The following is a 56,531-nucleotide window of genomic DNA, read 5'->3' as shown; positions in this document are numbered from 1 at the left end:
CAAGGCGCCGGGCCGTACCGACTGGACGGCGGCCGCCAGCACCGAAGGCAAGCGCGCCAGCATCGCCTCGCTGCCCGGGTACTGGCTGTCGAGCAGCCCCAGCCCCAGCCCCGATGCGCCCAGCTGGGTCAGGGCGTCGCGGTCCTCGGCCTGGCGCGCCTGCATGGCCTGGTCGGCGCGCTCGAAGCCGCAGCGCCTGTCCCAATCGGGCAAGGCGGCGGCGACGCTGGGCACGCCAGAGAACACGGTCAGCACCATGGCGCCCGGCGTGGCCGCCAGCAGTCCGCCGCAGCTGAGCACGGCATCGTCGAAATGCGGGGACACCACCAGCAGGCGCTGGTCCATCACGCAACCCGCGCGCATCAGTGGCGCTGCGCCGGCGCCGCCCCTGGACACGGCGCACGCGCTGCAACGAGGCAAGGCGCGCAGGCGGGCTTCGGAATGCAAGGCAACGCGCGGTCGAAAGTGTATGGGCAATGGTCGAACATGATCGCTGCTCCTGAACGCAGGGGCGGGCCGCAAGCGGCGTGCCCATGCCTGCGGTTCCCGGGCACGCCGCTTGCGGGGCACAGGGCGCCACCATTTCCGGAGAGTCATCGTGTCCAAGCGTTCGCTCTGGCCTGTTTCCCCTCCCGAGGCCGGCCCCCGCCCCGGCCTGGGTCCCAGCGACTCGTCGGACTCCGCCAGCGACCTGCCCGAGGCCGCCGCCGATACGGATAGCGACGCCAGCGGCACCGGCGAGCGTCCCGACGTCGAGTACGACCGCCAGCCTCCCGACGGCGCCGATATCGCGCCCGACGAGCAGACCGACGCCGACCGCGCCGGCGTTTCGCACCGTCGCCCCGACCCCGTGCGCAATGGCGGGGAGCCGGACAAAGCGTGACCCCGCGTGTAAAAAATTCACTTTTCCCCCTGGCCTGGGCAGGAGCGCATCATGGACGTGGACTGGAACGGCATGTTCGAGCTGACCGTGCCACCCCTGGAGTTGTTCTTGCGCGGTTCCCTGATCTACTGGTTCCTGCTGGCGCTGCTGCGGCTGGCGGGCCGGCGCGACATCGGCTCGCTGGGCGTGGCCGACATGCTGGTGCTGGTACTGATCGCCGACGCGGCGCAGAACGCCATGGCGGGCGAGTACAAATCCGTCACCGACGGCGCCATCCTGCTGCTGACCATCGTGGGCTGGACGGTGGCGATCGACCGCGCCAGCTATTTCCTGCCGTCGGAGGGCCGCCTGCTGGCGCCCTCCACCGTCTGCCTGGTGCGCGACGGCGAGCTGCAGCGGCGCAACATGCGCCGCGAGTACATCACCGAGGACGAGCTGATGAGCGAACTGCGCCTGAAAGGCTACGACAGCCTGGACGACGTGCACCGCGCCTACATGGAGCCCGACGGCAACATCAGTGCACTGCGTCGGCACGGCTGAGCGGGCGCGCCGCGGCGCGGCCCTGGAAAAAAGCGATGGTGCGCGCCAGCCCTTCCTCGAACGGCGTGTGCGGCTGCCAACCCAGCTGGGCGCGCGCCAGCGAGATGTCCGGGCAGCGCCGCACCGGATCGTCCACCGGCAGGGGGCCGAACTGCACCGCCGAGCGCGAACCCGTCAACGCGCGCACGGCCTCGGCCACCTGCAGCACGGTGCGTTCCTCGGGATTGCCCAGGTTCACCGGCCCCGGGTCGGCGTCGCTTTCCATCAGGCAACTCAGCCCCGCGATCAGGTCGCTGACATAGCAGAACGAGCGGGTCTGCTCGCCTCGCCCGTAGACGGTGAGCGGCTGGCCGGCCAGCGCCTGCACGATGAAGTTGCACACCACCCGCCCATCGCCTGGCGCCATCATCGGTCCGTAGGTGTTGAAGATGCGCGCCACCCGCACGCTGCCGGGGTGGCGGCGCCCGTACTCGGCGCACAGGGTCTCGGCGCACCGCTTGCCTTCGTCGTAGCAGGCGCGCGGCCCCACCGGATTGACGTGGCCCCAATAGCTTTCGCGCTGCGGGTGTTCGCGCGCGTCGCCGTAGACCTCGCTGGTGGACGCCTGCAGCAGTCGCGCGCCGCAGTGTTCGGCCAGCTCCAGCAGGCGGTGCGTGCCCTGCACGCAGGTGCGCACCGTGCCGACGGGATCGGCCTGGTAGTGCCGCGGCGAGGCCGGGCAGGCCAGGTTGTAGATGCGATCGACCTGCGCGACCAGGGGGTCGGCGATATCGTGGCGCAGCACGCTGAAGCGCGCGTGCGCCGCCATGTCGGCGATATTCTCGCGCCGGCCGGTGGCGAAGTTGTCCACGCACACCACCTCGTGGCCGGCGCCGAGCAGGGCGCGACACAGGTGCGAACCGAGAAAGCCGGCCCCGCCGGCCACCATGATGCGCATTGCGGGATAGCTGTAGTCTTTCATCATTCCTCCGTCAGCGTCGCCCAGAGCGACAGCCAGTCGCGCACGAAGCGCTCGATGCCGAATCGGCGGCGCGCCATCGCGCGCCCTGCCTCGCCCCATTGCCGGGCCAGCGCCGGATCGGCGCACAGTTGGCGCACGACCTCGGCCAGCCGGCCGCGATGGGTATCCACATAGCCGGTGCGCCCCGATTCAATGACGCATGGCAGCTCGGTCGCGGCATATCCCACCACCGGCACGCCGGCCAGCAGGGCCTCCACCAGGGACAGGCCCAGGCTGGCGTAGCGCACGGGGCTGAAGAACAGGCGATAGCGCGCCATGCAAGCCGCCACTTCCATATTGGGTACCTCGCCCTGGCCTCCCAGCTCCTGCGAGCCCATGCCTATCAAGTCCAGCGGCGCCTCGCGGCGTACCGCCTCGAACAGGTCCGCGCCGACGCGGCGGCCGCGCCGCGCGAGATGGTTCACCACCACGATTCCGCGCGCCAGTTCACCGCGGTACAGCGGCCCGGGATCGGGTACGCCATGCTCGATCACGCAGGTGCGCTGCCCCAGCGGGCTGCGCCACATTTCCGCGTTGTAGCGCGTGACATGCACCAGCATGCCGCCCTCGTCCTGGAACGGGTGCCACGTATCGGTGGGATGCGGCTCGGGCGGGTTGTGTTCGACGTAGGCGCGCGGCAGGCGTCGCTGCGCGGCCGACAGCAGCGTCCGCGCGTCCTCCAGGTTCTGCCGCGACTGGTACAGCACGCCGTCCAGCGGTTCGTCGGCCAGTTGCGCGGCGGGAACGCGGCGGATATTGGCGCCCCAGGGAATGGCCGGCCCCAGCGGCTGGTAGCCGGGCCGTGCGTCGTCGCGGTATGGCACCACGAAAACATGCGGCACCTGCGTCAGTGCGTACAGATAGTTGCCATGCACGTGCCAGGTAAGAATGCGTAACGGTCGCCGCTCAGCCATGGTCCGGCCCTCCCGGCAGGCGCCGCAAGGCCTGTTCGAGCACGGCCTGTGTCGCCACGCCAAGCGCGCAGGGATGGCCGATTGGACAGTCCTCATACGCGCAGGGTCGGCACGGCACCGGCGTGGCCAGCACCGTGTGCAGCGCGCGGTTGGCCGGCGCCCAGCGCAAGGGGTCGCTGCCAGAGGCGATCACCACGCTCGGACAGCGCACCGCCGCGGCGATATGCGACATGCCGGTATCGTTGCAGACGACCAGGCGGCAGCGCGCGGCCAGCGCCGCCATGCCGCCCAGCGTGGTGCGGCCGCACAGGTCCAGCGTGTCCGGCGCCATTCGCCGCACCACGGCACACAGCGGCGCCTCGTCCGGCGTGCCGGTCACCGCCACCTGCCAGCCGCGCTCGCGTAGCGCGCGCGCCACCGCCCCGAAACGCTCGGCCGGCCAGCGCCGCGAGCGCAGGCGCGCTCCCGGGTGCACCAGTATCGCTCGCTCCGGATGCAATCCCAGGCTGCGCGCCAACGCCTCGGCTTCACGATGGTCGCGGGTTTGCAGCGGCAGCTCCAGCGTCGCATCGTGGGCCGCGATACCCAGATGGCGCAGCAGGCTCAGGTAGCGTTGCGGTTCGGGTTCGTGGCGCGGCCAGGCCAGCCAGCGCCCCGTCTGCTGCTGCACCGGACCCGGCACGAATCCTCCCCAATGGCGGGCCCCGCATTGCGCCACGATGGCGTTCGATTGCGCACCGCTGCCGTGCATCTGCAGCGCCACGTCATAGCGGCCGCGCCGCGCCTGGCGGAAAAAATCCGGCAGCGCCTGCTCGCGCGCGGCCTGCTCGGGAAACGCGGCCAGCCCGGGAAATTCCAGGAAGGCGTCCACATAGGCGCGCAGGCGACGCGCCAGCGCCTGGCTGCCCGGCAGGCCCGCCCATGCGATATGCGCGCGCGGAAACGCCTGCCGCAGCGCGCGCAGCGCCGGGGTGGCGCACAGCATGTCGCCCAACTGCAGGGCGCGGAACACCAGGATGCGCTCGATGCCCGGTTGGCGCAGCAGCAGCGTGCTCATGGCAGCCTCGGCCCGTAGTGCCAGGCGCCCACCAGCCGCCAGGCGATCGACAGCGGCGGGATCAGGCAGGAGGTGAGCAGCAATTCGGCCACGTGCGCCGGCGCGCGCGAAACCGCGCGCAGGCGCCGCCCGAAGAACCACAGCGTCAGCGCCAGCCACGCCAGCACGGCGGTGCCGGCCGGCCGCCACAGGCCCGCCAGCGCCAGCACGATGGCCGCCGCCAGCGCCAGGGTCGCCGCCAGATAGAACCACGGCGGTCCGCGCCGCACGCGCTCGCGGTACAGGCGCGGGTACTTGCCGTAGAGCAAGGTGTCGAACATGACCTTCTTCTGCATGCGCAGGCCGGCGGCGAACGGCGCCGGGCGTACCGGATGCAGCACCCGCGCGCGCGGCGCGCGCCGGACCGCGCAGCCAGCCTCCAGCAGCGCGAAATGCAGGTCCGAGTCCTCTCGCCACGCCATGCGGTAACGCGGATCGAAGCCACCGGTGCGCTGCAAGGCGTCGCGCCGCACGAAGCAGTTTGCGGTGGCGAATTCGGCGCGCGCCAGGCCGGCCTGGTCGCGCTCGTAATCGGTCGGGAGCGGGCCCAACGGAACGTCGATAGTGCCGGCCACCGCATCCGTGCCCGGGTCCAGGGCGGCCAGGCCCTCGGCCAGCCAGTCCGGATCGGCGATGGTATCGTCGTCGGTGAAGGCGATCACCGGGGCGCGCGCGCTTTGCCAGCCTGCATTGCGCGCGCCCGCCGGCCCGCGCGTACCGCGCACCGCGACGTAGCGCAATGCAGGCCCGCCGGGATGCCTGTCGGCCAGCGCCTCGACCTGGCGCCTCGTCGCTTCGCTGGCCGCGTCGTCGCACACGATGATCTCGTATGCCGAGGGCGGCAGGCGCTGGCGCAGCACCGCAAGCAGGCAGCGCTGCAGCAAGGCTGCGCGCCTGAAGGTGGGAATCACGACCGAGGCGCGCAGGTTCATCGGGGCTTCTCCACTAGGAAGGGGCCAATCACCAGCGCATCGAGCGGCGTGGTCCAGAAGCTCTCCAGCGCATCGCGCGGCGTGCACACCACGGGCTCGCCGCGGGTATTGAACGAGGTATTGACCAGCACCGGGATGCCAGTGCGCCGCTCGAAGGCAGCCAGCAGATCGTAGTACAGCGGATGCTGGTCGCGCCGCACCGTCTGCACCCGCGCCGTGCCGTCGATGTGGCGCACCGCCGGGATGCGGGTCGCCTGGTGTGGCAACACGTCATAGACAAACAGCATGAAGGGCGCGCACAAAGGCTGCGCGCCGCGCGCGTCGAACCACTCGTGGGCGCGCTCTTCCATCACCACGGGCGCGACCGGGCGGAAATCCTCGCGGTCCTTCAGCCCGTTCAGGCGCGCCTGCATGGCGCTGTCGCGCGGCGACGCCAGGATGGAGCGCGCGCCCAGCGCGCGCGGGCCGAACTCCATGCGGCCCTGGAACCATCCTATGATTTTCTCCTGCGCCAGCAGGTCGGCGGTTTCGCCGGCCACGTCGTCCAGCCGGCGGTAGCTCAGCCGCGCGCCGTCGAGCAGGCGCTCGATCTCGTCTTCGCCGTACTCCGGCCCCAGATAGGCGTGTTCCATCACCCAGCGGCGCTGGCCGCCGCGACGGTGGAAGTCGGTGTACAGCGCCGCGCCCAGCGCGGTACCGGCATCGCCGGCGGCCGGCTGGACCCAGATGCTCTCGAAACCGCTGTCGCGCGCCAGGCGCGCGTTCATCACGCAGTTCAACGCCACGCCGCCCGCCAGGGCCAGATTGCGCGCCCCGGTGCGCGCACGCAGCCAGCGCGCCATATGCAGCGCGGTTTCCTCGACCACATCCTGCAGCGAGCGCGCGATATGCTTGTGGCGCGCCTCGAACGGCGCGCCCCGTTGCCGCGGCGGGCCGAACAGCTCGGCCAGGTCCGCCATCTCCACGCGATACCCGCCCTCCTCGTCCAGCGGCACCATGGCGCGGAACGGGTCGCGGTACTCGGGCTGGCCGTACGAGGCCAGTGCCATCACCTTGTACTCGTCGGACGAATGCAGGAAACCCAGATAGGTGGTGACCGCCTCGTAGAGCAAGCCGAGCGAATGCGGCATGCCGATCTGTTTCAGGTGGGCGTACTCGCCATCGCGAAACAGGCCGAAGCTGGTCGTGGTATCTTCGCCGCGCCCGTCGATGGTCAGCACCGCGGCGTCGCGGTACGGCGCGGCCAGGAAGGCGCTGGCCTCATGCGACAGGTGATGGTCCAGGTACACCCAGCGCTGCATCAGCGCGTCCAGCGCCAGGCCTTCGAAGCGCGCCTTCAGGTGATGCGGCGCCCCGTCGAGCAACTGGCGCGGCGCATTGATCACATAGGACAGGAACAACGGTCCCCAAGGCGAATCCTCGCCCTCGGCAGCACCGGCGCGACTCGGTTCCAGAGGCAGCCGGATGCCGTCCTCGGCCACCGAGCCGTGCGGCAACAGCGCGGGCGTAAAGGCGTAGACGACGTGGTCGACGTCGCGCAGCGCGATGCCGGCCTGCGCCAGGCAGTAGTCGATCGCATGGAAAGGCAGTTGCCAGGCCGTGAACGGCACGGGACGCTTGCCGTGCTTGATACGGGTAAAGCGTTCTTCTTCGGCCGCGGCGACGACGACGCCATCGCGGACCAGTGCCGCCGAGCAGTCGTGAAATGCCGCGTTGATTCCCAGGGTGTGCATGGCAGAACCTCCTAGTTTGCGCCGGCCAGCAAGTCTTGCGCGGCCCGCGCCACGCGCGCTGGCGGCACGCCCGCCAGGCAGGCATGGTGGCCTTGCGGGCAGACGCTGCGCAGGCAATACCTGCACGGCACGTCCTGATAAAGCAGCTTGTGCGGCGTAAGCCATGGCGCATGCTGCGGGTTGGTCAGCGCGTACAGGTCGGCCACCGGCACGCCAAGCGCGGCCGCCACGTGGGCCGGCCCGCTGTTGTTGCAGATCAGCACGCCGGCGCGCTCGATGGCGGCCGCCAGCTCGCCCAGGCTCAGGTCGTCCAGCCAGGCCATGCCGGGCACCGCCGCCGGGGTGGCCGCCAGGGCCTGGCGCACGCCGGGCGAGGCCTCGCCGCCCAGCATCAGCAGGCGGCGTCCGGATCCGCGCAGCGCGACCAGCGCCTGGGCCAGCAACTCGGCGGGATAGCGGCGCGACGCCGCGCTGGCGCCGGCATGCACGGCGATCCAGCCGCCCTCCTCGCTCACGCCCAGCACATGCAGACGGCGGAACAGGCTGGCGCGATCGGCTTCGCGCACGCGAAACGACAGGCGCTCGTCGCGGGTATGCGCGCCCACCGCCGCCACCAGGTCCAGCTGGCGCCGCACTTCGTGGCGCACCGCATCGGGCGAGACGGCCCGCGCGTCGGCATCTGGCACCCAGTCCGACAGCAGCGCATAGGGGTTCTCGCGGCAATGCGCCAGGACCAGAGGAATGCCGGCCAGGCGGCACAGCATGGCGGCAGGCAGCGGGCTTTGCGTGTAGACCGTGAATATGACCGCCGCGTCATGGCGCGCCGCGCGCAGTCGCGCCGCCAGCTCGGCCGTGTCGTCCGCGCGCGCGTTGCGCACCCAGGCCGCCCGATGTTCGACCACCTCATCGATCTCGTCGATATGCGGCGCCAGCGCCGCGCCCGCCGGCGAGCCCAGCAGCGTCAGCGTGCGGGCGGGCGGACCGCTGTCGCGCAACGCCCGCAGGGCCGGCGTCGTCATCAGTAGGTCGCCCAGGTTATCCAGCCGGACGCAAAGAATGCGGCGCGCCTGGCGCCAGGGCTGGGCGCGGTTCATGCGGCCGCCATCCCTTCGGCGCGCAACGTGGCGACGATCGCCGCCGCCGCCGCGGCCAGGTCCGGCACGCACTGGGTCGGGGTGCGCTGCGCCCCGGCCTGCCACAGGGTTTCGCCGCCATTGTCCAGCAGCACGCTGCGGCAGCCGGCGCGATGGCCGGCCTCGATGTCGTCCAGGATATCGCCCACCATCCACGAGCGCCGCAGATCCAGGCCGTGCTCGCGCGCCGCGCGCAGCAGCATGCCGGGCGCGGGCTTGCGGCACGCGCAGCGCCGCGCGTAGGCGGCGATCCTGCCCTGCGGATGGTGCGGACACCAATAGAAGCCGCTCAGCGGCGCGCCGGCCTGCTCGCACAGCGTCGACAGCCGCGCCGCCATCGGGGCGATGCACGCCGTGTCGAAATGGCCGAGCGCCACCCCGGGCTGGTTGCTGACCACGATCAGAGGCAGGCCCAGCCGGCCCAGCATGCGCAGCCCTTCACGGGCGCCGCGCGCCAGCCGCATGTGCTCCGGGGCGACGTTGTACGGCACGTCCTCCAGCAGCGTGCCGTCCTTGTCGAGAAACACCGCCGGCGTCAGGGCCATGAGGTTTCCTTGATGGGCAGGACCATGACCTCCGGCACGACGGTCTCCGGCGGCTGGGTCAGCACGAAACGCAGCGCCCGCGCCACGTTGGCGGGATCCTGCAGCGTGCCGGTGTCGATATCGGGAAAGCGGTCCAGCAGGAAAGGCGTGCGCATGCCGCCCGCGATAATGGCGCTGACCTTCAGCCCGGCGGCGCGCAATTCGGCATGCAGCGCGTGCGACAGGCCCAGCAGGCCCCATTTGCTGGCGTGGTAGGCGCAGGCATTGGGCCAGGCGCGGCGCGCCGCGGTCGAGGCGACGTTGACGATGTGGCCGCCGGGCGAGAGCCGTTCGCGCGCCAGCTTGGCAAGCACGAACGGTCCGGTCAGGTTGGTGCGCATGACGCGCTCCCAATCGGCGATATCGAGATCGGCCAGCGAGGCCGTGACGTCGATGCCGGCGTTATTGACCACGGCGTCCAGCTTGCCGTAGCGCGCGATGGCCTGGTCCAGCGCCGCGCCCACCGCCGCCGGATAGCCCACGTCCATGGCCAGGGCGCAGGCGCGCCCGCCATCGGCTTCGATCTCGCGCGCCATGTCCTGCGCGCCCTGGGCGCGCAGGTCGGCCACGGCCACGCAGGCGCCCTCCTGCCCCAGCATGCGGCACATCGCCGCGCCCAGGCCGCTGGCGCCGCCGGTTACCAGCACCACGCGTCCCTCGAGGGTTTCGAATTCATGCATGAGCGGATTCCTCACAATGCGGTGGCGCGCGCCGCGTGCGCGGGCTGCGCCTGGACGCTGGCGGTACCCAGCCGGTCGTAGACGCGCAGCAACTGCGCCGCCACCTTTTCCCAGGTGAACAGCCGCCGGGCGCGCCGCTGGCCGGCCAGTCCCATGTCGCGGCACAGCTGCCGGTCGCGCGCCAACTGCGCCAGCCGGCTGGCCAGCGCGTCGGCATCGCGCGCGGGGACCAGATAACCCGTCTTGCCGTCCAGCACCGTGGTGCGGATGCCCCCAGTGTTCGACCCGACCACCGGGCGGCCGCAGGCCATCGCCTCCACCGGCGTAATGCCGAACGGTTCATACCAGGGCGTGGTCACGAACACATCGCAGGCGCAGTAGTACCTGCACAGCTGTTCGCGGTCGCGCCGGCCGGTGAACTGCACATAGGGTTCGAGCCGCTCCTGCGCCACGATGCGGCGCAGCCTGGCCAGTTCGGGCGTGCCTTCGTCGCGCGGCACCGGATCGTTGCCGCCGACCACGCACAGCCGCGCATCCACGCCATGGCGGCTGCGCAGGCGCGCCAGCGCGCGGATCACGTTATCGATGCCCTTGCGCGGCACGATGCGGCCCAGCTGCAGGATGCGAAACGCCGATCCGCCGCCCCAATCCAGCTCGGCCCGCGCCACGTCCTGGTCGACGCACTGCATTTCGGCGGCGTCGAAACCGCAAGGCACCACCTCGATGCGGCGCGGATCGGCGCCATACAACTCCATCAGGTCGTCGCGGTCCTGCGGGCACTCGGCGATGATGCGGTCGGCCTGGCGCACCACGTCGTCCTCGATCTCGAAGCGCTCATCGGGAAACAGGTCGGCCTCTTGCTGATGGCGCCGCCGCACCCGTCCCAGCGCATGGAAGGTGACCGCCACCGGTACGCCGTAGCGGTGCGCCGCCGGCAGGCTGGCCATGGCCGACATGAAGAAATTGGCGTGCACCACGTCGTACGACGGGCGGTGTTCGCCAAAGGCGCGCATCAGGAATGCCTCGAATGCCGGCATGTGCGGCAGCAGGTCTTCCTTGGGCAGGTAGTGGGCCGGGCCGGCGGGTACGTGGATCACCCGCACGCCGGGCGCCCATTGCACCATCGAGGGCAGCGTCGCGCTGTCGCGCCGCGTATAGATATCCACCTGGTGACCCATGGCGGCAAACTGGCGCGCCGTCTGCGCAACGTAGATGTTCTGTCCGCCGCTGTCGATACTGCCGGGGCGGGCCAGCGGCGACGCGTGCTCGCTGACGATGGCGATATGCCTCATTTTTGTGCTCCGATGATTGAAGGTGGCCGGCGTGTCCATGCCACGCCGGCTTGGCCATGGCCTACCAGTACGGCGGCTGGTCGTAGTAGTCGTACAGCTCCTCGGCCCAGCGCTTGTCCGCCATCCCCGGCCAGTCGTTCTTGTCGAAGCCGCCCGCCTGCTTGAGCCGGTCCTTGGCGATGTCCAGCACGAAGCATTTCTGGTCGGTGTCCAGCACCAGCGCGCTCCACGGCAGCGCGAACAGCTTGTCGCCCATGCCCAGCATGCCGCCGAACGACAGCACGGCATAGGCGATGCGGCCTTGCGGCACGTCGATCATGATGTGCTGCACCGTGCCGAGGTGCTCGCCTTGCGGGTTGAGCACACGGTTGCCTTCCAGCGTGTCGGCCGCCATGATCTGCGGGCCGGGGCCGACGGCGCTGTCCTTTTCACGGCCCACGATGCGCGTCGGGCCACCCGCCGCGGCGGCGGTGGCTTGCGGGGCCTGCTCGGGAGGGATGCCCATGTCTTGCTCCTTGTTCATGGTGAGGTCGTCGGCGCGACGACGCGAATGCGGTTGTCGATGTCGGCAACGCCCAGGCAATCGTCCGCGCAGTTCTCGATGGCGTACTTGTCGCGCCGGCGGGCCACCGTCCCGCTCAGTTCCACCTGCCCGTCGGTCACCGAGACCGACACGTCGCTGACATCCAGGCCGCTGTGGGCCAGACGCTCGCAGACGTCCTCGCGCAGGCGCTCGTCCGAGCGGGTGTAGCCCTTGGGCAGGATGCGGCGGCTGCCTTCCCGGTGGCCGGCGCCGGCCAGGCCGGCCCATTCGCCGCCTTCGCCGTGATAGCCGCCGTAATCGCCGGCCAGCGGACCGTCATGGAATTGCTGCCGTTGCCAGCGCGGGTCCTCGCCATGGAACCCGCCATAGCTGCTCTGGCCCGGGTCGGCGCTGCGGCTGGTGATCGGTTCGTTCCATTGCGCGCGGCGCGTGCCGGGATAAGGTCCGCCCTGCTCGTATTGCGGGCCGCGGCGGTTCGGCCGGCCGCCCACCCCGGGATTGGGGCGTTCGCCGTACGGGCGGCCGTAGTCCGCTTCTTCGGCGCCCCAGCGGCCGCTGCCGCGGCTGTAGTCCTGGGCTTCGGGACGGTCGTTGCCATGCCACGAAGGCCTGCCTTGCCTGACATCGCGGCCGCCGCGCCGGAAATCGCGCTCGAATTCGTCCGGGGGCCCGAAGTCGTCGTCGCCGTAGGGCGGCTGGCGTCGGTTGTCGTTACGCATTTGCCTTCTCCTGCGTTGCGGGTTGCGGGTCGGGCCGGCGGCGCGCGACCGCCCGCCCGTGACAGAAGAGGTTCGCAAGCGCTGTGCCAGCCCGGCCCGTGCGCACGGCGCCGCGCTATGACGCCGCCTCGAACCGCCATGGCAAGGCCCCACGCGGCGGCGGTGCGTGGACTTCTTACACGTGCGGGTAATTAGGTGGAAGAACCGGTGGAAGATCGCCGGCCGGGCCCGCGCGCCAGCGAACCCGCGGCCGCCACCAGTTCGCGCGGGTCCACCGGTTTGGCCAGGTGCACCTGGTAGCCCGCCAGCAGGGCCCGCAGGCGCGCCTGCGCGTCGGCGTGGCCGGACAGCGCGATGGCGGGCACCCGTGTCTCCAGCGACGTCTGCCGCTCGGCCTCCATGGCCCGCACGCGGCCCAGCAGCTCATAGCCGTCGATATCGCCCAGCGAAATGTCGCAGATGATCAGGTCCGGCCATGCCGAGGCGGGCCGTTCGCCCAGGGCCTGCAGCGCCTGGCTGCCGCCGCCGAAGGCCTCGATGCGCGCGCCGTGGTCGCGCAAGGCCTCGCCCACCAGCTCGCGCGCCTCGCGCTGGTCGTCGACCAGCAGGATGGCCATGCCGGCCAGGTCGACGCTGACCTCGCGGGCCTGTCCCGCGGCGTCATCGAGCGCGCGCACCGCGAATTCGAGCGTGCAGCTGATTCCTCCGCCGGCGGCCGGCGCACTGCGCAACACCCCGCCCAGCCGTTGCGCCGTGGCGGCCGCGCGCGCCGGATCCAGCGCAGCGGCCGCGCGCAGCGCCGGCGGGGCGTCGTCGTCGGGCAGCTGGGCCTGGCTGTCGGCCGGCGCGGCGCGCCCGTCGGTGACCACCAGGCGCGCCACCGGCCCGTCGCGCTCGAGGCGCAGCTCCAGCCGTCCGCCCGGCGGCGTCACCGCCACGGCGTGCAGGGTCAGGTCCCAGATCAGCTGTTGCACCTCGCCCGGATCGCCGGTGATGCGGCCCGCGTCCGCGCCGATCAGGGTGTAGAGATTCACCCCCTTGGCGTCGATCAGTTCGCGTGCGCCGTCGAGCACCGCCGCCACCAGCGTGACCAGGTTGACCGGCTGGCGGCTGGCGCGCTCGCCCGCCTGCTCCAGTTCGTGCTGCTGGCGTTGCAGGCGCCACATCTGCGCATACAGGCCGTCGGCCGCCAGCAGCGCCTGGTGCTCGCCGCTCTCCACGATGCGCCCGTGGTCCAGCACCAGGATGCGGTCGGCGTTGACGATGGTCGAAAGGCGGTGCGCGATCACCAGCGTCGTGCGTCCGCGGGAAATGCGCTCCAGTTCCGCCTGGATGGCCCGTTCGGTGCGCGTATCCAGGGCCGAGGTGGCCTCATCGAAGACCAGCACGGGCGGATTCTTCAGCAACGCGCGCGCAATCGCGATGCGTTGGCGTTCGCCGCCGGACAGCTTCACGCCCCGCTCGCCGACCATGGTGTCGTAGCCGGCCGGCAGGCTTTCGATGAACTCATGCACGCGCGCGCCGCGCGCGGCCTGCACGATCTGCTCGCGCGAGGCCTGCGGCATGCTGTACCCAATGTTGTAGGCAATCGTGTCGTTGAACAGCAGCGTATCCTGCGGCACGATGCCCAGTGAGCGCCGCAGGCTGCCCTGCTCGACCGTGCGCAAGTCCTGGCCGTCGAACAGCACGCGGCCGCTGTCCGGGTCGTAGAACCGAAACAGCAGGCGCGCCAGCGTGGACTTGCCCGAACCGCTGCCGCCGACCACCGCCACGGTGGCCCCGGCCGGTATGGTGAAATCCACGTCCCAGAGAATCCGCCGGCCCGGCTCGTAGCCGAAATCGATCCGCTCGAAGCGCACCTCGCCGCCGGCCACGCGCAAGGGCGGCATGTCGCGCGAATCGGCCACTTCGGGACGCAGCAACAGCAGCCCGCAGATCCGTTCGGCGTTGATGAACGCTTCCTTGGCCTGGCGAAAGATCAGGCCCAGGGTGCTCAACGGCAGGCAGATCTGGATGATGTAGGCATTGACCAGCACCAGGTCGCCCACCGTCATGGCGCGGCTGGTCACCTGCTGGCCCGCCAGCAGCATGACGGCCGCCACGCCGCAGGCGATGATGCCCGCCTGGCCGATATGCAGGCGCGACAGCGAGCGCTGGTTGTCCACCCCTACGCCGACCCAGCGGTGCATCACCTGCCCCAGCCGTTCGTTTTCCAACGCTTCGTTGGCGTATTGCTTGACCGCCTCGTAGTTGAGCAGGCTGTCCACCAGACGGGCGCTGGCGCGCGAATCCAGTTCGTTGAGCGCGCGTTGCAGGACGGTGCGGCGCTCGGTCAGCAACACCGTATACACCGCATAGGCGGAAAACGTCACCGCCACGATGAACGCGAACCACAGGCTGTACCCGGCGGTCAGGATCACCACCACCGAGATGATCTCCACCAGCGTGGGCAACAGGGTGAACAGCGCCGTGCCCAGCAGGAAGCCCACCCCGGTGGTGCCGCGCTCCACGTCGCGCGCCAGCGCGCCGGTCTGGCGCGCCGCATGGAAGCGCGCGCCGAGGCTTTGCAGATGCGCGAACATGCGCAAGGTGAAATCGGCCACGGTCGCCTGCGTCACCCTGACGAAGATCAGGTCGCGCAGCTCGGTGAACAGGCTGCCCGCGAAGCGCAACAGTGCGTAGCCCAGCAACAGGAACACCGGCAGCGCCAGCATGCCCGGGGCGCTGAGCAGGTCGACGATGCGCTTGAGCACCGCCGGCACGGCCACCATCAGCAGCTTGGCCGTCACCAGCAGCGCCACCGCGGCCGCCGTGCGGCCCCGGTAGCGCCACAGGGCGCTCAGGATGGTGCGGTTGACTTCACGGCGCGCGCTGGCGGCCTGCTGGTTTGCATCCATGGCGAAGGGATCCTGGCGTGGAACGGATCGCGCAGGGCCGCAAGGCGCATGCCGTGGCGCGGGCACGCGGCTTGCCGCTCAGGATGGCCGCGGCGGCCATCCCGGCCGCCCGCCCAGACCCAGAGGAGCCCGCATGACGACCGCTTCCCTCCCCTGCGCGCTGCGCAGCGCCCTGCTCACCCTGTTGCTGGCGGCCTGCTCCGGCCCGGCCAGCGGCAACGACACCGCTCTTGCCGCCCAGGTCCGCCAGGCGCTGGTCGAGACGCCTGGCCTGCGTTCCGAGACGGTGCAGGTCCAAAGCCGCGACGGCGCGGTGCGACTTTCCGGCACGGCCGACACCGACGAAGCCGCCGCGCAGGCGCTGGCGGCTGCCCGCTCGGTGCCCGGCGTACGCGACGTGCGCAACGAGATCCGGGTGCGCGACCCGCTGTAGCCCGGCACCTGTCCGGACGCTAGCGCCTGCGCCCGTGATCGGACATGGCGCAGGCGCCCAGCAGCGCGCCCAGCACGATGGCCACGCCGATCAGCTTCCAGCTGTTCTCGTGCACGTACCCGTCGGCGACGCGCGAGGCGCGCTGGTAGCGTTCGACGGCGCTGCGTTCCCAGCCGCCCGCCTGGTCGCGCGCCGCCTCCAGCTGATGCTTGAGCCGGTCGCGCACCGACTCCAGCTCCGAGCCGCCGTACGATGCGGTCGAGCGCAGCAGCGCCTCGGCGCCGGCGATCAATTCATGCAGGCCGGATTTGACTTGCTGTTTCGATTCGCGGATGCGGGCGCGGTCTTCGGTATGTGCATGCATGACGTCTCCTTGCAGAAAATGCCGGCGCCGCCGACGTGGCGGGCGCTCGCCGGCCCCGGTACGCAAGTATCGTGCCGCCCCGGGGCACGGGCATTGCGGCACGGGCGCCGTCCCGCCGCCCGCGGCGGCCCGACCGGAGCTCCCATGGCCGACGCCACCATCCTGGTTCTGCTGTACTTCATCATGCCGCTGTGGATCCTCGCCGGCGTGGCCGACTGGCTTTGCCATCGGGCCAGCGATATCGCGCATACGGCAGGCCCGCGCGAATCGCTGCTGCACCTGTTGATGTTCGCCGAGATCGGACTGCCCTTGCTGATGTGCCTGCTGCTGGAAATCAATGCGCTGGTGTTCCTGGTGATGCTGGCGGCGTTCGTCCTGCACGAGGCCACCGCGCTGTGGGACGTCAGTTACGCCCAATCGCGCCGGCGCATCACGCCGCTCGAGCAGCATGTGCACAGTTTCCTGGAGTTGCTGCCCTTGATGGCCGGCACGCTGGTGGCCCTGCTCAACTGGCCCGCGTTTCTGTCGCTGTTCGGGCTGGGGGACCAGCCCGCCGACTGGTCGCTGCGCTGGAAGGCCGAGCCGCTGCCATTCGGCTATGTCGCGGCGATACTGGGGGCGGCGCTCCTGCTCGAAGCGCTGCCCTACGCCGAGGAATTGTGGCGGGGCCTGCGCGCCCGCCGCCCGACGCGATAAGCGGGTTCAGGCGGCTTGCGCGCCGGCCTTGGCTTCGGCCTTGAACATGTAGGCGATGGCGCCGGCCACGGCTTCGTCGTACCAGGGATCCAGCCCGCTGACCGCCACCACGATGCCTTCCACGCATACGCTGCCCCATACGGTCTCGTCCTGGGCGACCAGGTGCGGCCGCGCCGCCAGCGCCGTATGGCTGTCCAGTCCGGTGCGCCAGCTCAGGGCCGCCTTGCGGCGTGCGTACGCCCCGTAGTCGGCATCCCAGCGGCGGGTGTCGCCAAAGCTCTCCTCGTACAGCACTGCCTGCTCGAACGGCAAGCCGGTCGCCAGCGGATCCATCACCACCACGTGCAGGAAACCGCTCTCGCCCATGGCGCGGCAGGCCAGCGCCGCGTCGATCAGCGGGCGCACCCTGTCGACCGCCCGCGCCGCCGCTTCGGCGTCGGCCCAGCGCGCGGCCGTCATTACAGCTCCCGGGTGGCGCGCCGCCAGACCGCCTCGAAGTCGTTCTCCGACCAGCGGTCTATGCCCGGCGTGCGTTGCGGACTCAGCCCGGGCATGGGGTTGGAGACGGCGCCCGATTCGCCCGGGCTGCCGTCGGCCTGCTCTTCGCGCGGCCGCGGCTTTCTGGGCGCGGGCGCCTCGTCGCGGCGCGGCGCGGACGGTTTGGACGATGGGGTATCGTTCGATGCCTTCATGATGCTGCTCCTGGTGATTGCGGGAAAAACACGATGTCGGCCGGCCTCAGCCGGCCCACCATTGCTTGAGCGTGGCGCGCAGCGCCGCGCCGCCGGCCGGATCGGCCCGCAACGCCTGCACGTAGGCGCGCACCTGGCGCGCGGGGATGTGCGGCGGCAGCGGCGGCACCTCGGGGTCGGTCATGACTTCCAGCACCGCCGGGCGGCCGGCGGTCAGCGCCTCGCCCCAGGCCGCGCCGAGATCCTGCGCGCGCTCCACGCGCAAGCCATGCAGGCCCAGCATGCGGGCGTAATCGGCATAGGCGAACGGCGGCAGGCGTTGCGAATCCTCGAAGCGCGGGTCGCCGCCCATCACGCGCTGTTCCCAGGTCACCAGGTTGAGATCGCCGTTGTTCAGCACCAGGACCACCAGCGTGGGGTCGGCCCAGGCGCGCCAGCGGTCGGCGATGGTGATCAGCTCGTTGATGCCGTTCATCTGCATCGCGCCGTCGCCCGCCAGCGCCACCACCGGCCGCTCGGGATAGGCCAGCTTGGCCGCCAGCGCGTAAGGCACGGCGCAGCCCATCGTGGCCAGCCCGCCCGACAGCGACGCCATCATGCCCTCGCGCAGCTTCACGTCGCGCGCATACCAATTGGCCGCCGAGCCCGAGTCGGCCGTCACGATGCTGCGGTCCGGCAGGCGCTGCGAGAGTTCCCAGAACACGCGTTGCGGGTTGACCGGCGTGGCGTCCACCATGGCGCGCGCCTCGACGGTACGCCACCAGCGCGCCACCGACGCTTCGATGCGTTCGCGCCAGCGCGTCTGCGGCCTGGTTTCGAGCAGCGGCAACAATGCCTGCAGGGTCTGGCGGCTGTCGCCGGCCAGGCCCACTTCCACCGGATAGCGCAGGTTCAGGTTGCGGCCGTCGCGGTCGATCTGCACCGCGCGCGCCTGTCCTTCGCGCGGCAGGAACTCGCTGTACGGAAAAGCCGTGCCGACCATCAGCAAGGTGTCGCACTCGTTCATCATCTCCCAGCTGGGCTGCGTGCCCAGCAGGCCGATGGCGCCCGTTACGTAAGGCAAGGCGTCGGGCAAGGCGGCCTTGCCCAGCAAGGCCTTGGCGACCCCGGCGCCCAGCCGCTCGGCGACCGCCTGCAGGGGCGCGGCCGCTTCCAGCGCGCCCGCGCCGGCGAGGATGGCGATCCGCTCGCCGCGGTTGAGAATGTCGGCGGCATTGCGCAGCGCCGTATCCGGCGGCACCGCCGCATGCGATGTGACGCCTATGCCGGTCGGCACGCTGCCATGTTCGCGCGGCAGTTCGCGCACGGCCGGCAGATCCTGCACGTCATTGGGCAGGATGACGCAGGTCACGCAGCGCCGCTCCAGCGCAATGCGCAGCGCGCGGTCGATCAGGTGCCGCGCCTGCTCGGCGCTGGCGGCCTGCTGCACGAAGTCGTGCGCGACATCCTTGAACAGCGACACCAGGTCGACTTCCTGCTGGAAGTCGCCGCCCAGCGCGCGGCGCGCCTGCTGGCCCACCAGCGCCAGCACGGGCTGGTGGTCCAGCTTGGCGTCGTACAGGCCATTGAGCAGATGGATCGCACCCGGCCCCGAGGTGGCCATGCAGACGCCGACCTGGCCGGTGAACTTCGCGTGCGCGCAGGCCATGAAGGCGGCCATCTCCTCGTGGCGGGCCTGCACGAACTCCAGCGGCTGGCGCGTGCGTCCGAACGCGCCCATCAGGCCGTTTATGCCGTCGCCAGGATAGCCAAAGATGCGCCGGATGCCCCATTGCGCGAGACGTTCCAGTACGAAGTCCGATACGGTTTCCATGCCTGCTCCCGAAAAGTGCCGGCGCCCCGAGGGCGCCTGGCTGGCGGGTCAGCAAGCACCATGCCCGCCCGGGTCTCAGCGCTGCGCGCGCGGGGCCGCTCCCTCTTCGTTGGCTGCCGCGTCCGGCGGGCCTGCCTCGCCATACTCTTCCAGCCGGTTGTAGAGCGTCTTGGCGCTGATGCCCAGCATCGCCGCGGTCTGTTTCTTGACGCCGCCGCAACGCTGCAAGGTGGCCAGGATCAGCCGGCGATCGGCCTCGGCCAGCGTCGAGCCCACCGGCACGATCACCTGCCCGCCGCCTGCCGCGTCGCTGGGCGAGATCTGCGGCGTGAGCGCGCTGGCGTCCAGCGTGTCGGATTCGGCCAGGATGAACGCACGCCGCACGAAGTTCTTCAATTCCCGCACGTTGCCGGGCCAGGCGTACTCCGCCATGGTCTGCAGCGCTTGCGGCGCAAGGCGCTTGCTCTTGCCGTACTCGCGGTTCAGCCCGTCGAGAAAACGCTCGGCCAGCATGGCGAGGTCGTCGCCGCGCTCGCGCAGCGGCGGCAACTCGATGGGAAACACGCTCAGGCGGTAATAGAGGTCTTCGCGCAGCCTGCCGTCGCGCACCGCCTGCTCGGGGCTGCGGTTGGTGGCGGCCACCACGCGCACGCTGCAGGAAATCTCGCGGTTGGTGCCCACCCGCATGAAAGCGCCGGTCTCCAGCACGCGCAGCAGCTTGACCTGCAAGTCCAGCGGCATTTCCGTCACTTCGTCCAGGAACAGCGTGCCGTTGTCAGCGCGTTCGAAATAGCCCTTGTGCTGGCGCTCGGCGCCGGTAAAGCTGCCGCGTTCGTGCCCGAAAAGTTCGCTCTCGATCAGGTTGGGCGAGATCGCGCCGCAGTTGACCGCCACGAACGGGCCGGCGCGCCGCGCGCTGAGCTCGTGCACCGCGTGGGCCGCCAGCTCCTTGCCGGTGCCGCTCTCGCCGATCAGCAGCGTCGTGACCTCGGTGGGCGCCACGCGCGAGATCTGGCGGTACAGCGCCTGCATCGGCGCCGAAGCTCCCACCAGGCGCCCGAAACGGCCTTCCTGCTGGAACGGCTGGGAAGGATCCCAGTCGCCGTCCTGACCCGCCGAGGCCACGCGCGCCAGGATCTGCTCGAGCCGCTCCATGCAGATGGGCTTGACGAGGTAATCGGTGGCGCCGGCGCGCAGCGCTTCGATGGCGTTCTCCATGGTGCCATAGCCGGTGATGACCACCACTTCGACCCCGGCATGCGAAATGCGGGAGAACAGTTCCATGCCGGTGGCGCCGGGCAGGCGCACATCGGTCAGCACCAGGTCCGGCAGTTGCCGTTCTACCTGGATCAGCGCGTCGCGCACCGTCGCGGCCTGCGCCACGGTATAGCCGTGCTCGCGGCCGATTTCCACCAGGTTGTCGCGTACCGCATCGTCGTCGTCGACGATCAGCAAGTGAGGCATCGTTCCCCCCGCAATGCAAGAATTGCGCATGGCGGCGCCAGTCGCCATGCCGCCCGGTCAATGTGTATGAGTGAAGTACCCGCCCTGCGTCCATAGCGTAGCGTGGCGGGCTCGAGATGGCAGTAACAACACCCTACGGTGCAACATTTTTTTCCAACCTTTGCATCTGGTCTCACCCCTGGCGGGGCCCACCCATCACAATGGACCCGTCGCCTGGTTTCTTGCCGCGAGGCTGTATCGTGCCCAACCAAACCGCAACTACGCCTGCAACGACTTCCGACCCGCTCGAACGCCTTGCGGCGCTGGGCCCCAGCGCGTGCATGCGCAAGCTGGCCGCCAGCATCGAGCGCGCCGCGGACAGCGACGCCACCGTACTGCTGGTGGGTGAAAGCGGCACCGGCAAGGATGTGCTGGCCCGCGCCATCCACGACCTGGGCGCGCGCCGCGATGCGCCGTTCATGGCCATCAATTGCGGGGCGATCAGCCCGACGCTGGCGCATGCCCAGCTGTTCGGCCACGAGAAGGGCAGCTTCACCGGCGCCTTGTCGCACAACGCCGGTTATTTCGAGAACGCCAGCGGCGGCACGCTGTTCCTGGACGAGATCACCGAGATGCCGCCCGACATGCAGGTGCATTTCCTGAGGGTGCTGGAAACCGGTGCATACCGCCGGGTAGGCGGGGTGGAATTGCTGCATGCCAACGTGCGCATCATCGGCGCCACCAACCGCGACCCGCACGCCGCGGTGGCCGAGGGCCGGCTGCGCGAAGACCTGCTGCATCGCCTGCTGGTGCTGCCCCTGCGGGTGCCGCCGCTGCGCGAACGGCCCGACGATGTGCGCTTCCTGGCCCAGCGGTTTCTCGACGAACTCAATGCGCGCCACGGCACGGCCAAGCGCTATACCGGCGCCATGCTCGACGCGCTGGCCGCCCACGACTGGCCCGGCAACGCGCGCGAACTGCGCAACGCGGTGCAACGCGCCTATATCCTGCACGACGGTCCGATCGGTCCACAGGCGCTGGCCGACGTGGTGCTGCGCCGCCCTGCCCGGCAGGATGCCGATACGCTGGCCTTTCCCGTGGGAACCCCCCTCGAATCCGCGCAACGCGAGCTGATCCTCGCCACGCTGGCGCGCGAAGGCGGCGACAAGCGGCGCGCCGCCCGCACGCTCGCGATCAGTCTCAAGACGCTCTACAACCGCCTCAACGCCTATGGCGTGGGCGCCGGCGCGGATCCGGAAAAAAATACGGCGACGTTGTAACTCCTGACCCGCCGTAGCCGCGCCGTGGCGCCGCCTCCCGAGTGGCGCACAGGCTGGCATCGATCTTGCGTATTCCCCTGGTATGTCCCCGCGCCCAGGCGCGTCCATGCCGGAGGAAGACTTGAGCCACGTCCTGCAGGATCTGCGGCTGCGCCAGCAAACCACGCTGGCGCCACGCCTGCAACAGTCCATTCATCTGCTGCAAATGTCGGCGCTGGAGTTCACCACGACCGTGCAACAGGCCCTGGCGACCAATCCGTTCCTGGAAGACGCCGACGAAACCGAAGCGCAAGACGACGCGCCGGCCTCGCCCACGGCGGCGGAGCCGCCTGGCCCCTCCGAGCCGCCGCCCGAACCGCCCTCCTATGCCGGCGACTATCCCACGCGCAGCGCCGCCGCCCAACCGGGCGCGGCCAGCGACGCGGCGGCCTGGGTGCCGGCCACCTTGAGTCTGCATGAACGCCTGTCGCAGGCGCTGGGCGCCTATGCGCTGAGCGAGCGCGACCGCGCGCTGGCCGAATTCATCGTGGACGCGCTGGACGACGATGGCTACCTGCGGCAGGAACTGGCCCAACTGGCCGGCGCCGCCGACTTCGATCCGCAGCCCGACGCCAGCGAGTGGCAGGCGGCGCTGCACCTGGTCCAGCAGCTCGACGCGCCGGGCCTGGCCGCGCGCGACCTGCCCGAATGCCTGGCCCTGCAGATCCGCGCCTGTAGCCAGCTCGATCCGGCCGTGCGCGATGCGGCCCTGGCCATCGTCGCCGAACACCTGCAGCGCCTGGCGCGCAGCGATTACCCCGGCATGCGGCGCGCGCTGCGCTGCAGCGAACCGGTGCTGCGTCAGGCCTGCGGCGTGATCCGCGGCCTCGACCCCAAGCCCGGCCGCCGCTATGCGCACGAACCGCCCAGCTACGTCGTGCCCGATGTGGTGGTGAGCAAGCAGCGCCAGCAATGGCTGGTGGTGCCCAATCGGGGCGCAATGCCGCATGCCCGGCTGCACCAGGCCTATGCCGACCTGTTCCGGCGCGCCCGCATGGACGAGCGCAGCCCGATGGCCCAGGAACTGCAGGAAGCCCGTTGGCTGGTGCGCAATGTCGAGCAACGCTACGCCACCATCCGGCGCGTGGCCGAGGCCATCGTGCAGCGCCAGCAGATGTTCTTCGAATTCGGCCAGATCGCCCTGCGGCCGCTGATGCTGCGCGAGGTCGCCGACGAGCTGGAAATGCACGAATCCACCGTCTCGCGCGCCACCGCCAACAAGTACATGTCGACGCCGCGCGGGGTGTTCGAATTCCGCCATTTCTTCTCGCGCGAACTGAGCACGGAATCGGGCGGGACCTGTTCGGCCGCGGCCGTGCGCGCGCTGATCCGCGAATACATCGACGCGGAAGATCCACGCATGCCCTTGTCGGATGTGACGCTGGCCGAACGGCTTGCCGGCGACGGCATCGTGGTGGCGCGCCGCACCGTCTCGAAGTACCGGCTGCAATTGCGCCTGCCCGCCGCCGACGCGCGCCGCCAGTACTACTGACGGGCGCGTGCCGGCGCGGACCGGCCGCGATACTACTTGGATCCACCCGTGTTGGGATATCCCGGCGGCGGCGAAGCGCCTTGCGCCGGCGTGGCGGGCGGGTTGTCGTTGATGTCGGGCTGGCGCCGCGGCATGTCGCCGCGCGTGTCGTTGCCGCGATGCTCGTTCATGTGCTGCTGCGGCGTCCTGGGCGTCCCGTCGTTGGTCGTGGTATTGGGCGCGGGCGGCACCTGGCCCGGCGGTACCGGACGGTTGGGCGGCACGGCCGTCGAATCGTTGGGCGTGGTCGAGGGCGTGGTCGGCGCGGTACCGCTCTGCGCCAGGGCGCCGCCATGCGCCAGCACCGCGGCCATGGCGCCGGCAACCAGGTAAGTCAGGCTTCGTTGCTTCATATCGATTCCTCCAGGTAAGGAATCCACGATTTCGCAAGCGGCGTGCCTGTCCGCGGTGCGGCATGCCGCTTGCGCCGCGGCGCGTCATACGAGGAGGTAGCAAATGCCGCACTGGATCGCGCAATGGCAGATTGACCATCCCTGGCTGGCCTGGGCCATCGCGCTCGCCGTGGCGCTCGTCGTCTACGGCGCGGCGACGCTGCTGCTGCGCGGCGCCGAGCGCCGCCTGCGCCGCGCGCCCACCCGTGCGTCGCGCTGGCCGCTGGCGCTGGCGGACGTGCTGGCGCGCACCAGCCGGCCGCTGCTGGCGCTGGCGGCCCTGCTGGTCGGCCTGGACGCGGCCGGCGTCCAGATGCCCTGGAGCGGCGCCGCCGCGCGGCTGTGGTTCGTGGTGATCGCGCTGCAGGTGGCGCTCTGGCTGGATCGCCTGGTGGCGGTGCTGCTGGGCAATATCGCCTTGCGCACGCGCGCCAGCGCCGTCACCGCGACCTTGCTGGGCTTCCTGTTGCGCCTGGCGGTCTGGACCCTGGCGATACTGGCGATGCTGGACAACCTGGGCGTCAATGTCACGGCATTGGTCGCCAGCCTGGGCATCGGCGGCGTTGCCGTGGCCCTGGCCGTGCAGGCCATCCTGGGCGACCTGTTCGCGTCGATCTCCATCGGCCTGGACAAGCCTTTCGAGGTGGGCGACTTCGTGGTGTTCGGCAGCGTGGCCGGCAGCATCGAGCATATCGGCCTGAAGACCACCCGCATACGCAGCCTCGGCGGCGAGCAGATCGTGTGCGGCAACGCCGAACTGCTCAAGCAGACGATTCAGAATTACAAGCGCATGCAACAACGACGCATCGTGTTCGGCCTGCGCCTGGCCTACGCCACCAGCGCCGAGCAGGCTGGCGCAGTGCCCGCCCTGGTGCGGGCCGAGATAGAACGCCAGCCACACGTGCGCGTCGACCGTGTGCACCTGGCCCGCTTTGGCGACAACGGCCTGGAATATGAAGCGGTGTATTACGTCGATAGCCCAGACTACAACCGTTACATGGACATCCAGCAGGACATCAACCTGGGCATCATGCGCGCCCTGGCCGCGCGCGGCCTGCGCTTCGCCGTCCCGGAGCGCAGGCTGGGCGGGACTGTGTCCTGGACCGATACGGCTGGCGAACAACCCGGGCACGGCGCTTGCTGAACCAGCGCATCGGCCCGGTCACGTCCCTGTTTGCGACGCGGGCATCCTTCTCAGGGAGCTTGCATGACGACCATTCGTACCTTGGTGGTGGCCGCGGAAGCGTTTCCGCTGGCCAAGACCGGCGGCCTGGGCGACGCCGTGGCGGGCATGCTGCAGGCGCTGGACCGCCGGCCGGATGGCATGGACGTGCGGTGCGAGTTGCTGATGCCCGCCTATCGCGGCACGCTGGATATGGTGTATCGGCCGCGCACGGTCGCGCGGCTGGGCGGTCTGCCCGGCGGCCCGGCCAGCCTGGTGCGCGGCCATTGCCCGGCCTCGGGGTTGTCGGTGCTGCTGCTGCGCAACGACGCGCTGTACGACCGGCCCGGCATCTACGTGGACGACAGCGGCCAGGGCTATCCCGACAATGCCCGCCGCTATGCGGCCCTGGCGCACGCGGCCGCCCGGTTGGCGCAAGGGGTGCCCGGACTGCGGCCGCCGCATGTGGTGCACGCGCACGACTGGCATGCCGCGCTCGCGCCGCTGCTCATCCACGCGGCCGGACTGCACTACGTCAAGACGCTGCTCACCATTCACAACCTGGCGTTCCAGGGAACGTTTCCCGCCGGGCTGGCCAGCGCTCTGGGCATTCCGACGGCGTGCCGCCATGAGGACGGCGCGCTGTCCGACGGCCACGTCAATTTCCTCAAGGCCGGCATCCGCTATGCGACCCGCGTCACCACCGTCAGCCGCGCCTATGCGCGCGAGATCCTCACGCCGGCCTTCGGCTGCGGCCTGCACGGCTTGCTGCGCGCTCGCGGCGCCGACCTCAGCCCGGTGCCCAACGGCATCGACACCGCGCTGTGGAATCCCGCGGCCGACCCGCACCTGGGCGGCCTGCGCTTCAACGCGCGGGACCTGCGCGACAAGGCCCGCTGCAAGGCCGCGCTGCAGGCTGAACTGGGCTTGCGGCCGTGCGCGGACGCGGTCGTGCTGGCCATGGGCAGCCGCCTGACCGGCCAGAAGATGGCCGATGTGGCCATCGCCGCCCTGCCCGCGCTGCTGGAGACGCACCCACACTTGCAGTTCGCGCTGATAGGCCGCGGCGAGCCGGCCCTGGAGACGGCGCTGCGCGCCCTGGCGGCGCGCTACCCGGGCCGTTGCGCGATCCACATCGGCTACGACGAACCGCTCGCCCACCGTTTGCACGCGGGCGCCGACCTGCTGCTGCACGGCAGCCGCTTCGAGCCTTTCGGCCTGACCCCGTTGTACGCCATGCGCTACGGCACCCTGCCGGTGGCCTCGCGGGTGGGCGGCATGGTCGATACCATCCGCGACCCCGGCCCGGCGGTGGAGGAGTCCTGCGCCGGCCAGGGAACGGGCTTCCTGTTCGATGGCTGCGAGCCCGCCGACATGCAGCAGGCCGTGGCGCGCGCGCTGCGCGCGCTGGCCAAGCCGGCGGTGCGCGACGCCATGCGCCGCAACGCCATGCAGGCCGATTTCAGCTGGCGCGCTTCGGCGCAGGCCTATGCCGGCCTGTACGCCAGCCTGGCCAGCGCGCCGCAGCGCGGCCGGGTGCCCGCGCCCACGCTGCCGCTGCTGGCCAACGCGGCCTGAGGTCCGGCGCCATGGTTCGCCGCGCCGCCGCCCGTCTCGACCGCCACGCCCAACTGCTGGCCTTTCACGCCGCCGCGATCGCCCTGGCGCGCGATACGCGCGCCGGCCCGTTCGCGGCGTGGCGGACACTGTGCGTACGGCTGCGCCGCTGCGGTTTCAACGCGGTGTGCCTGACGCCGCCATGGCAGTGCCCGGATGACATCCAGGCTGCGCCGGCCGACGTGGACCGCGCCGACGCCCGCTGGGGCGGCGGCGCCATGGACGCCACGCTGGCACGCCTGGCGCGCGAGGCCGCCGCGCAGGGGCTGGCGCTGTTGCTGGACCTGGAGCCGGACCGGGTGGCGCGCGACGCCGCGCCGCGCACCGCCCAGCCGCAATGGCTGGAGAACCCCGCCGACGAGCCGGCCGGTGACCCGCGCCAGCCCTTGTCGCGGCACGGGGTGCGCTATGTGCGCGCGCGCCCGGCCCCGGCCGGTTTCCTGGCGGCCTGGCAGTCCCGCCTGGCTGAATGGCTGGACGCCGGCGTGGCCGGTTTTCGCTGCACCGCGCCGCAGCGTCTCGATCCTGCCGATTGGCGCGCCCTGTTCGAACCCTTGCGGGCCAGCCAGCCGGCGCTGCGGCTGCTGGCCTGGACGGCGGGACTGACGCCGGCGCAGTCGGCCGCCCTGGCCGGCGTGGGGTTCGACGGCGTGTTCGGCTCGATCCCCTGGTGGCCACCCGACGCCGCCTGGCTGGACGCCGAATCGCAGCGCCTGCGCGACGTGGCCCCCCTGCTGGCCGCCCCGGTTGCCCCGGCCGGCGGCGTGCCGCTGGCGCCGGCAAGCGCCGCCGCTCACGCCGCGCTGCGCGCCCTCTGGGTGGCCGCGCTGTGGGGCGATGGGCTGCTGGTAGGCAGCGAACTGCAAGGCATGATGCCCGCCGTGGCGCGCGCGCTGCGCTGGCGCCGCCAGGCCGCGCCGAGCGGCCGGCCGGCCTTGCTATGCGGGCGCGATGGCTGGGCCACGCTCATCATCCGTCCAGGGCCGCCCGGCACGGCCCATGTGCTGGCGCTGGATCCGCAGGCCGCGCATGAGCCGCGGGTGGATTGGAGCGCCGGCGCCGCATTGCTGCCGGCCGGCGTGCCACGACACCTGGCCGATCCGGTCGAACACGGCGCGCTGTACCGCGTGGCCGCCGAGCGCCCGGTGCGCGCGGCGGCGAGCGCGCTGCTGCCCGGCCCGCCCGCGGCCTGCGACCGCGAAGCCCGCGTCGTCTTCGAGCACATCACCCCTTCGGCGGCGCACGGCAGCCTGCCCGCCAAGGCCCTGGCCCACGTACCCGTGGAAGTCGGCGTCGACCTGATCTCCGACGGACACGAACAGCTGGCCGGCGAGCTGCAATGGCGGGCCGCCGACCAGGCCGGCTGGCACGGCGTGCCGCTGGCGGCGGGCGACAACGATCGCTGGCACGCCTGCTTCGCGCCGCGCCGGGTCGGGCTGCACGAGTTCCGCCTGTGCGCCTGGCGCGACGCCTGGCTGACTTTCCGCCGCGAGCTGCGGCTCAAGCACGAGGCGGGCCAGGACATCGCGCTGGAGCTGGCCGAAGGCGCCGCGTACCTGCGCGCGGCCCTGGCGCGGCGCACGGCGCGCGGCGACGCGCGCCGCGCACCCATCGAAGCCGCGCTGTCCATGCTGGGCGGCGAACCGGCGCCGGCCGACGCCGTGGCCACCCTGCTGCGCGACGAGCTCGCCCAGGCCATGCGCGCGCTGGCCGCGCGCTCCTTCATGCACACCAGCGCGAGCCATCCGCTATGGGTCGACCGCGCGGCGGCCGGCCACGGCAGCTGGTACGAACTGTTCCCGCGGTCCCAGGCCGCGCCCGCCGGCGTGCACGGCACCTTCGACGACGTGATCGCGCGTCTGCCCGCCCTGCGCGCCATGGGCTTCGACGTCCTGTACCTGCCGCCCATACACCCCATCGGCCAGTCGCAGCGCAAGGGCCGCAACAACGCGCTGCAGGCCGCCGCGGGCGACCCGGGCAGCCCCTACGCCATCGGCTCGCCGGACGGCGGCCACGACGCCATCCACCCGGAGCTGGGCACCCACGCCGACTTCGTGCGGCTGGTGCGAGCGGCCGAGGCGCACGGCATGGAAGTCGCGCTGGACTTCGCGATCCAGTGTTCGCCGGATCATCCGTGGCTGCAACGCCACCCGGACTGGTTCGAACACCGCGCCGACGGCTCCATCCGGCACGCCGAGAATCCGCCCAAGCGCTATGAAGACATCGTCAACGTCAGCTTCTACGACCAGGCCAATGGCCGCCCGCGCCGCGCGCTGTGGCGCGCGCTGCGCGATGTGCTGCTGTTCTGGATCGCCGCCGGCGTGCGCATTTTCCGCGTCGACAATCCGCATACCAAGCCGCTGCCGTTCTGGCAGTGGCTGATCGCCGACATCCACGCGCGCGACCCCGGCATCGTGTTCCTGTCCGAGGCCTTCACGCGGCCGCGCATGATGTACCGCCTGGCCAAGCTGGGGTTCACGCAGTCCTATACCTACTTCACCTGGCGCAATACCCGCCATGAACTCGACAGCTACCTGCGCGAACTTTCCCGCCCGCCGGTCTGCGAGTGGTTCCGCCCCAACTTCTTCGTCAACACGCCCGACATCAATCCGTACTTCCTGCAGACCTCGGGCCGGGCCGGCTTTCTCATCCGCGCAGCCCTGGCCGCCACCGGCAGCGGGCTGTGGGGCATGTACAGCGGCTTCGAACTGTGCGAGGCGCGGCCGGTGCCGGGCAAGGAGGAGTACCTGGACTCCGAGAAATACCAGCTGCGCCAGCGCGACTGGCATGCCCCCGGCAACGTGGCGGCCGAGATCGCGGCGCTCAATCGCATTCGCCGCGCCAACCCGGCGCTGCACAGCCACATGGGCTACGTGCCGCTGCACTGCGGCAACGAACAGGTGCTGGCGTACTGCAAGGCCACGCCGAACCGGGCCAGCGTGGTGCTGGTGGCGGTCAGCCTGGACCCCTGGACGCCGCAGCCGGCCCGGGTGGCGCTGCCGCGCTGGCTGTTCGGGCTGGATGACAGCGCCGTCCTGCATGGCGAGGACCTGCTCGACGGCGCGCGCGCAAGTTGGCGCGAGGCCGCGCTGGATCTGGAACTGACCCCGCAACGTCCCTACCGGCTATGGCGCCTGTGGTCCCGGCCCCTGCTTTCCTGAGCGTACCGATCATGCCAGCCACCCATCCCGCTCCCGATCCCCTCTGGTACAAGGACGCCGTCATTTACCAGTTGCACGTCAAGTCCTTCTTCGACGCCAACGACGACGGCGTGGGCGACTTTGCCGGCCTGCTGGCCAAGCTGGACTACATCGTCGAACTGGGCGTCAATACCATCTGGCTGCTGCCGTTCTATCCCTCGCCGCGCCGCGACGACGGCTACGACATCGCCGACTATCGCGGGGTGCATCCCGACTACGGCTCGCTGGCCGACGCCAGGCGGCTGGTGCGGGCGGCGCACGCGCGCGGCCTGCGCGTCATCACCGAGCTGGTCATCAACCACACCTCCGACCAGCACCCGTGGTTCCAGCGCGCCCGCGCCGCGCGTCCGGGCTCGGCGCACCGCGCCTATTATGTCTGGTCGGACGACGACAAGGCCTATGCCGGCACCCGCATCATCTTCTGCGACACGGAAAAGTCCAACTGGACCTGGGACCCCGTGGCCGGCGCCTATTTCTGGCATCGCTTCTACTCGCACCAGCCCGACCTGAACTACGACAATCCGCAAGTGCTGCGCGAAGTGCTGGGCGCGATGCGCTACTGGCTGGACATGGGCGTGGATGGGCTGCGCCTGGACGCGGTCCCCTACCTGGTCGAGCGCGAAGGCACCAACAACGAGAACCTGCCCGAAACCCACGCCATCCTGCGGCGCATCCGCCACGTCATCGACAACGAGTACCCGGGCAGGATGCTGCTGGCCGAGGCCAACCAGTGGCCCGAGGACGCGCAGGAATACTTCGGCGCGGGCGACGAATGCCACATGGCGTTCCACTTTCCCCTGATGCCGCGCATGTACATGGCCATCGCCCAGGAAGACCGCCTGCCCGTCACCGACATCATCCGCCAGACGCCGTCCATCGCGCCGCAATGCCAATGGGCCATTTTCCTGCGCAACCACGACGAGCTGACGCTGGAAATGGTGACCAGCCGCGAACGCGACTATCTATGGAACGTCTACGCGGCCGAGCCGCGCGCGCGCATCAACCTGGGCATCCGGCGCCGCCTGGCGCCGCTGCTGGAGCGCGACCGGCGCCGCATCGAACTGATGAACAGCCTGCTGCTGTCCATGCCCGGCACGCCGGTGCTGTACTACGGCGACGAGCTGGGCATGGGCGACAACATCCACCTGGGCGACCGCGACGGCGTGCGCACGCCCATGCAATGGTCGCCCGACCGCAACGGCGGCTTCTCGCGCGCCGACCCCGAGCGCCTGCCGCTGCCGCTGCTGATGGGGCCGCTGTACGGCTACGAGGCGGTCAACGTCGAGGCCCAGCAGCGCGACCCGCACTCATTGCTGAACTGGACCCGCCGCATGCTGGCCAAGCGGCGCCAGAGCCATGTGTTCGGCCGCGGCGAACTGTCGTTCCTGTATCCGGGCAACCGCAAGATCCTGGCCTATCTGCGCACCTGGGAAGACACGGTGGTGCTGTGCGTGGCCAATCTTTCGCAGGCGGCCCAGCCGGTCGAACTGCATCTGTCCGAGTACGCCGGCCGCGTGCCGGTGGAAATGCTGGGCGGCACCGCCTTCCCGCAGATCGGCGAGCTGCCCTACCTGCTGACGCTGCCGCCTTTCGGCTTCTACTGGCTGGACCTGAGCGCCGACGCCGCGCCGCCCGCGTGGCACAGCGAACCGCCGCCGCAAATGCCGGAGTCGGTCACCCTGGTGTCGCGCGGCGCGGGCGCGGCGCTGCGCCTGACCGAGGCATCGCGCCGCCAGCTGGAAGCGGACGTGCTGCCGGCCTACCTGCAGCGCCAGCGCTGGTATGCCGCGCGCCGCAAGTCCGGCGCCATGCGGCTGGCCTACAGCGTGCCGCTGAACGACGGCGTGGAAAGCTATTACGAAGCCGAGGTCGAAGTCAGCGACGACGACCCGCCGCGCCGCTTCCATACGCCCGTGGCGCTGGCCTGGCAGGACGAGACCGCTGCCCAGTATCCGCTGGCGCGCCTGCGCCGCGGCGCACAACTGGGCACGCTCACCGATGCTTCGCTGCAGCCCGGCTATGCGCGCGTACTGCTGGCGGCCCTGGCGGCGGGCCGCGACATCCAGGCCGACGGCGAGCCCGCCGTGCGGCTGCGCTTCCTGCCAGAGCCGGCGCTGGCGGACATCGCCCCGCGCGACGACAGCGAAGTGCGCGCGCTCAGCGTCGACCAGTCCAACAGTTCGTTGCTGGTCGGCGAACGCGTCGTGCTCAAGCTGCTGCGCGAGCTGCATGCCGGCCCGCATCCCGAAGCCGAGATGACGCGCTACCTCACCCAGGCCGGCTACGCGCATACCCCGGCGCTGCTGGGCGAGGTCGTGCGCGAGCACGGCGACCAGGCGCCCCATACGCTGGCGCTCGCCCACGCCTACGTCGTCAACGAGGGCGATGCATGGAATTGGACCTTGGCCTACCTGAAGCGCACGGTCGACGCCGCCATGCTGACCGGCGCCAGCGCCGATGACTACCAGCAGGAACTGGCCGGCTACGAAGTGCTGGCCGGCACCATCGGACAACGCCTGGCGCAGATGCACTCGGTGCTGGCGCGCGCCGGCGAACTGCCCGGCTTCGCGCCGCGGCCGGCCAGCGAACGCGATGCCGCCGAGGCGGGCGAACAGGCGGTGGCGCAGGTGGACCGCGCGCTGCAGGCCTTGCGTTCATGCGAGGGCGGGCTGGCCGCGCCTTCGCACGCCTGCGCGCAATGGCTGTTCGCGCATCGCGACCGGCTGGCCGCCCACATGATGGCGCTGGCGCAGGCCGAGACGGGCGCGCTGCGCATCCGCGTGCACGGCGACTTCCATCTCGGCCAGGTGCTGGTCGCGCAGACCGACGCCTACCTGATCGATTTCGAGGGGGAGCCGGCCCGGCCCATGGCCGAGCGGCGCCAGTTGCGCAATCCGTACAAGGACGTTGCCGGGATCCTGCGCTCGTTCGACTATGCGGTGGCCGAACTGAGCCGCGACGATCCGCTGGGCGGCGCGCCGCGCGACTTCAACGCCGGCGCCGCCGAGCCGGCCGACCCGGCCAGCGCGCCCAGGGAAACCCGCGAGGCGCTGCTGGCGCGTTTCCGCCAGCGCGCCGGCGCGGCCCTGCTGGCCAGCTACGGCAACGCCCTCGACCCCGCGCTGGCCTTGCCGCCCGAACGGGCCCAGGCGCTCACCTGCCTGTACCTGCTGGAGAAGGCCGCCTACGAAATCTGCTACGAGTCGGCCTACCGGCCGGACCGCCTGCCGGTGCCCATCAACGGCCTGGCCGAAATCGCCCGCGCCGCGCTGCTGGCGGCCGCCGTCGACCACGATGAAGGACCGGCGCCATGATGCGGGAACCGTCTTCCATGCAGGGCACGCTGGACGCGGCCACCCAGCACGCGCTGCTGGCCGGCCGCCATGCCGATCCGTTTTCCGTGCTGGGGCCCCACCAGGCCGGCACGCATACCGTGGTGCGCGTGCTGGCGCCGGACGCCCGCACCGTGATGGTCGAGCTGACCGGCGGGCAGCGCACGCCCCTGCTGCCCATGCAGCCCGGCCTGTTCGAACATACCGTGCCGGGCCTGCGGCCGGGCGCGCCGGCGGCGTACCGCCTGTGCATCGAATGGGAAGGCGGCGTCCAGCACACCGCCGACCCCTACGCATTCGGTCCCGTTCTCGACGCCACCCAGCTCGAGCATTGCGCGGCGGGCGGCTGGCGCTACCTGAGCGATTTGTTGGGCGCCCACGCCGCTTCCGTGGACGGCTGCACGGGCACCCGCTTCGCGCTGTGGGCGCCCAATGCCCGGCGCGTGGCGGTGGTAGGCGATTTCAACGGCTGGGATGGCCGGCGCCATGCCATGCGCCTGCGCTATCCGGCAGGCGTCTGGGAGCTGTTCCTGCCCGATGTGGGGCCGGGCGCGCGCTACAAGTTCCAGGTGCTGGGCGCCGACGGCCATACCGTGCTCAAGGCCGACCCGCTGGCGCGCCAGGCCGAAGCGCCGCCGGCCACCGCCTCCATCGTGCCCGACGAACGCCCCTTCGCGTGGACCGACGGGGCCTGGATGGAGCAACGCGCGGCGCGCCAGCGCTGCGACGCGCCGATATCCATTTACGAAGTGCATGCCGGCTCCTGGTTCGACGAAGCCGGCGCGCCGCGCTGGCAAAGCCTGGCCGCCCGCCTGCCGGAGTACGCGCGCTCGCTGGGCTTTACCCATATCGAGCTGCTGCCGGTGATGGCGCACCCCTTCGGCGGTTCATGGGGCTACCAGCCGCTCGGGCTGTTCGCGCCGGCGGCCGGACACGGCGCGCCGGCCGACTTCGCGCACTTCGTCGACCGTTGCCACGAGGCCGGGCTGGGCGTCATCCTGGACTGGGTTCCGGCCCACTTCCCCGACGACGCGCACGGCCTGGCGCGCCTGGACGGCACGCCGCTCTACGAGCATGCCGACCCGCGCGAAGGCCGCCATCCCGACTGGAACACGCTGATCTACAACTACGGCCGCCGCGAGGTGCGGGCCTTTCTCATCGCCAGCGCCATCCACTGGCTGCGCCACTATCACGTCGACGGGCTGCGCGTGGACGCGGTCGCCTCCATGCTGTATCGCGACTACAGCCGCCCGGCCGGCCAGTGGATTCCCAACCGCCACGGCGGACGCGAGAACCTCGAAGCCATCGAGTTCCTGCGCGAACTGAACGCGGCCGTGGGCGCGCAATGCCCGGGCGCCATCACCGTGGCCGAGGAATCGACCGCCTGGCCCGGCGTGACCGCGCCGGTGGCCAACGGCGGGCTGGGCTTCGACTACAAGTGGAACATGGGCTGGATGCACGACACGCTGCGCTACATGCGGCGCGATCCGATCCATCGCCGCCATCACCATCACGACCTCAGCTTCGGCATGGTCTACGCCTATGCCGAGCGCTTCGTGCTGCCGCTCTCGCACGACGAAGTGGTGCACGGCAAGGGTTCGCTGCTGGGCAAGATGCCGGGCGAGCGGGCCGCCCAGCTGGCCCAGCTGCGGCTGTACTACGCCTTCATGTGGGCGCATCCCGGCAAGAAGCTGCTATTCATGGGCGGCGAATTCGGCCAGCTGGACGAGTGGAACCACGACGCCATGCTGCAATGGCGGCTGCTGGACGATCCGGCCCATCGCGGCCTGCAGCGCCTGGTCGCGGACCTCAACCACGTGTACGCCACGCTGCCCGAACTGCATTGCCGCGACGCCGACCCAAGCGGCTTCGCCTGGATCGTCGGCGACGACGCGGACAACAGCGTGCTCGCCTTCGCGCGCGTGGACGCCAGCCATTGCCTGGTGGCCGTCTGCAACTTCACGCCGGTGGCGCGGCCGGGCTACCGCTTCGGCGTACCCCACGCGGGGGACTGGCACGTACGCGTGGACACCGGGGCAAGGCGCTACGGCGGCGCCGGCGGCGGCCCACCCATCTGCCTGCGCAGCGAACCCATCCCGGCCCATGGGCACCCGCAATCGCTGGTCCTGGACCTGCCCGGCTTCGCCGCGCTGTACCTGCGCCACTCGGAGTAAAGCCATGTATCCGTCGCTGCCCGACCGACTGCTGCCCGGCCAGCCCGCCCCGCTGGGCGCCACCAGCGACGGCCTGGGCGTGAATTTCGCCGTCTTCTCGGCCAACGCCGCGCGCATAGAACTTTGCCTGTTCGACGCGCGCGGCCGCAAGGAGCTGGCGCGCCTGCCCATGCCCGAATGCACCGACGAAGTGTGGCACGGCTACCTGCCCGACGCGCAGCCCGGCCTGGTCTACGGCTATCGCGCCCACGGGCCGTACAACCCGCGCGCCGGCCATCGCTTCAATCCGCACAAGCTGCTGCTCGACCCGTACGCCACTGCCCTGACCGGCGCGCTGCGCTGGTCGGACGCGCTGTTCGGCTACCGCATGCAGCACCCGCGCGCCGACCTGAGCATGGACCGGCGCGACAGCGCGGCCGGCGTGCCGAAAGCCGTGGTGACCGAGCCGGCGTTCCACTGGGGAGCTACGCGGCGCCCGGCCACCGCATGGGAGCGCACGGTCATCTACGAAGCGCATGTGCGCGGCGTGTCCATGCTGCGCAGCGACCTGCGCGAACCCATCCGCGGCACATGCGCCGCCCTGGCCGACCCGCGCTTCATCGACCATCTCCACCAGCTGGGCGTGACCGCGCTGGAACTGATGCCGGTGCATGCCTTCCTGCAGGACCGTACCCTGGTCGAACGCGGGCTGCGCAACTACTGGGGCTACAACACCCTGGCGTACTTCGCGCCCGAACCGGCCTATCTGGCCGACGGCCAGCCCAACGACCTGCGGCGCGCCATCCGCCGCCTGCACGCGGCCGGCATCGAAGTCATCCTGGACGTGGTCTACAACCACACCTGCGAGGGCAACGAGCTCGGCCCCACGCTGTCGTGGCGAGGCCTGGACAACGCCAGCTATTACCGGCTGGTGCCCGGCGACGAGCGCCGCTACATCGACGACACGGGCACGGGCAACACCCTCAACCTGTCGCATCCGCGCGTGCTGCAGATGGTGATGGACTCGCTGCGCCATTGGACCACCCACTACCGCGTCGATGGCTTTCGCTTCGACCTGGGCGTGACGCTGGGCCGCGAAGGCACCGGCTTCGATGCCGGCAGCGGCTTTTTCGACGCCTTGCTGCAGGATCCGGTGCTGGCGCGCGTCAAACTGATTTCCGAACCCTGGGACGTCGGTCCCGATGGCTACCAGCTGGGCCGCCACCCGCCCGGCATGGCCGAGTGGAACGACCAGTTCCGCGACACCGCGCGGCGCTTCTGGCGCGGCGACCCGGGCATGACCGGCGCGCTGGCGGCGCGCCTGACCGCCTCGCGCGACGTGTTCGACCACCGCCACCGCCGGCCCTGGAGCAGCATCAACTTCGCGGCCGCCCATGACGGGTTCACCCTGCAGGACGTGGTCAGCTTCGCCGAACGCCACAATGAAGCCAACGGCGAGGACGGCGCCGACGGCCACGGCGAGAACTACAGCAGCAACTGGGGGGTCGAGGGGGCCGCCAGCAGCGCGGCCGTGCGCGAAACCCGCGCCCGGGTGCAGCGTGCCCTGCTGGCGACCGTCATGCTGGCCGACGGCACGCCCATGCTGCTGGCCGGCGACGAGTTCGGCAACAGCCAGGGCGGCAACAACAACGCCTATTGCCAGGACGGCCCGGTGGGCTGGCTGGACTGGGCCGTCGCCCAGAGCACGCCCGGCCGCGCCCTGACGGCCTACGCCGTGCGGCTGGCGGCGCTGCGCCGCGCCCACCCCAGCCTGCGCGCGACGCGCTACGGCGACCCCGCGCACCAATGGCAGGAAGGCCTGGGGGCAATCGACTGGTTCAATGCGCGCGGCGCGCCCATGACGCCCGAAGACTGGGACGCGCCGGAGGGCCGCCTGCTGGCCCTGCGCCGCGCCGCGCCGGACCCGGCGCGCCCGGGCCGCGTCGACGTCACCCTGCTGCTGTGCAATGCCGCGGCCGAGCCGCGGCCATGCGCCCTGCCCCCGCCGACGCTGGCCTGGACGCTGGCGCTCGACAGCGCCGCGCCGCAAGCGCCGGCCGCGCCGTGCGGCGGACGCGAAGCCATCGTGGGCGCGCGCGCCGTGCTGCTGTTGACGGCGTCGGTCGACGGGGCGCACGCGCCATGAACGGGCCGGCGCCCATCGGCGCGACCGTCTGCGCGCCCGGCAAGGTCCGCTTTCGGCTCTGGGCCCCCAGCGCGCCGCCCACGCTCGCCCTGGAGATCGAAGGCCGCGCGCCCATCGCCCTGCGGCCCGGCCCCGACGGCTACGCGCAGGCCATCGTGGACGGCGCGCCCGGCCTGCGGTATCGCTATAGGCTCGATACGGATTGCGCCGTACCCGACCCTGCCTCGCGGCTGCAGGACGGCGACGTGCACGGCCACAGCGTCGTGGTCGGACCCGACCGCCATCCATGGCGCCATACCGGGTGGCGCGGCCGCCCCTGGCAGGACAGCGTCATCTACGAGGCGCATGCCGGCCTATGCGGCGGCTACGCCGGCCTGCGCCGCCGCCTGCCCGAACTGGCGCGCCTGGGCGTCACGCTGCTCGAACTCATGCCCATCGCGGATTTTCCCGGCCCGCGCAACTGGGGCTACGACGGCGTCCTGCCGTACGCGCCGGACACTGCCTACGGCACGCCCGATGAGCTGAAGGCGCTCATCGACGCGGCGCACGGCCTGGAGATGGGCGTCATGCTGGACGTGGTCTACAACCACTTCGGGCCCGACGGCAACTACCTCCATCGCTACGCCGCCGGCTTCTTCGACGCGCGCGCCGACACGCCATGGGGCGCGGCCATCGACTATCGGCAGCAGGCCGTACAGCACTACTTCATCGACAACGCGCTGTACTGGCTGCAGGAATATCGCTTCGACGGCCTGCGGCTCGATGCCGTGCACGCCATGGGCCGCACCGACTGGCTGGCCACGCTGGCGCGCCAGGCGCGCGCGGCCAGCCCGCACCGCCACATCCACCTGGTGGTGGAAAACGACGCCAACCAGGCCAGCCTGCTGGAACAGGGCTTCGACGCCCAGTGGAATGACGACGCGCATCACGTCCTGCACCATCTGCTGACCGGCGAGCGGCAAGGCTATTACGCCGACTATGTTCAGGCGCCCGCCTCGCTGCTGGCGCGCGCCCTCGGCGAAGGCTTCGTCTACCAGGGCCAGGCCGCGCCTGCCCGCGGCAATCGCGCGCGCGGCGAGCCCAGCGCGCACCTGCCGCCGTGGGCCTTCGTCCTGTTCCTGCACAATCACGACCAGATCGGCAACCGCGCCGACGGCCAGCGGCTGACCGCGCTGCTGGCCGCCGGCTCGCCGGCCTTGCGCGCCGCCGTCGCGCTGCAACTGCTGGCGCCGCACATTCCCTTGCTGTTCATGGGCGAAGAGTACGGCTCGACAGCGCCCTTCTTCTACTTCACCAGCCACGGTCCCGAGCTGGCCGCGGCGGTGCGCGCGGGCCGGGCGCGCGAATTCGCGGCGTCGATGCACGATTGCGATCCCCCGCCCGATCCAAACGATCCGGACACTTACCGCCGCTCGTGCCCCTGGCCGCCGCCCGGCGCCGAACGCCAGGCCTGGTTCGATTACTACCGCGACCTGCTGCGCCTGCGCGCGCGCCTGCTCGGCGGGCGCCTGGCTGGCGCGCGCGCCGACGGCGCCACGGCGCTGGGCCCGGCGGCAGTGCGCGCCGCCTGGCGGCTGGGCGATGGCGCACGGCTCACGCTGTACGCAAACCTGCTGCCCGACAGCGTCAGCGTGCCCGCGCCGCCGGCAGGCGAGCTGGCCTGCGCCACGCTGGCCGGCGCTGGCCAGGACCTCGCCGCCGGCGTACTGCGCGGCGACTGCACGCTTGCGCTGTGGGAGCCCGCGCCATGAACGACGACCGGATCCTCGCCCGGCTGTGCGCGCTGGCGGGCGTCTCGCCACGCTGGACCGATGTGTGGGGCCAGACGCGCGACGTCGCCCCGCCGGTCTTGCGCGCGGTTCTGGCCGCGCTCGATCTGCCCGCGGCCACGCCGGCCCAGGCCGCCGACACCCTGGCGCGATGGCGCGAGCGGCCTCCCGCCATGCTGACCGCGCGCGCCGGCGGGGCGTTGCGCGTGCCCGGCGACACGGCCACGCGCTACGCCATCGAACTGGACAACGGCCAGGTGGTGCGCGGCCTGGCCGAGCCCGACGCCGCCGGCGGCCTGGCGCTGCGCGCGCCCAGCCAACCTGGCTATCACTCGCTGCGGCTGGGCGACGCGTCCATCGCCTTGGCGGTCGCGCCGCCACGCGCGCCCACGCTGGCGCGCCTGCTGGCCAGCCCGCGGCCGCGCCGCTGGGGCGTGGCCGCGCAGATCTACAGCCTGCGCGGCACGGCCGACCCCGATGACGGTCATGGCGATTTCGGCGCGGTGGCCGAGCTGGCCGTCGCCGCCGCCCGCCACGGCGCCGACGCAGTGGCGCTCAGCCCCGCGCATGCGCTGTTTGCCGCCGCGCCGCGGCGCTGCAGCCCCTACTCGCCCTCCACGCGGCTGTTTCTCAATATCCTGTACGCGGACCCGCTCGACACCTTCAGCGCCGCCGAATGCGCCGCCGCGCGCCGTCCATCGCCCCGCGCGGACGGGCCCTTGATCGACTGGCCGCAAAGCGCGGACGCGCGGCTGGCCATGCTGCGGCGCCTGCACCGCGGCCTGGCCAGCGACGATCCGCGCGCCGCCGAGCTGGCGCGCTTTCGCGCCGAAGGCGGCCCGGCGCTGCGCGACCACGCCTTGTTCGAGGCCTTGCACGCGGCCAACGGCGCCACCGACTGGCGCGGCTGGCCGGCGGCGTGGCGCAACCCCGCCGCCGCGCTGGCCGCCGGCTGCGCGCGCGACCATGCGCGCGAGGTGGATTTCCACATCTTTGCCCAATGGCTGGCTCGGCGCAGCCTCGCCCATGCCCAGGCCGCCGCGCGCGAGGCGGGCATGGGCGTGGGGCTGATCGCCGACCTCGCCGTCGGGGTGGACCCGGCCGGCAGCCAGACCTGGGCCCAGCCCGACGCCATGCTCGGCGGATTGAACGTGGGCGCGGCGCCCGACCTGCACCACCCAGGCGGGCAGGACTGGCGCCTGACTGCCTGTTCGCCGGCCACGCTGGCCACCCAGGGCTATGCGGCCTACATCGACATGCTGCGCCGCGCGCTGGCCAGCACCGGCGGCGTGCGCATCGACCACGTGCTCGGCCTGGCGCGCCTTTGGGTCATCCCCGAAGGCGCGCCGCCCGACCAGGGCGCGTACCTCGCCTTTCCGGTCGACGACCTGCTGCGCCTGGCGGCGCTGGAGGCCTGGCGCCACCGCGCCGTGCTCATCGGCGAGAACCTTGGCACCGTGCCGCCGGATTTCAACGCGCGCCTGCGCGCGCATGGCGTGCTGGGCATGAACGTGCTGTGGCTGCAGCGCGAAACCGGCCCAGGCGGCGCGGGCCGCTTTCGCCCGCCGGGCCGCTGGCCCGCCAGCGCCGTCGCCATGACCAGCACCCACGACCTGCCTACCCTGCGCGGCTGGTGGCAGGGGCGCGACATAGACTGGTGCGCGTCCGCGCACGAGGCCGGCGCGCAGCGCCGGCTGCGCGACCAGGACCGGCGCGCGCTGTGGCGCCAGGCGGCCCCGCCCGGCCTGGCCACCACGGCGCCACCCGCCGAGCCGCCCCGCGCCGCGCTGCTGTCCCACGTAGCCCGCTGCCGTACGCCGCTGATGCTGGTGCCGCTCGAGGACCTGGCGGGGCTGGCCGAACAGCCCAACGTGCCAGGCTGCCCGAGCCATCCCAACTGGCGCCGGCGCATGCCCGCGACCGCCGCGGCGATGCTGGCGCAGCCGGCCGCGCGCCAGGCGCTGGCGGCGATCGCCGCGTACCGGGGCCGGCCATGATCCGCGCCACCGCCCGCCTGCAATTGCATGCCGGCTTCACGCTCGAGGACGCCGCCGCCCAGCTGGATTACTACGACGCGCTGGGCATCAGCCATCTGTACCTGTCGCCGGTCACCCGCGCGCGGCGCGGCTCCACCCATGGCTACGACGTGATCGACCACGCCGAGGTCAACCCCGAACTGGGCGGGCTGGCCGCGCTGCGGCGCCTGGCCGGCGCGGCGCGCGAGCGCGGCATGGGCCTGATCCTCGACATCGTCCCCAACCACATGGCCGCCCACCCGGACAATCGCTGGTGGCGCGACGTGCTGCGCGGCGGCCCTGCAAGCGCCTATGCCGACTGGTTCGACATCGACTGGCGGCCGCCCGGCCGGGCGTTGCGCGGCCGGGTGCTGCTGCCCGTGCTCACTCAAGGCGCGCGCGCCGCGCTGGCCAGCGGCGAGATCGGGCTGCGCGCCGGCCTCGACGGCACGCCCGTTCTGCACGCCAACGGGCTGGACCTGCCGCTGGCGCCATCGAGCCTGCCCATGGCCGCGCTGCTGCTGCACCATGGCGGAGCGCCCGCCCAGTGGCACGCCTTGCTGCGGGCGCAAGCCTATCGCCTGGCGTGGTGGCGCAGCGCGGCGCAGGCCATCAACTGGCGGCGGTTCTTCGAAATCGGCGACCTGGTGGGCGTACGGGTCGAACGGCCGGAGGTGTTCGACGCCGTGCATGCGCTGCCCCTCGCGCTGTACCGCGCGGGCCTGATCGACGGCCTGCGCATCGATCATGTCGATGGCCTGGCCGAACCCGGCGCCTATTGCCGCCGCCTGCGCGCCGAGCTGGAGCAGGCCGGCCCGGCGCGCGCCGCGCGCGGCCTGAGCGCCGACCCCTATGTGGTGGTGGAGAAGATCCTGGGCGACCAGGAGACCTTGCGCGCCGATTGGCCGGTCCAGGGCACCACGGGGTACGACTTCATGAACGAGGTCTCGGCCTGGCTGCACGATGCGCGCGGCGCCGCGCCGCTGGCCGCCTTCTGGCGCAGCCATGCCGGCCCCTGGCCGCACTGGCGCGAGCAGCTGCGGCAGGTGCGTCTGCGCCTGTTGCGGCGCCACTTCGGCGCCGAACGGCGCACGCTGGCGCGCAGCCTGGCCGAACTGCCCGAACTGCGCGCCGCGCCGGCCGCCATCGACCATGCGCTCACGCAATGGCTGGCCTGCTTCCCGGTCTATCGCACCTATGCCGAAGGCGGCGCCGGCGACGCCGCCGACCAGGCCTGGCGCCAGACGGCGCAAACCCGCGCCAACGCCCATCTCGACCCTGCCCGGCAAGCGCTGCTGGCCGAGCTCTGCCAGGCTCTCGACGGGCGCGTGACGGATGCGCCGCACCGCCTGGCCTTGCGGCGCCTGCAGCAGCTCACGCCGCCGCTGGCCGCCAAGGCGCTCGAAGACACCTGGTTCTACCGTGACGGCACCCTGCTGTCACGCAACGAGGTCGGCGCCGCGCCGGCCCAGTTCGCGCTCGGCGGCGGCGCGCTGCGCCGCAGTGTGGCGGCGCGCGCGCGCCGCCATCCGCAAGCCTTGCTGGCCACTGCCAGCCACGACCACAAGCGTGGCGAGGACGTGCGCGCGCGCCTGGCGGTGCTGAGCGAAATGCCGCAACAATGGTGCGACTGGGCCCGCCAGTGGCTGGCCGACGCCGGCGGCGGCGCCACGCCGCCCGCCTGGGCCGACCGCTACATGCTGCTGCAGACCTTGCTGGGCGCCTGGCCCGCCGACCTCGCGCCCGACGACCAGGCCGGCATGGCCGCGCTGTTGCAGCGCGTGGCCGCATGGCAGACCAAGGCCTTGCGCGAAGCCAGGCAACGCAGCAGCTGGACCTGTCCCGACCTGGCCTATGAAGCGCTGTGCACACGCTATCTGCGCGCCCTGGCCGACGACGGCGCGGCCTTGCCCGCCGTGGCCGCCCTGGCGCGCAGGCTGGCGCCGGCGGGCCTGGTCAACAGCCTGGCCCAGACCACGCTGCGGCTGAGCCTGCCGGGCGTACCCGATCTGTACCAGGGTTGTGAAATGTGGGACCTCAGCCTGGTGGACCCGGACAACCGCCGCGCGGTGGACTATGCCGCGCGGCGCGGCGCGCTGGCCAGCCTCGGCCATGGCGCGCTGGCGCTGCCCGGGCTGTGGCGCGACGGTCGGGCCAAGCAGGCATTGATCGCTCGCGCACTGCAATGGCGCCGCGAACAGCCCGCCTTGTTCGAACACGGCGGCTGCCGCTGGCTGCGCGTCAGCGGCACGCGCGCCGGACACGTGCTGGCCTGCCTGCGCACCCGCGGACCGCGCCAGGCCCTGGTCGTCGTGCCGCGCGCCAGCGCCCTGGCGCTGGCCGGGCAGACCGGGCCGCGCTGGGACGCCGCCGCGCACTGGGGCGACACCTGCGTGCACCTGCCGGCCGGCGCGCCGCCCTGGCGCGACATTCTTACGCACGCCGGCCACCAGGGCCGCGCCCTGCCGCTTGCCGAACTGCTCGCGCGCTGGCCGGTGGCGCTGTGCCGGGCTCAGCCCTGATTGGCCGCCAGCGAGCGGCACACGCGGGCGGCCAGCTCGTCCGGCGAGAAGGGTTTGCGTATCAGGCTGATGTCGCGCTCCTGCTGCGCCCAGCCGTTCTCGCGCTCGTCGGCATAGCCTGTCATGAGAATGATGCGCAGCCCCGGCCGCAGCCTGCGCGCGGCTTGCGCCAGCGCGTGGCCGTTCATGCCCGGCAGGCCCACATCGCTCAGCAGCAGGTCTATCCTGGCGTCGCTTTGCAGCAGGCGGTGGCCCGCGTCGCCGTCGGCCGCCGTGAGCACGGTCAGGTTCAGTTCCTCCAGCGCCGCGCGCACCATGTCGCGCACGTGCGCATCGTCCTCCACCAGCGCCACCACCGCGCCATGCGCGGGCGCGGCGGGCGGCTCGGACGACGCGGGCGCCGGCAACGCAACCGCCTCGCCCACATGGCGCGGCAGGAACAGGCGCACCGCGGTGCCTTCGGCCTGCACGCTGGCGATCGTCACCATGCCGCCAGCCTGCTGGGCGAAGCCATAAATCATCGACAGGCCCAGGCCGGTGCCCTGCCCCATGAGCTTGGTGGTGAAAAACGGCTCGAACACACGCGCCAGCACGTCCGGCGCCATGCCGCAACCCATGTCCGAGACGCAGACCTCGACGAACTCGCCCGCCTCGGCGCCGGGATTGGTCTGCACCGCCGCCGCGTCCAGTTCGCGGTGGGCCACTTCGATTTCCAGGTCGCCGCCGGCCGGCATGGCGTCGCAGGCGTTGATCACCAGATTCAGCACCGCGTTCTCGAACTGGTTCATGTCGCAGCGCACCCGCCACGACTGCGCCGGCAGCTTCAGCGTCAGGCGCACCTGCTCGCCCGTATAGCGGCGAAACAGCTCGTCCATGGAGCGCAGGATCTCGCCCGGATCGAACACCTGCGGATCGATGGCCTGCTGGCGCGAGAAAGTCAGCAGGCGCTGGGTCAGGCGCGCGGCGCGATCGGTCGATTCCTGGGCGGTCTGCACATACTTGCCCGCCTCTTCCGGCTTGCCCCGGCGCAGCTTGCGGTCTATCAGGTACAGCGCGCCGGAAATGCCTTGCAGCATGTTGTTGAAGTCGTGCGCTATCCCGCCTGTCAACCGGCCTACCGCCTCCAGCTTCTGCGACTGGCGCAGCGCATCCTCGGTCTGGCGCAGCACCTCGGCCTGCGCCTTCAGGTCGGTGTCATCGCGTCCCGCCAGGTACACATTGCCCTCGGCCCGCGACAGGCTCCAGGTGATCCAGTGATAAGTGCCATCCTTGTGCAGCAGGCGGCTCTCCAGGTGCCGCACCGGCTGCATGCCCTCGGCGGGCTGCGCCTCCAGCGTCGCCTGCATCGACGGCAGGTCCTCGGGGTGCACGGCCTCGTCCAGTCCCATCGCCACGAACTGTTCGGGCGACCAGCCCAGTATGGCGCGCACCGCGGGGTTCACCGACACCAGCCGCCCGCCATGGTCGGCCACCGCCAGCAGCTCGGGCGACAGGCGCCAGATGCGGTCGCGCTCGGCGATGGCGTGTTCGACGCGTTGCTCCAGCACCCGCGCGTACTGCGAACGTTCGATGGCTTCGCACATACGCTCGGCCGCTTCTTCGATAAAAGCGATATCCGTACCCTTGAGCGGGTGTGTCGGGTCGGGCCGCACCAGCAAGGTGCCGTCGGCGCGGCCCCAGCGGCGCAGCGGCACCACGATGGCCGAGGGCTGCTGGTTGCCCGCCGGGCCGGCCAGGTACGGCGACAGATAGGCCGTGCGGCCCTTGCGCACCGCCTCGTAGTAATCGGGGCTGAGCGGCGCGGACGCCAGCACCGACCGTCCGTCGTAGGGCGGCTGCGGCCCCCAGCTTGCCGCAATGCGGTCGCCGCGCTGCGGCACCGATTCCATCACCGCCACCGCGCCCAGCTCCAGGTGCCTGCCCAGCTCCTCGCACACCATCTGCTCGATCTGGTCCTGCTGGTGGATTTCGCGCATGCGATCGCCCAGGGTCAGCAGGAAATTCTTGCGATACTGCCGCTCCCACAGCTCGCTCTCGGCCAGCTTGCGCGCCGTGACATTGAGAAACAGCGCCGCCACCCGGTCGTGCCCCTCCTTGCCGGCGCGGCATTCATAACAGGCCTGTGGCGGCCCGGGCGCGTCCACTTCGAACTGCGCCGGTTCGCCGCTCTCGATCACGCCCACGAAGATCCGCATGATGCTGTCGGCCGCGGCCGGGCTCATGACGCGCAGCATGGGCCCCAGCGGCTGGCCGACGGCCAGCCCGCTCTGCGCCTCGAACGCCGGGTTGATCTCCAGCAGCGTGAAATCTTCCACGTTGCCCGCGCTGTCGCGCTGCGCTTCGGCCAGGAAAAAGCCCTCCTGCATGCGCTCGAACATGCCGCGCCAGCGCACGCTGCTGTTGCGCAGCGCCTGCTCGGTCAGGTGGCGTTCGATGGCCAGCGCCGCGGTGCGGGTCACCAGCGCGATCGCCTCGATGTCCTCGCGCGTGGGCAGGCGCGGCTCGCGATAGTAGTTGGAGAATACGCCCAGGGTGCGGCCGTCGGTCGCCTTGATCGGGGTGGACCAACAGGCGCGCAAGCCATGCTGGGCGGCCACCTCGCGCCATGGCAGCCAATTCGGATGCGCCGTCAGGTCTTCGACGTAGACCGGCGCCCCCAGGAAAGCCGCCGCGCCCCACGAGGCCACTCCCGGGCCGATCGCCGCCCCGTCGGTGGCCTGCACATAGGCGGGGGGCAGGCTGGGCGTGGCCACATGGCGCAGGCGCGTGCCCGATTCATCCACGAACGCGACCGAGGTCAGCAGTTCCGTGCTGGATTGCGCCTCGACCGCCTGCAGCACATGCAGCAGCACATCGGTCAAGGGCACGCCCGCGGCGATGCGCTGCAGCATCACCCGCTCGTCCTCCAGACGCGCCAGCGTATTCGTCCACGGGCTGGAAACCCGGTCTCCCTTGCGCAGCATCTCGGTCCTCGCATGGCGGCCATCGCCGGCTGGCGCCGGCCCGTGGCCCAATGAGCCACTGTATTGCAGGGCGCGCCGGCCATACCACTACGCGAGGTAACACGACGCTACCTGGATTGCCCCGCCAGCAGCAGCTCGCCACAGCCCGCCTCGCGCGTGCGTTCCAGCGCCTCGATGACCTGCAGGGCGGCGCGGCGTGCGGCCTCGGCCACCGGCCGGCCGGCCAGCAGGTGGCCGGTAAGCGCCGCGCCGAACATGTCGCCGGTTCCCTTGGGCGCCGTGTCGACATGGGCGTGCTCCAGCACCTGCGCGTCGTCATGCGTGACGACCGCCACGCGCACCCGGCCCGGCGGCCAGGTGGCCGGGGCCGCGCTGGTCACGATCACCCAGCGGGTCCGTCCGCCCAGCAAGGCGCGGGCCGCGGCGATGGTCTGCTCCATGGTGCCGGTGGGCAGCCCGGTGAGGCACTCCAGTTCGAAGCCGTTGGGCGTCAGCCCCTGCGCCAGCGGCAGCAGATGATCGCGGTACGCCTCGACCATGCCGGGCGCCACGTACACGCCGCTGTCGTGGTCGCCGATCACCGGGTCGATGTGCACGCGCAACTCGGGACGCTGCGCCACCAGGCCCGCGATCCAGCGGCCCAGCGCCTCGGCCTGCGCCGGCCCGCCCAGGTAGCCCAGCTGCACCACTCGTACCTGCGCCAGCGCGCCGCGCGCGCCCAGGTCGGCCAGATAACCCTCGAACCAGTCCAGCGGCACGGCGCCGCCATGCATGCTCGGGTAGTGCGGCGTATTGCTCAGCACCACCGTGGGCACCGCCACCACCCGCAGGCCGAAGCCGTTGAAGACCGGCACGGCGACGCTGTTGCCGACCTGGCCATACACCACTTGCGACTGGATCGACACCACGTCGATGGGCAGCGGCGCAAGCGCCTGCGGATTGGGGGCCGCCGGTTTCATCATTCGTCCTCCGGCCGGCGCGCCGCGCCGCTGTCGGGCCAGTAATATTCGTCGGGCAAGGCGCGCGCGCCATAGATAGCCTGGCCGACCCGCACCACGGTGGCCCCTTCCTCGATGGCGATCTCGTAATCGCCCGACATGCCCATGGACAGCTCGTCCAGGTTCACGCCGGCCGGCGCGTCCTGCCGCAGGCGGTCGCGCAAGTCGCGCAGCAGCACGAAGCACTGGCGCACGCGCGCGGCGTCGGCCGACAGCACCGCCAGCGTCATCAGGCCGCGCACGCGCAGCGCGCCATAAGTCGGCAACTGGCCGATGAAGGCCGCCGCCTCGTCCGGATGCAGGCCGTACTTGCTGGCCTCGCCGGAGGTGTTGACCTGCACGTACACGTCCAGCGAGCGCCCCTCGGCCTGCAGGCGCCGGTCCAGCGCCTCGGCCAGGCGCACGCTGTCGAGCGCCTGGAACTCGGCCGCGAAGCGCGCTACCAGCTTGGCCTTGTTGGTCTGCAAATGGCCGATCACCGACCAGCGCAGGTCGGCCAGGTCGGCCATGGCCTCCCATTTGCGGTAGGCCTCCTGGACCTTGTTCTCGCCCAGTTCGCGGCAGCCGGCGGCATACGACATGCGGATGCGCGCCTCGTCGACCGTCTTGCTGACCGGCAGCAGCCGCACGCCGGCCGGGTCGCGCCCGGCCCGCTGGCAGGCCGCCGCGATGCGGGCCCGCACCGCCGCCAGGTTGTGCTCGAAATCGGCCACGCTGTCGGCGCGGGGGTAACGCGCCGCCGCGTCGGGCGCATCCTGGGCAGTATCGGCGTGCATGGCTGTTTCGAATCCTATAGAATTTGTCCTATGACAAAGTATATAACGACCCAGGCCAGATGAGCATCAGCGGCGCCAGCGCGGCCGAAATCTTCGACAGCGTGCGCCAGCTGGCACAGGCCCGCCGCCTGCTGCCCGGCCAGGCGTTGCCCCCCGTGCGCGAGCTGGCGCAAACGCTGGGGGTCAATCGCAACACCGTGGCCGCCGCCTACAAACGGCTGGTCGGCGCCGGCCTGGCGCTCAGCCAGGGCCGGCGCGGCACCATCATCCGCGGCCCGTCCGAGCCGGGCGAGCAGGACGGCGCGCACCCCGGCTCGCCCCTGATCGACCTGGCCAGCGGCAACCCCGACCCCGCCCGGCTGCCCGATCCGCTGGCCGTCATGGCCGGACGCGCCAGCCCGCCGCGCCTGTACGGCGAAGCCACGGTCGATGCGCGCCTGCGGGCCTATGCAAGCCAGTGGTACGCCGGCGACTGCCCGGCCGGCTTCGAGATCGATCTCACCCACGGCGCCATCGACGCCATCGAGCGCCTGCTGGGCGCCAACCTTGCCGCGGGCGACACGGTGGCGGTCGAAGCCCCGGGCTTTCTCGGCAGCATCAATGCGCTGCGCGCGCTCGGCCTGCGCGCCGAAGGCGTGGCGCTGGACGCCGCCGGCATGCTGCCCGACGCCCTCGAGCGCGCGCTGGCCGACGGCGCGCAGGCCGTGCTACTGACGCCCCGCGCGCAGAACCCGACCGGCGCCAGCCTGACCCGCGCCCGCGCGCGGGCGCTGCGCCAGGTGCTGCAACGCTACCCGCACGTCATGGTCATCGCCGACGACCACTTCGCCCACCTTTCGGCCTCGCCCTACCACAGCCCCATTCCCCCCGCCGCGTTGCGCTGGGCCCTGGTGCGCTCGGTGTCCAAGGCGCTCGGGCCCGACCTGCGGCTGGCCTTCGTCGCCAGCGATCCCGACACCTCGCGGCGCCTGCGCCTGCGGCTGGCCAGCGGCACCACCTGGGTCAGCCACCTGCTGCAGGATGTCGTGGCGGCCTGCCTGGCGTCGGCGCCGGTGCAGGCGCGGATGGCCCAGGCGCGCACGGCCTACGCGCAACGGCGCGCCTGGCTGGCCGACGCGCTGCGCGCCGAAGGAATCGCCGCGCAGTGGCCGGCCGACGGCCTGAACCTGTGGGTGCCGCTGGCCCAGGACAGCCCTGCGCTGCTGCTGGAACTCGCCCATCGCGGCTGGCGCTTGCGCAACGGCAGGTCCTTCGGCGTACGCCAGGACGTCCATGGCCTGCGCATCACCATCGCCACCCTGGAGCACGCCACGGCCCGCCGCCTGGCGCGCGACCTGCGGCTCTGCCTGGATGCGCAGGACAGACTTGGGAAATTTCCTTCACTTAAGTAAATAAAGCCCTAGCCACACCAGCCAGGCAGATTCCCATAATAGGGCGGTCATTTTCCGAACGCCCCAAGATGTCACGCGCCTGCCTCGCCTCGCCCGCCTCCCGCCCTCGCCGGCTCCTGCCCCTGGCCTGGGCGGCCGCGGCCTTGTTGCTGCGCGTGGGCATCGGCATGAGCGGACTGTTCTGCGCCTGGCGCTACCTGGTCGATTTGCGCCCGGCGCACGCGCTGCTCGATGGCGCGGCCGCCGGCGCCACGCCGCTGGCGCTCTACGCCGCGTTCGAAGCGGGTTGCGCCCTGCTGCTGATGGCCGGCGCCTCCACCCGCATCGCCATCGCCGGCCTGGCCGCCGGCCATATCGCCGGCCTGGCGCTGGCCGTGCCGGCCCGCGCCGCCGCGCCCCTGCCCTCGACCCTGTGGCTGGTCGGCCTGGCCCTGCTGTGGCGTCACGGCGCGGGCGCGTGCTCGGTGGACGCCTGCCTGCGCCCGCCGGCCATCGCCCCCTTGCCGCCGATGGCCGATGGCGCGGCGCAACGGGCGATTTAGCCTGCTGTTCCAGCGATTCGCGCGCAGGCCCTCATATATAGTGCGCGCCATGTCGAAGTTCTACCGCATCGGCCTGGCCGGCGTGGTGGGCGCCGCGCTCCATGCCATCCTGGCCAACCAGCTTGCGCCGGCCGTGCAGCAGCGGCTGCCCACCGGCCGGGTGAGCCTGACCTTCTTTCTCTCCCTGCTCAGCGCCCTGGCCGCCGGCGCCGTGCTGGCGCGGCTGGCGCCGCGCGCGCGGATGACGGCCCTGGCCGTGGCCGCGCTGGCCTTCCTTCTGCTGGCCGGCGCCGCCACCTGGCTGCAGCAATGCACGCCCACGCAGCTTGCCGCCATCGATGCCGCCATCCCGCTGGGCTGCAATCTCGGCCTGTACAACGGCGCTCGCGCCCACTTGCCGCCCGACGGCCAGCCGGCCGAGCTCGCGCCCGGCGTCTGGCTCGACGCCGACGGGCTGTCCTATGCCTGTCTGCCCCCCGAAGCGCAAGGCACGCACCTGCGCGTCATGCTGGGCGATTACGCGTTGGCGCTGGTGGGCATGAGCCTGGGCGCCTTGCTCGGCGTCAGGCAACGCAGGCGCCGCGACAAGGATTGATTCCTGTCAATACGCTGAAAAAGGCGATAACCTATGCTGAACCATGGACAACTCTCAACACAGAGGCTGATATGCTGAAAATCCTGGTTCCCGTGGACGGTTCCGAATGCGCCGTACGCGCCGTGCGTGAAGCCATCAAGATCGCCAACGACAGCAAGGGCGCGCAGCTGCACCTGCTCAACGTGCAACTGCCGCTGATCTCCGGCCACGCCAAGATGTTCCTGCGCCACAACGAGCTGCAAAGCTACTACCAGGCCGAAGGCGAAGCCGCCCTGGCCACCGTGCTGCCCGTCGTCGCCGAGTCCGGCATTCCGTTCGAATCCGAGATGCGTACCGGCCAGTACGGCGAGACCATCGCCAACTACGCCAAGGAGAAACAGTGCGACCGTATCGTCATGGGCACCCGGGGCCTGGGCGCGGTCAGCGGCCTGCTGCTGGGATCGGTGGCGCGCAAGGTGATCCACCTGGCCGACGTGCCGATCACGCTCGTGAAGTAAATCCCGCGCCGCACCCCGCCGCCAGCCTGCCCATGAGCCGGGCGCGCTTCCTGCGCCTGGCCGGCGCGGCCGCCCTCGGCCTGGCCGCCCCGCGCGTGCCGGCCGCGCCCGGCCTGCTGACGCGGCCGATCCCGGCCGACGGCGCGCCGCTGCCCGTCATCGGCTGCGGAACCTACATCGGTTTCGACGTCGCCCGGCCCTCGGCCGAGTACGACGCCCTCGGCGAGGTGGTGCGGACGCTGTTCGCCGCGGGCGGCGCGGTATTGGACAGCTCCCCGATGTACGGGCGCGCCGAGGCCGTGACCGGCCGGTTGCTGGCCGAGACCGGCCTGCGCCAGCGCGCCTTTGTCGCCACCAAGGTCTGGACCAGCGGCCGCGCGGCCGGCCTGGCGCAAATGCAGGCGTCCCTGCGCCATCTCGGCGGCGAGCGCATCGACCTGATGCAGATCCACAACCTGCTCGACTGGCGCACCCACCTCCCGGTGCTGCGCGAATGGCAGGCCGCCGGCCGCATCCGCTACGTCGGCATCAGCCATTACACGGCAAGCGCGTATGACGAAGTCGAGGCCGTGCTGCGCGCCGAACGGCTGGACTTCCTGCAGATCAACTATGCGCTGGACGACCGCCAGGCCGCGCGACGCCTGTTGCCGCTGGCCGCCGACCGCGGCGTGGCGGTGCTGGTCAACCGGCCGTTTGGCGGCGGCGGCCTGCTGCGGCGCCTGGCCGGCCAGCCCCTGCCCGCCTGGGCGGCCGAAATCGGCGCGACCAGCTGGGCGCAGGTGCTGCTGAAGTTCGTGCTCAGCCATCCCGCCGTCACCTGCGCCATACCCGGCACCGGGCGGGCCGCCCATATGCGCGACAACCTGGCCGCCGGCATGGCCGCCCCGCCGCCGCTGGCATTCTGGAACGACAAACCCTAGCGCCGCGGCCGGCGACGCCGGCGCAGCGCGTTCAGCGCGCCGGCGCGCCGCGCCACAGCCATACCAGGTCGTGCGGCGCCAGGTCCTCGGGCACGTCGAAACGCAAGGCTTCGGCGTGCGCTCCGGCGCCAAAGCGCACCTCGACGCGAAAATAGCGCTGGTCCCCCTGCCCGCACGCATCGCGCGCCTGTCCGGCCGCATTGCGCAAGGCGGCATCGATCTGCGCGCGCAGGGTTTCCGAGCACGTCCCCAGGTCGAAGCGGCGGGTACGCGCCAGGGCCGGCACGAATGCCACGCCGCCCTGGCGCGACACCAGCACTTCGGCGGCCTGCTCCAGCGATGGCAGCGCAATCATGTCAATACCCCCACATCGGTCCACGCCTGCCGCACCGCCGCCTGGGCCGCGCCATGGCGGCCGGCCTGCTCCACCGACAGGCGCGCGAACAGCGCGAAATCGGCCTGCGGCGTCAACGCCGGCAGGCGCAGCGTGTCGTACCAGATCCGGCCGGCCACCTCCCAGGCATGGCCGCCCAGCGCGATGGCGGCCAGGTGGAAGGCGCGGTTGGGTATGCCGGAATTGATATGCACGCCGCCATTGTCCTCGCCGGTGTGCACGAAGTCCCGCATGTGTCCCGGCTGCGGGTCGCGCCCCAGCAGGGGATCGTCGTAGGCGCTGCCGGGCTGCGCCATCGAACGCAGCGCGCGCGCCCGGACCTTGGCGGTGAACAGCCCCGCGCCGATCAGCCAGTCCGCCTGGTCGGCGCGCTGGCCCGCCGCATGCTGCTTGACCAGCGAACCGAACACATCGCACAGGGATTCGTTCAACGCGCCCGACTGGCCTTCGTAGCGCAGGCCGCCTTCGTGGTCGATCACGCCATGCGTCAGCTCGTGGGCGACGATGTCCACCGCGATGGTGAAACGGTTGAACACGTCGCCGTCGCCGTCGCCGAACACCATCTGCGCGCCGTTCCAGAACGCGTTGTCGTAGTCCTCGCCGTAGTGCACGCTGGCCACCAGCGGCCGCCCCGCCCCGTCGAGCGAATGGCGGCCGTAGGCCTGCCAGAACAGCGCATAGGTCGCGCCCAGGTGATCGTAGGCTTCGTTGACCGCCACGTCGGCTTGGGCGGGCTGCCCTTCGGATCGCACCAGCGCGCCCGGCAATTGCAGGCCGCCGCCGGCGTCGTGCACCTGCCGGTCGGCCTGCCCCGGCGCGCGCGCCGACGCGGGCGCCGGCGGCGCAGCGAGGCGCACGGCCCGCTGGCTGGAATCGATGCGCAAGGTGTTGACGGCGCACGCGCTCAGGCGCGCGTCGGCGGCCTGCGCCAGCCGATCCAGCAGATAGGGAGGCACCACGCGCGGGCGCGCGCCTTTCGACATTGGCCGCTTCATCGCATTCCTCCTGCCAGGCTACGGGGCGCCCGTTACCCGCCACGGGCGCATGTCCCATTCCAGCAACTTTATCCTACCTATTCTCTCTTGTATTCTGAGCGGAATTTGCAATAATTAGCGCGCTTGTAAGGAAGTTCTCCTAACGCTTTTCTTTGCCCCTTACGCTCCCGTACGCCGATCAACTTCTGGAACATAGAGATCCCCATGATTAAATCTGACGACGCCGGCAAGCTGATTCTTCGCCTTGCGCTGGGCATTCTGGTCATCATGCACGGTCTGGCCAAACTGAGCAGCGGCGTGGGCGGCATCGCCGGCATGCTGTCTTCGCACGGCCTGCCCGGCTTCCTCGCCTACTTCGCCTACGTCGGCGAAATCGTCGGCCCCCTGCTGGTCATCCTGGGCATCTATTGCCGCCTGGGGGCCCTGCTGGTGGTCATCAACATGGTGGTGGCCATTCTGCTGGCGCACATGGGCCAACTGTTTGCCATCAGCAACACCGGCGGCTGGGCCCTGGAGCTCCAAGGCATGTTCCTGTTCGGCGCGCTGGCCCTGGCCTTCATGGGCGCGGGCCGCTTCAGCCTGGCTGGATCGGGCGGCCGCTGGAACTGAGCGCCGCGCCGCGATCGCAGGGCCGCCCCGGGGCGGCCCTGTTTTTTTGGACGCTTGGTAATCAACTGTCACGCTTGTTGTGTTTCCAACCCGTTACGCTGGCGAACCCCCAGGCCGAAACAATGGCCTAATCCTGACATCGGGATTTATGGACGCCGCTCGCGGTGGATTGCCATGCCTACTGCCAAAGCCCCTCTCGCCGCCCTGGCCCTGGCCCTGGGCGTGAGCACGCCGCCTGCCCTGGCGCAGGTCGGCTACGACCCTGAACCGGCCTACGACGAGCCGGCCGGCGCCGACCCCGCCGCCGCCAACCTGGCGCCCGTCGAAGTGGCCCGCGAAGCGCCGCCGCCCCTGCCGGTCTACCAGCAGCCGCCCGTGCCGGGCGACGGCTACATCTGGGTGCCGGGCTATTGGGCCCTCAATGCCCTGGGCTTCTACTGGGTGCCCGGCGCCTGGATGCTGGCGCCTTATCCGGGCGCGTTGTGGACGCCAGGCTACTGGGCCTACGATGCCGGCTACTACCGGTGGCGGCGCGGCTATTGGGGCCCGCACATCGGCTTTTACGGCGGCATCAACTATGGCTACGGCTACATCGGCTTCGGCTACGTGGGCGGCTACTGGAACCGCGACCGCTTCTATTACAACCGCGCCGTCACCAACGTGAACATCACGCGCGTCACCCACGTCTACGAACGCAGGGTGGTCGTCCAGCACATCGACAAAAGCCGCGTCAGCTACAACGGCGGGCCGCGCGGCATCCAGCGGCGCGCCGACCCGCGCGAGATGGCCGCCGCGCGCGAACGCCACACGCCGCCCACCGACATGCAGCGCGACCACGCCCGCCAGGCCGGCCGCGACCGCGCCCAGTTCGACGGCGGCGCGCGCCGCGGCCCGGCCCGCACCGCGCTGGAACACCCGCTGTCCGAGCGCGGCCGCGACAAGGCCGCGCCTTCGCCCGGTGCGCGGGGGCCGACCGACCATGGCCGCCCCGGCCAGGACCGCGCCTACGGACAAGGCGGCGGCCCGCGCGCCGGCGACATGCCCGCGCCGCGCGGGGACGCACGCGCCAACCCGGACGGCGGCCCGCGCCACACCGGCGCGCGCCCGGAAAGCAGCCGCCGCAGCGAAACCATGCCGCGCCAGGAAAGCGCCCCGCGCCAGCACAACGCGCCGCGCCCCGAGCGCGCACGGGCGGCTGAACCGCGGCGCGACGCCGGCGGCGCGCCCGACCGGGCATCGCGCCCCGCGCCGGCGCCGCGCGCCGAATCGCGCCCCCAGGCCGAGCGCGCCGCCTCGCAGCCACGCTCGCCCGGCCGCCAGGAAGGCGCGGGCAAGGCCGAGCGCGGCCCGGGCGAACGCGGCAACGGCGGCGGACGCGGGCGCGATGGCTAGGCTTCTTGCCGCCGTGCTGGACCGATCCGCCACGCCGCCGCTACAGTAAGGGCGTCGGTCCGCCTCGCCGGGCCCTTTCCGTCCGGAGTCATCATGTCACGCCCCGCACTGCTGTTGGCCGCCCTCCTGTCGATCGCGGCGCCCGCCGCGCATGCCGCCCTGCCGGTGGGCGCGGCCGCGCCCGGATTCAGCGCGCAGGCTTCGCAAGGCGGCAATACCTTCACCTTCGAGCTGGCGCAGGCGCTGCGGCAGGGGCCGGTAGTGCTGTATTTCTACCCGGCGGCCTTCACCCAGGGCTGCACCATCGAGGCCCGCAATTTCGCCGAGGCGATCGACCAGTATCGGGCGCTGGGCGCCACCGTCATCGGCGTCTCCGGCGACGATATCGAAACCCTGCGCAAATTCTCGGTCAGCGAGTGCCGCGGCAAGTTTCCGGTGGCCGCCGATGCCGACGGCGCCATCATGAAGGCCTACGACGCCGTGCACGACAAGCGGCCCGAATACGCCCAGCGCATTTCGTACGTGATATCGCCGCAGGGCCGCATCGTCTACGAATTCACGGACATGAGCCCGGATCGCCACGTCGCCAACACCCTGCAGGCCTTGCGCGACTGGCAGGCCAGCAGGAAATAAGCTCCGGAATCGTCCGGCTTATCGCATCAATTCAACCTACAGCACCGTCAATGCGGCAACCGTAAACTGAGCGCGTTGTCGTTGCAGCTGCGGCATGCCCGCCGCAGCCACCATGGTGCATTTCCCCCCTCTCGTTCTGAGCAAATCCTGTTCAGGCGGCAGCATCTCGTCAGATGCCTGCCGCTGCTCTCCGCTGACAGGACATCGCCCAGATGAAGTACGTTTCCCTAGCAGGCCTGGCAGCCGCGCTGCTGGCCCTGCCCGCCCCGGCCACGGCGCA

The 56,531-nt window shown here is 71.5% G+C and carries 48 protein-coding genes (2 of these 48 running past the window's edge); 24 read left to right on the top strand and 24 right to left on the bottom strand.

Translation table 11 applies throughout. From position 1 onward, the window contains the following. A protein-coding gene (locus CAL11_RS10260; protein WP_033470131.1) for a PIG-L deacetylase family protein crosses the window boundary here: on the bottom strand, positions 1 to 363 show its 5' portion. The gene continues 342 nt to the left of window position 1, outside the view; only the first 363 of its 705 coding nucleotides appear in the window; the start codon lies at positions 361 to 363; its stop codon lies off the left edge, out of view. Positions 364 to 598: 235 nt separating this feature from the next. Between CAL11_RS10260 and CAL11_RS10255 the strand changes: the two genes are divergently transcribed. Next, complete coding sequence (locus CAL11_RS10255) at positions 599 to 883, top strand: MatE family transporter (protein ID WP_152553258.1); 285 nt, start codon at positions 599 to 601, stop codon at positions 881 to 883. 51 nt (positions 884 to 934) lie between these two features. Then, entirely contained in the window at positions 935 to 1,423 is a 489-nt protein-coding gene (locus CAL11_RS10250) for a DUF421 domain-containing protein (RefSeq protein WP_086092849.1), read from the top strand. Here CAL11_RS10250 and CAL11_RS10245 read toward each other — a convergent pair. From CAL11_RS10245 to CAL11_RS10190, 12 genes are all read right to left on the bottom strand, one after another. Further along, positions 1,398 to 2,384 carry a UDP-glucuronic acid decarboxylase family protein gene (locus CAL11_RS10245; RefSeq protein ID WP_033470129.1) on the bottom strand — a complete coding sequence of 329 codons (987 nt, stop codon included), beginning with the start codon at positions 2,382 to 2,384 and terminating at the stop codon, positions 1,398 to 1,400. The two genes, CAL11_RS10250 and CAL11_RS10245, sit on opposite strands and share 26 nt — an antisense overlap. Further along, positions 2,384 to 3,337, bottom strand: coding sequence for a glycosyltransferase (locus CAL11_RS10240; RefSeq protein WP_033470126.1), 954 nt, complete (start codon positions 3,335 to 3,337; stop codon positions 2,384 to 2,386). The genes CAL11_RS10245 and CAL11_RS10240 overlap by 1 nt, the downstream gene beginning before the upstream one ends. Next, on the bottom strand, positions 3,330 to 4,394 hold the full coding sequence (locus tag CAL11_RS10235) for a glycosyltransferase family 9 protein (protein WP_086092848.1): 1,065 nt from the start codon (positions 4,392 to 4,394) through the stop codon (positions 3,330 to 3,332). The genes CAL11_RS10240 and CAL11_RS10235 overlap by 8 nt, the downstream gene beginning before the upstream one ends. Continuing rightward, a complete protein-coding gene (locus CAL11_RS10230; protein WP_086092847.1) occupies positions 4,391 to 5,365 on the bottom strand; it encodes a glycosyltransferase family 2 protein in 975 nt (324 codons plus the stop codon). The genes CAL11_RS10235 and CAL11_RS10230 overlap by 4 nt, the downstream gene beginning before the upstream one ends. Then, positions 5,362 to 7,098 (bottom strand): carbamoyltransferase family protein, encoded by a 1,737-nt coding sequence (locus tag CAL11_RS10225; RefSeq protein WP_033470120.1) that lies wholly within the window; start codon positions 7,096 to 7,098, stop codon positions 5,362 to 5,364. The genes CAL11_RS10230 and CAL11_RS10225 overlap by 4 nt, the downstream gene beginning before the upstream one ends. A gap of 11 nt (positions 7,099 to 7,109) precedes the next feature. Beyond that, entirely contained in the window at positions 7,110 to 8,192 is a 1,083-nt protein-coding gene (locus CAL11_RS10220) for a glycosyltransferase family 9 protein (RefSeq protein WP_086092846.1), read from the bottom strand. Beyond that, a complete protein-coding gene (locus CAL11_RS10215; protein WP_086092845.1) occupies positions 8,189 to 8,776 on the bottom strand; it encodes a D-glycero-alpha-D-manno-heptose-1,7-bisphosphate 7-phosphatase in 588 nt (195 codons plus the stop codon). The genes CAL11_RS10220 and CAL11_RS10215 overlap by 4 nt, the downstream gene beginning before the upstream one ends. Beyond that, the gene (locus tag CAL11_RS10210) at positions 8,767 to 9,495 is read right to left on the bottom strand and encodes an SDR family oxidoreductase (protein WP_086092844.1); all 729 of its coding nucleotides are present in this window, start codon (positions 9,493 to 9,495) and stop codon (positions 8,767 to 8,769) included. Before CAL11_RS10210 ends, CAL11_RS10215 begins: the two co-directional genes overlap by 10 nt. Positions 9,496 to 9,506: 11 nt before the next feature. Then, positions 9,507 to 10,787: a glycosyltransferase gene (locus tag CAL11_RS10205; RefSeq protein ID WP_086092843.1), complete on the bottom strand. Its 1,281-nt coding sequence runs from the start codon at positions 10,785 to 10,787 to the stop codon at positions 9,507 to 9,509. A gap of 61 nt (positions 10,788 to 10,848) precedes the next feature. After that, positions 10,849 to 11,292: a PRC-barrel domain-containing protein gene (locus CAL11_RS10200; RefSeq protein WP_033466224.1), complete on the bottom strand. Its 444-nt coding sequence runs from the start codon at positions 11,290 to 11,292 to the stop codon at positions 10,849 to 10,851. A 14-nt stretch (positions 11,293 to 11,306) separates the two neighbouring features. Beyond that, positions 11,307 to 12,050 carry a BON domain-containing protein gene (locus CAL11_RS10195; RefSeq protein ID WP_068926089.1) on the bottom strand — a complete coding sequence of 248 codons (744 nt, stop codon included), beginning with the start codon at positions 12,048 to 12,050 and terminating at the stop codon, positions 11,307 to 11,309. A gap of 191 nt (positions 12,051 to 12,241) precedes the next feature. Beyond that, a complete protein-coding gene (locus tag CAL11_RS10190) occupies positions 12,242 to 14,947 on the bottom strand; it encodes an ATP-binding cassette domain-containing protein (RefSeq protein WP_086092842.1) in 2,706 nt (901 codons plus the stop codon). Between the two features lie 133 nt (positions 14,948 to 15,080). Here CAL11_RS10190 and CAL11_RS24360 point away from each other — a divergent pair, with 133 nt between their 5' ends. Beyond that, positions 15,081 to 15,380: a BON domain-containing protein gene (locus CAL11_RS24360; RefSeq protein ID WP_050458181.1), complete on the top strand. Its 300-nt coding sequence runs from the start codon at positions 15,081 to 15,083 to the stop codon at positions 15,378 to 15,380. 19 nt (positions 15,381 to 15,399) lie between these two features. On the opposite strand, the gene CAL11_RS10180 is transcribed toward CAL11_RS24360, so the two are convergent. Continuing rightward, positions 15,400 to 15,744, bottom strand: coding sequence for a DUF883 family protein (locus CAL11_RS10180; RefSeq protein ID WP_033454453.1), 345 nt, complete (start codon positions 15,742 to 15,744; stop codon positions 15,400 to 15,402). 144 nt (positions 15,745 to 15,888) lie between these two features. Between CAL11_RS10180 and CAL11_RS10175 the strand changes: the two genes are divergently transcribed. After that, on the top strand, positions 15,889 to 16,440 hold the full coding sequence (locus CAL11_RS10175; RefSeq protein WP_086092841.1) for a diguanylate cyclase: 552 nt from the start codon (positions 15,889 to 15,891) through the stop codon (positions 16,438 to 16,440). A gap of 6 nt (positions 16,441 to 16,446) precedes the next feature. Here the strand turns inward: CAL11_RS10175 and CAL11_RS10170 are convergent, their stop codons facing one another. The 4 genes from CAL11_RS10170 to CAL11_RS10155 form a co-directional block, all read right to left on the bottom strand. Continuing rightward, on the bottom strand, positions 16,447 to 16,899 hold the full coding sequence (locus CAL11_RS10170; RefSeq protein WP_086092840.1) for a hypothetical protein: 453 nt from the start codon (positions 16,897 to 16,899) through the stop codon (positions 16,447 to 16,449). Continuing rightward, positions 16,899 to 17,132, bottom strand: a complete 234-nt coding sequence (locus tag CAL11_RS10165; protein WP_033454447.1) for a hypothetical protein — start codon at positions 17,130 to 17,132, stop codon at positions 16,899 to 16,901. The genes CAL11_RS10170 and CAL11_RS10165 overlap by 1 nt, the downstream gene beginning before the upstream one ends. Before the next feature lie 46 nt (positions 17,133 to 17,178). Beyond that, positions 17,179 to 18,945, bottom strand: coding sequence for a thiamine pyrophosphate-requiring protein (locus CAL11_RS10160; protein WP_033470095.1), 1,767 nt, complete (start codon positions 18,943 to 18,945; stop codon positions 17,179 to 17,181). 75 nt (positions 18,946 to 19,020) lie between these two features. Next, complete coding sequence (locus CAL11_RS10155; RefSeq protein ID WP_033470092.1) at positions 19,021 to 20,409, bottom strand: sigma-54-dependent transcriptional regulator; 1,389 nt, start codon at positions 20,407 to 20,409, stop codon at positions 19,021 to 19,023. Positions 20,410 to 20,729: 320 nt separating this feature from the next. Between CAL11_RS10155 and CAL11_RS10150 the strand changes: the two genes are divergently transcribed. Further along, positions 20,730 to 21,668 carry a sigma 54-interacting transcriptional regulator gene (locus CAL11_RS10150; RefSeq protein WP_033470090.1) on the top strand — a complete coding sequence of 313 codons (939 nt, stop codon included), beginning with the start codon at positions 20,730 to 20,732 and terminating at the stop codon, positions 21,666 to 21,668. An 82-nt stretch (positions 21,669 to 21,750) separates the two neighbouring features. Further along, positions 21,751 to 23,199: an RNA polymerase factor sigma-54 gene (locus CAL11_RS10145; RefSeq protein ID WP_033470087.1), complete on the top strand. Its 1,449-nt coding sequence runs from the start codon at positions 21,751 to 21,753 to the stop codon at positions 23,197 to 23,199. Between the two features lie 32 nt (positions 23,200 to 23,231). Here CAL11_RS10145 and CAL11_RS10140 read toward each other — a convergent pair whose 3' ends face one another. Then, positions 23,232 to 23,591 (bottom strand): hypothetical protein, encoded by a 360-nt coding sequence (locus CAL11_RS10140; protein ID WP_086092839.1) that lies wholly within the window; start codon positions 23,589 to 23,591, stop codon positions 23,232 to 23,234. Between the two features lie 103 nt (positions 23,592 to 23,694). On the opposite strand from CAL11_RS10140, the gene CAL11_RS10135 reads away from it, so the two are divergent. From CAL11_RS10135 to treY, 9 genes are all read left to right on the top strand, one after another. Continuing rightward, positions 23,695 to 24,774, top strand: coding sequence for a mechanosensitive ion channel family protein (locus CAL11_RS10135; protein WP_086092838.1), 1,080 nt, complete (start codon positions 23,695 to 23,697; stop codon positions 24,772 to 24,774). Positions 24,775 to 24,837: 63 nt separating this feature from the next. Next, positions 24,838 to 26,370 (top strand): glycogen synthase GlgA, encoded by a 1,533-nt coding sequence (gene glgA / locus CAL11_RS10130; protein WP_086092837.1) that lies wholly within the window; start codon positions 24,838 to 24,840, stop codon positions 26,368 to 26,370. An 11-nt stretch (positions 26,371 to 26,381) separates the two neighbouring features. Then, positions 26,382 to 29,570, top strand: a complete 3,189-nt coding sequence (locus CAL11_RS10125) for an alpha-1,4-glucan--maltose-1-phosphate maltosyltransferase (RefSeq protein WP_086092836.1) — start codon at positions 26,382 to 26,384, stop codon at positions 29,568 to 29,570. 11 nt (positions 29,571 to 29,581) lie between these two features. Further along, complete coding sequence (gene treS, locus CAL11_RS10120) at positions 29,582 to 32,923, top strand: maltose alpha-D-glucosyltransferase (protein ID WP_086092835.1); 3,342 nt, start codon at positions 29,582 to 29,584, stop codon at positions 32,921 to 32,923. Then, complete coding sequence (gene glgB / locus CAL11_RS10115; RefSeq protein ID WP_086092834.1) at positions 32,920 to 35,115, top strand: 1,4-alpha-glucan branching protein GlgB; 2,196 nt, start codon at positions 32,920 to 32,922, stop codon at positions 35,113 to 35,115. Before treS ends, glgB begins: the two co-directional genes overlap by 4 nt. A gap of 4 nt (positions 35,116 to 35,119) precedes the next feature. After that, a complete protein-coding gene (gene glgX / locus CAL11_RS10110; RefSeq protein WP_086092833.1) occupies positions 35,120 to 37,240 on the top strand; it encodes a glycogen debranching protein GlgX in 2,121 nt (706 codons plus the stop codon). Beyond that, the gene (gene treZ, locus CAL11_RS10105) at positions 37,237 to 38,991 is read left to right on the top strand and encodes a malto-oligosyltrehalose trehalohydrolase (RefSeq protein WP_086092832.1); all 1,755 of its coding nucleotides are present in this window, start codon (positions 37,237 to 37,239) and stop codon (positions 38,989 to 38,991) included. The genes glgX and treZ overlap by 4 nt, the downstream gene beginning before the upstream one ends. Further along, a complete protein-coding gene (malQ, locus tag CAL11_RS10100; RefSeq protein ID WP_086092831.1) occupies positions 38,988 to 41,006 on the top strand; it encodes a 4-alpha-glucanotransferase in 2,019 nt (672 codons plus the stop codon). Before treZ ends, malQ begins: the two co-directional genes overlap by 4 nt. After that, positions 41,003 to 43,546 carry a malto-oligosyltrehalose synthase gene (gene treY, locus CAL11_RS10095; protein ID WP_086092830.1) on the top strand — a complete coding sequence of 848 codons (2,544 nt, stop codon included), beginning with the start codon at positions 41,003 to 41,005 and terminating at the stop codon, positions 43,544 to 43,546. The genes malQ and treY overlap by 4 nt, the downstream gene beginning before the upstream one ends. Here the strand turns inward: treY and CAL11_RS10090 are convergent. The 3 genes from CAL11_RS10090 to CAL11_RS10080 form a co-directional block, all read right to left on the bottom strand. Further along, on the bottom strand, positions 43,537 to 46,509 hold the full coding sequence (locus tag CAL11_RS10090; protein ID WP_086092829.1) for a GAF domain-containing protein: 2,973 nt from the start codon (positions 46,507 to 46,509) through the stop codon (positions 43,537 to 43,539). The genes treY and CAL11_RS10090 overlap by 10 nt on opposite strands. A gap of 107 nt (positions 46,510 to 46,616) precedes the next feature. Next, the gene (gene pdxK, locus CAL11_RS10085; RefSeq protein ID WP_086092828.1) at positions 46,617 to 47,471 is read right to left on the bottom strand and encodes a pyridoxine/pyridoxal/pyridoxamine kinase; all 855 of its coding nucleotides are present in this window, start codon (positions 47,469 to 47,471) and stop codon (positions 46,617 to 46,619) included. After that, positions 47,468 to 48,283 (bottom strand): YggS family pyridoxal phosphate-dependent enzyme, encoded by an 816-nt coding sequence (locus tag CAL11_RS10080; protein ID WP_086092827.1) that lies wholly within the window; start codon positions 48,281 to 48,283, stop codon positions 47,468 to 47,470. Before CAL11_RS10080 ends, pdxK begins: the two co-directional genes overlap by 4 nt. Before the next feature lie 59 nt (positions 48,284 to 48,342). Here CAL11_RS10080 and ptsJ point away from each other — a divergent pair, with 59 nt between their 5' ends. The 5 genes from ptsJ to CAL11_RS10055 all read left to right on the top strand — a co-directional run bounded on the left by ptsJ (position 48,343) and on the right by CAL11_RS10055 (position 52,228). Further along, positions 48,343 to 49,674, top strand: a complete 1,332-nt coding sequence (gene ptsJ, locus CAL11_RS10075) for a transcriptional regulator PtsJ (protein ID WP_086092826.1) — start codon at positions 48,343 to 48,345, stop codon at positions 49,672 to 49,674. A gap of 167 nt (positions 49,675 to 49,841) precedes the next feature. Further along, positions 49,842 to 50,216, top strand: coding sequence for a hypothetical protein (locus CAL11_RS10070; protein WP_244172933.1), 375 nt, complete (start codon positions 49,842 to 49,844; stop codon positions 50,214 to 50,216). 49 nt (positions 50,217 to 50,265) lie between these two features. After that, complete coding sequence (locus tag CAL11_RS10065) at positions 50,266 to 50,811, top strand: hypothetical protein (RefSeq protein ID WP_244172932.1); 546 nt, start codon at positions 50,266 to 50,268, stop codon at positions 50,809 to 50,811. Between the two features lie 71 nt (positions 50,812 to 50,882). After that, positions 50,883 to 51,308: a universal stress protein gene (locus CAL11_RS10060; RefSeq protein ID WP_033466176.1), complete on the top strand. Its 426-nt coding sequence runs from the start codon at positions 50,883 to 50,885 to the stop codon at positions 51,306 to 51,308. Between the two features lie 32 nt (positions 51,309 to 51,340). Further along, the gene (locus tag CAL11_RS10055; protein WP_086092824.1) at positions 51,341 to 52,228 is read left to right on the top strand and encodes an aldo/keto reductase; all 888 of its coding nucleotides are present in this window, start codon (positions 51,341 to 51,343) and stop codon (positions 52,226 to 52,228) included. Positions 52,229 to 52,259: 31 nt separating this feature from the next. Here CAL11_RS10055 and CAL11_RS10050 read toward each other — a convergent pair whose 3' ends face one another. Continuing rightward, positions 52,260 to 52,583 carry a protealysin inhibitor emfourin gene (locus tag CAL11_RS10050; protein ID WP_033466172.1) on the bottom strand — a complete coding sequence of 108 codons (324 nt, stop codon included), beginning with the start codon at positions 52,581 to 52,583 and terminating at the stop codon, positions 52,260 to 52,262. After that, positions 52,580 to 53,617 carry a M4 family metallopeptidase gene (locus CAL11_RS10045; RefSeq protein ID WP_086092823.1) on the bottom strand — a complete coding sequence of 346 codons (1,038 nt, stop codon included), beginning with the start codon at positions 53,615 to 53,617 and terminating at the stop codon, positions 52,580 to 52,582. The genes CAL11_RS10050 and CAL11_RS10045 overlap by 4 nt, the downstream gene beginning before the upstream one ends. Before the next feature lie 204 nt (positions 53,618 to 53,821). Here CAL11_RS10045 and CAL11_RS10040 point away from each other — a divergent pair, with 204 nt between their 5' ends. The 4 genes from CAL11_RS10040 to CAL11_RS10025 form a co-directional block, all read left to right on the top strand. Beyond that, on the top strand, positions 53,822 to 54,226 hold the full coding sequence (locus CAL11_RS10040; protein WP_086092822.1) for a DoxX family protein: 405 nt from the start codon (positions 53,822 to 53,824) through the stop codon (positions 54,224 to 54,226). Between the two features lie 174 nt (positions 54,227 to 54,400). Continuing rightward, positions 54,401 to 55,618, top strand: a complete 1,218-nt coding sequence (locus CAL11_RS10035; protein ID WP_086092821.1) for a YXWGXW repeat-containing protein — start codon at positions 54,401 to 54,403, stop codon at positions 55,616 to 55,618. A 93-nt stretch (positions 55,619 to 55,711) separates the two neighbouring features. Then, complete coding sequence (locus CAL11_RS10030; RefSeq protein WP_033462541.1) at positions 55,712 to 56,251, top strand: peroxiredoxin; 540 nt, start codon at positions 55,712 to 55,714, stop codon at positions 56,249 to 56,251. 212 nt (positions 56,252 to 56,463) lie between these two features. Then, positions 56,464 to 56,531 carry the 5' portion of a TonB-dependent hemoglobin/transferrin/lactoferrin family receptor gene (locus CAL11_RS10025; RefSeq protein ID WP_086092820.1) on the top strand. Its footprint extends 2,221 nt past the window's final position, so the window shows 68 of its 2,289 coding nt (coding positions 1-68); the start codon lies at positions 56,464 to 56,466; the stop codon falls past the right edge of the window.

This window comes from Bordetella genomosp. 6 (assembly GCF_002119705.1).
GTDB lineage: Bacteria > Pseudomonadota > Gammaproteobacteria > Burkholderiales > Burkholderiaceae_B > Bordetella > Bordetella bronchiseptica_F.
This window is presented reverse-complemented; position numbering and strand designations above follow the sequence as displayed.

Bases quoted from the DNA above. Each gene is read 5' to 3' on its own strand.
- CAL11_RS10195 (WP_068926089.1), bottom strand. From the start codon at position 12,050: ATGCGTAACGACAACCGACGCCAGCCGCCCTACGGCGACGACGACTTC.
- CAL11_RS10125 (WP_086092836.1), top strand. From the start codon at position 26,382: ATGGTTCGCCGCGCCGCCGCCCGTCTCGACCGCCACGCCCAACTGCTG.
- CAL11_RS10165 (WP_033454447.1), bottom strand. From the start codon at position 17,132: ATGAAGGCATCGAACGATACCCCATCGTCCAAACCGTCCGCGCCGCGC.
- CAL11_RS10170 (WP_086092840.1), bottom strand. From the start codon at position 16,899: ATGACGGCCGCGCGCTGGGCCGACGCCGAAGCGGCGGCGCGGGCGGTC.
- CAL11_RS10030 (WP_033462541.1), top strand. From the start codon at position 55,712: ATGTCACGCCCCGCACTGCTGTTGGCCGCCCTCCTGTCGATCGCGGCG.
- CAL11_RS10240 (WP_033470126.1), bottom strand. From the start codon at position 3,337: ATGGCTGAGCGGCGACCGTTACGCATTCTTACCTGGCACGTGCATGGC.
- CAL11_RS10190 (WP_086092842.1), bottom strand. From the start codon at position 14,947: ATGGATGCAAACCAGCAGGCCGCCAGCGCGCGCCGTGAAGTCAACCGC.
- CAL11_RS24360 (WP_050458181.1), top strand. From the start codon at position 15,081: ATGACGACCGCTTCCCTCCCCTGCGCGCTGCGCAGCGCCCTGCTCACC.
- CAL11_RS10160 (WP_033470095.1), bottom strand. From the start codon at position 18,945: ATGGAAACCGTATCGGACTTCGTACTGGAACGTCTCGCGCAATGGGGC.
- CAL11_RS10150 (WP_033470090.1), top strand. From the start codon at position 20,730: ATGCGCAAGCTGGCCGCCAGCATCGAGCGCGCCGCGGACAGCGACGCC.
- CAL11_RS10155 (WP_033470092.1), bottom strand. From the start codon at position 20,409: ATGCCTCACTTGCTGATCGTCGACGACGACGATGCGGTACGCGACAAC.
- treZ (WP_086092832.1), top strand. From the start codon at position 37,237: ATGAACGGGCCGGCGCCCATCGGCGCGACCGTCTGCGCGCCCGGCAAG.
- CAL11_RS10205 (WP_086092843.1), bottom strand. From the start codon at position 10,787: ATGAGGCATATCGCCATCGTCAGCGAGCACGCGTCGCCGCTGGCCCGC.
- CAL11_RS10225 (WP_033470120.1), bottom strand. From the start codon at position 7,098: ATGCACACCCTGGGAATCAACGCGGCATTTCACGACTGCTCGGCGGCA.
- CAL11_RS10065 (WP_244172932.1), top strand. From the start codon at position 50,266: ATGTCGAAGTTCTACCGCATCGGCCTGGCCGGCGTGGTGGGCGCCGCG.
- CAL11_RS10140 (WP_086092839.1), bottom strand. From the start codon at position 23,591: ATGAAGCAACGAAGCCTGACTTACCTGGTTGCCGGCGCCATGGCCGCG.
- glgX (WP_086092833.1), top strand. From the start codon at position 35,120: ATGTATCCGTCGCTGCCCGACCGACTGCTGCCCGGCCAGCCCGCCCCG.
- treY (WP_086092830.1), top strand. From the start codon at position 41,003: ATGATCCGCGCCACCGCCCGCCTGCAATTGCATGCCGGCTTCACGCTC.
- CAL11_RS10245 (WP_033470129.1), bottom strand. From the start codon at position 2,384: ATGAAAGACTACAGCTATCCCGCAATGCGCATCATGGTGGCCGGCGGG.
- malQ (WP_086092831.1), top strand. From the start codon at position 38,988: ATGAACGACGACCGGATCCTCGCCCGGCTGTGCGCGCTGGCGGGCGTC.
- CAL11_RS10235 (WP_086092848.1), bottom strand. From the start codon at position 4,394: ATGAGCACGCTGCTGCTGCGCCAACCGGGCATCGAGCGCATCCTGGTG.
- glgB (WP_086092834.1), top strand. From the start codon at position 32,920: ATGATGCGGGAACCGTCTTCCATGCAGGGCACGCTGGACGCGGCCACC.
- glgA (WP_086092837.1), top strand. From the start codon at position 24,838: ATGACGACCATTCGTACCTTGGTGGTGGCCGCGGAAGCGTTTCCGCTG.
- CAL11_RS10040 (WP_086092822.1), top strand. From the start codon at position 53,822: ATGATTAAATCTGACGACGCCGGCAAGCTGATTCTTCGCCTTGCGCTG.
- CAL11_RS10200 (WP_033466224.1), bottom strand. From the start codon at position 11,292: ATGGGCATCCCTCCCGAGCAGGCCCCGCAAGCCACCGCCGCCGCGGCG.
- treS (WP_086092835.1), top strand. From the start codon at position 29,582: ATGCCAGCCACCCATCCCGCTCCCGATCCCCTCTGGTACAAGGACGCC.
- CAL11_RS10045 (WP_086092823.1), bottom strand. From the start codon at position 53,617: ATGAAGCGGCCAATGTCGAAAGGCGCGCGCCCGCGCGTGGTGCCTCCC.
- CAL11_RS10210 (WP_086092844.1), bottom strand. From the start codon at position 9,495: ATGCATGAATTCGAAACCCTCGAGGGACGCGTGGTGCTGGTAACCGGC.
- CAL11_RS10230 (WP_086092847.1), bottom strand. From the start codon at position 5,365: ATGAACCTGCGCGCCTCGGTCGTGATTCCCACCTTCAGGCGCGCAGCC.
- CAL11_RS10055 (WP_086092824.1), top strand. From the start codon at position 51,341: ATGAGCCGGGCGCGCTTCCTGCGCCTGGCCGGCGCGGCCGCCCTCGGC.
- CAL11_RS10135 (WP_086092838.1), top strand. From the start codon at position 23,695: ATGCCGCACTGGATCGCGCAATGGCAGATTGACCATCCCTGGCTGGCC.
- CAL11_RS10145 (WP_033470087.1), top strand. From the start codon at position 21,751: ATGTCCCCGCGCCCAGGCGCGTCCATGCCGGAGGAAGACTTGAGCCAC.
- pdxK (WP_086092828.1), bottom strand. From the start codon at position 47,471: ATGATGAAACCGGCGGCCCCCAATCCGCAGGCGCTTGCGCCGCTGCCC.
- CAL11_RS10180 (WP_033454453.1), bottom strand. From the start codon at position 15,744: ATGCATGCACATACCGAAGACCGCGCCCGCATCCGCGAATCGAAACAG.
- CAL11_RS10090 (WP_086092829.1), bottom strand. From the start codon at position 46,509: ATGCTGCGCAAGGGAGACCGGGTTTCCAGCCCGTGGACGAATACGCTG.
- CAL11_RS10220 (WP_086092846.1), bottom strand. From the start codon at position 8,192: ATGAACCGCGCCCAGCCCTGGCGCCAGGCGCGCCGCATTCTTTGCGTC.
- CAL11_RS10175 (WP_086092841.1), top strand. From the start codon at position 15,889: ATGGCCGACGCCACCATCCTGGTTCTGCTGTACTTCATCATGCCGCTG.
- CAL11_RS10250 (WP_086092849.1), top strand. From the start codon at position 935: ATGGACGTGGACTGGAACGGCATGTTCGAGCTGACCGTGCCACCCCTG.
- CAL11_RS10035 (WP_086092821.1), top strand. From the start codon at position 54,401: ATGCCTACTGCCAAAGCCCCTCTCGCCGCCCTGGCCCTGGCCCTGGGC.
- CAL11_RS10050 (WP_033466172.1), bottom strand. From the start codon at position 52,583: ATGATTGCGCTGCCATCGCTGGAGCAGGCCGCCGAAGTGCTGGTGTCG.
- ptsJ (WP_086092826.1), top strand. From the start codon at position 48,343: ATGAGCATCAGCGGCGCCAGCGCGGCCGAAATCTTCGACAGCGTGCGC.
- CAL11_RS10080 (WP_086092827.1), bottom strand. From the start codon at position 48,283: ATGCACGCCGATACTGCCCAGGATGCGCCCGACGCGGCGGCGCGTTAC.
- CAL11_RS10215 (WP_086092845.1), bottom strand. From the start codon at position 8,776: ATGGCCCTGACGCCGGCGGTGTTTCTCGACAAGGACGGCACGCTGCTG.
- CAL11_RS10060 (WP_033466176.1), top strand. From the start codon at position 50,883: ATGCTGAAAATCCTGGTTCCCGTGGACGGTTCCGAATGCGCCGTACGC.
- CAL11_RS10070 (WP_244172933.1), top strand. From the start codon at position 49,842: ATGAGCGGACTGTTCTGCGCCTGGCGCTACCTGGTCGATTTGCGCCCG.